Raw genomic sequence first — 45,749 nt, 5'->3', positions numbered from 1 at the left:
TAAGGCTAAAAATCGTATCTCGCTACAAGTCTGTCCATTTTCTACCTTACTCGAATGAATTTGCAACACTCAAGTTAATTAGCGGATATTTGTTAGAACTGAAAGATGGAGTGAGGTGAGTCCTGATGAACATCATTCGTATCATTAAAAGTCTTCTTTCAAATAGTAATTTGGGTAATACTTCCTTGGAAGAAGGGATGCTGCTTTTAGAAGATGCGAAATGTCCATATTGCCATAGCAATTTCGAAAAACCATTGTCCCGTAAAAAAGCTTGCCCTGTATGTCGACAAGACGTATTTGTACGTACTCTTCCTTTTAAAAACGAAAAAGACAGGATACGCGTAGCAGTTACCGAACAAAAAGCTAAGAATATTGACATTGCATGGGCAAAAGAAAAAGGAGCTTATGATGAAATGCAGACACGCTGGACCAGCAGGGCATAACGTGGGAAGTCTTGGAGGGGTGGCCGGATGCGTACGAGCTGCTGCAACAGGTTTTGGATTTGGTGCAGGTAGCAAAAGTCCTGGGACTGCCAAGAAAATATGAATTTGTTCTTACCTTTACCAGCTGCAGAGGGGAGGTCAGAATGAACCGTTTTGAGCAAGAACAGCGGGCGGCCATCGAAGCGGCTCATAAGCTCTATGATGAAAATCCGCTGATTGAAAAATTGGAGATCTACGGTCAGCTCGGCCTACATGTATGGACGGTGAGCGAGCTCCATCATTGTAACGAGCTGATCGGTTAAGTTCATTTGTCACCGTTGGGGCTGTGCCAGATGGCCGCAGCTCCAACGGTGACATTAGGAGCTGCGGTACCATGAGCGACGCTAGGGGGAATCCTTCCCCCTGGACCCCCTGTTATTTCCTCCTGGTGTGCTTGAATTCATGCGGTGTTTTTACTTCAGCTTTTTCCGATTCCTTCTGCGTCCCGCTTCATTTAATCAGAACCTGCCGAGAGGATTTCTTCTATGCGTATCCAATGCCATTCCCCAGAGCCACGGATAATTTGATTTCTCGCCTGCTCGTAAGAATGGAGTTTACAATCCCGCTGAGCTCCACATCTTCATACTCGTCGAAAAGACGGATCCTGAAAGTCCTATGCTTATGTAATGATTCGGAAAGAGCTGCCTCGATGAACTCCATTTCCTGATCATCCAGCACCGGCTTTTGTTTCCGGAGCTCTTCCCGCTGCTGCCGGTTAATTGCTACTCGATGCTCAGGCAGCATCATCCTGCTGGATTCCCAAAAACCGTTTCCCTCCAGCCTTTTCCTCGTTGTCATTTAAAGTGTCCTCCTATCTTGGTCGATCGATCGACAGCTTGGCCAGCAGCTGTTTGTGAAACGGCACGAATGATCACTGAATCCCCATATTTACGTTTTAAGGCATCGGTTGCTCGCTCCAGCGCTATGGTCTTTTCTCGCCCCATATCGAATAAAGAAAGCTGATACTCTGTGTCCGGAACCAGCTGCGACAGACTGACGCCCACCCTCCGGATCGGGAGTCTGTTCCAGTGCTGATCCAGGAGCCTACAGGCCCAGCGGTAAACCTGGTTGGTAATGTTGGACGGGTCCTCCATCTTCAGCTGCCGATGAAAACCGGTTGGTCTGTCAAAATCAGCTCCAGCGCAGCCAATGGAGACAACATGTCCCATAAAGCCAAGGCCCCTGCAGCGCTGACAGACCAGTTCGGTTAGTTCCAATAGCACGACTTTGATTTCCTCCAGGTTTCCGTAGTCCCTGGGCAGCGTCATCATATGTCCGACAGACTTGGGAGCCACCTGGTGCGTCTCCGGCCGGACCGGGCTGTCATCCATGCCGTTGGCGATCCGCCAGTACATCTCCGCCTGGATGTCGGAGTTTTTACCGAATTTCCTCCGCATCATTTCTTTTAGCCTGGCCAAAGGCGTCTGGGCGACGCTGCCAATGGTATGCAGCCCCATCGCGGCGAAATGGCGGGTCATCCTGCTTCTGGATATAAACATGCTGCTTACAGGCAGCTGCCATAGCGTACCCGCGAGCATGTCTTTTGATAGCGTGTAAATGCCTGACGGATTCTTTTTGGCGTAGTTATCACACGCCGTCTTGGCCAGAATCTTTGTCTCAGCAATGCCAAGCCCGGTGGCGTAACGATGCCGGATGGTTATCACTTCAAAACGACGGTTTTTTCAGAAGGGGCGGTATCGACCGTTTCCGGTCCCAGCCATGCACCGGTCCTTACGACATTATGCGTGCGCGAGGATACCAACGGGACATTATGGCGTTCGCTTCATAATAATTATGACGGTTCGCTTAAGACCGATCCAAGCAACCCGCCAAAAGCGCCTTATATAGCAGACAGGCTTGAAATCGGTTCTATGATGCATTTGGACGCGATGGAGTGGACAGGCGGCTTTGCGCGATGCTTGGGCTGGATTGTGCTTTCGCCGGGGAGTGTGAGGTAGGCATATGGGAAAGAGTTTGACATTTACGTCAAACTCTTTTTCTTGGTGGTGTGGAAGGTCGGCTATCCAACTAATGGATAGCCCGATTTCATATTATTTATCTTTACGTACTTCATTAGGAATTGCCATGATAATCCCAGATAAAGGACCACCTTTAACCTCTCCTACTAGCGGTTGGCTATCTCCTAAACGGCCATAATCTACACCATCATCAATTCGGTGTTTTGCAAAATATACCTGGGCTTTATCCTTTGTCGGACGTTTCCCATTTTCTTTAACATAGCTACCGTCTTCAGAGAGTACAGCTTCCCAAACCAGATGTTTCACGTCATTTTTAATTTCATAGTAGCTAACCAATGAGCCTTGATAAAAATAATATCTTAAGGCTTCTCCTTCAGGGAAGTGGTAAGCATAAGTTACAGCTTCACCTGTTTCAGTTAATGTATTGGTATCGGAAGTGGGTAGATCAACTGCTATTTTTCTAGCTTGAACCAAATCTTTACTCTCATACAGCGTTTTATAATCCGCGATTTTATCTGAGCTTCGAATCACAACCGAGTTTTCATCTTTATTCCAAAACACTTGGGAATCAAATGCCTCACTAATAAATCGTAAAGGTACCAAAACGCGGTTATTTCTCAAAACAGGTGGAGACTGCAAAGTTACCGTTTGGTTACCCATGGTGGCTGTTTTTTTACCTACCGAAAGTGTAAGCTTTTCCTTACTTTTAGTTGATATAGCAATTACAGTTTTCGTTTTAGGATCCCATTGTAAATTTAAACCTAATGGTTTCAGGGATGATAACGACACCATTGTATAGCCATTTAACGTTTCTGGAGGAGAATCGGTCTTGATTGTTTGGCTATCAATGATTAATTGAACTTTTGAAGCAGCGAATGACGACTGGGAGAAAGAAATCAGTAATAGAGAACCTAACAATACAGAAAAAAGAAATCTAAATTGTTTCATATACAATCCCTCCATTTTTGTAAAAAAAATCATCTCTATAGCATTAAACGTATTTCACAAAAAAAAGTTGTAAAATAAATCAAAATTATATATTGCGTAACGATACGTGTTATTATATAATGAGGGTGTGGATGTAACACACTTCAAAATGAATTAGGTGAGGGATACCCCTTATTTGTTTTGATATCCCAGGTGTTTTGCATACCTCAATACTACGTAACGTAACGTTATATAATAGGAGGAAATTTCAATGCCCGAATATGCTAAATTTGCGAAGATTGTGCCACAAACCAACACCTTAACGAACAGAGGTTTTCAAGGGTATGTAACATTACCTTCGTCTAAAAGCATGCCCTCTGGCTACATCAATATGTATTGCGGTGTTGCTGGATTTGAATGTGGTGTCTCCAGCGCGGCGGATTCTCGTTTTTATGATCCTACTACAAAAACGTATAAATGGCACTGGTTTGTAAATGGTCCGGAAGTGAAAAATGGTGAACCTTACACACAATTTAAAGATGGTGAACGAATTCATCTTAAACTTGTTCTTCGGGATGACGGCTTTGTTGAATTCTTTGTTAACTTCAAAAGTGTCTTTGTATCACAAGGAACGTATACAACGAGTTCAAGCACTGATAAAGCGGCTCGATTTATTTTTGGTACACTCCAAAATCAATACGAAACTTTGCCGTCGCAATTACCTGCTTGGAAACTATCTTTCAGTAAAATTACTTGCGACACAATGATGTTTAAAGGTCCAGGTAAAAACGCTGATTGGATCAACGTTACCTCGAGTAACACCAAAGCAATTCTTGCTCATACTCCAACTACTATGACTAATCCTGCTCCTGCAGATATCAATGGCACTACGAATGACCTGGCAAATGCAAGATATGCTGTTTCTATGACAGTATAAATCGAAAAATATATGTGGTGTGGAAAGGAGGCTATCCAATTAATGGGTAGTCTCCTTTCTGATTATCAGAAAAGCTGCAGGACTCAATTTTAGGAACCACTTTTTTCTGGCCGGGTTGCAGCCTGGGCTTGGTTGAAACCAAGCCTGGACAATGCGGCAGGCAGAGCAGATGGACTGGAAGGTTCAGCTGCAGGAGGATGGATCCGCTGTGGCCGGGGGATCGATCAGGAAAGCGAAGGCTGAGAACCAGGAGAGCGAGCGGGGCGTAGCGGCTCTTAGGTGGGTGTTCTTCCCGCCTTAGAGCCGCTACGCCCCGCTGGTTTTTATCATTATTATGATTATCGTATATATTGGTAAACTTCTGGCATAGGGCTTAATGGGGTTGCCAAACTTTTCTTTTTAGGCTAACCTGAACTGGAAGGCGGAGGCATCCGTCTGTGAAATAACATAGTTATAATCGGCGGCATGATGCTGCCGAAGTTACTGGGGGGGCCCGTAATTCCGGGCTGAGATGGAACCGTTCCAGGTTCCGGACCCTTTGTACCTGATCTGGATCATACCAGCGTAGGGAAGTAACCGGCCAATGAAATTATATGGATAGGCAGCATGTGCAGCAGCCAGGGGCATACCTTGGTAGTGCATGGAGGCCTGTTTGCATACAGCCGGTTCCTTCGGGAACCGGCTTTTTCATTTTGCAGTTGGCCGTCAGCATCGGTTTTTCTCCGGTATGATCCCGATGAGGAATAAGACGACTCGGGAGGAGCAAGCAAATGACAGAGAGCAAGCGGAAAACAGCAGCAGGAGGAGCCAATACGGATATCGGGGCCTTTCCGGCAAGCACCAAGGTCTACATCCAGGGATCAAGACCTGATATCCTGGTGCCCGAAAGAGAGATAACGCTGCATGACACCCATACACCGCAGGGGGTTGAGCATAATGCCCCGCTGCGTGTGTACGATACAAGCGGTCCCATGACCGACCCGGCGTTTCAGGCAGATATCCGCAAAGGACTGCTCAAGCTGCGGCAGGCGTGGATTGAGGAGAGAGGGGATGTCGCCCGCTATGAAGGAAGAGCAGTGCAGCCTGAGGATAACGGGCTTCGGTCCGGGACCCGTCCTGCCGCGGAATTCCCGGGCGCTGTCAGCCGGCCGCTGCGTGCGCTGCCGGGGCGCAACGTTACCCAGATGCACTATGCCCGCCGGGGAATCATAACACCGGAGATGGAATTTGCGGCAATCCGGGAGGGGCTTGATCCAGAATTCGTAAGACAGGAGCTGGCAAGCGGAAGGGCGATACTGCCCTCCAACATCAACCACCCGGAGAGTGAGCCGATGCTGATCGGCCGTCATTTTCATGTCAAAATCAACGCCAATATCGGCAACTCGGCGGTAACCTCCTCCATAGAGGAGGAGGTGGAGAAGATGACCTGGGCTGTTAGATGGGGAGCGGATACGGTGATGGACCTGTCGACAGGCCGCAACATCCATACGACGCGCGAGTGGATCATCCGCAACTCTCCCGTGCCGATCGGAACGGTGCCGCTGTATCAGGCGCTGGAAAAAGTCAATGGGGAGGCCGAAGCGCTGACCTGGGAAGTATATCGCGATACGCTGATTGAGCAGGCGGAGCAGGGGGTGGATTATTTTACGATTCATGCCGGCGTGCTGCTCCGTTATATTCCGCTGACCGCCAAGCGGATGACGGGCATCGTGTCGCGGGGCGGGTCCATCATGGCGGCTTGGTGCCTTGCTCATCATCAGGAGAACTTTCTATATACACACTTCGAAGAGATCTGTGAAATTATGAAGACCTATGATATCGCCTTTTCGCTCGGGGATGGTCTGCGTCCGGGCAGTATTTATGATGCCAACGATGAAGCTCAGATGGCTGAGCTGGCGACGCTGGGTGAGCTGACGCAGATTGCCTGGAAGCATGATGTACAGGTGATGATTGAGGGGCCTGGTCACGTGCCTATGCATAAAATCAAGGAGAACGTGGATCTGCAGATGGAAATCTGCAAGGAAGCACCATTCTACACGCTGGGGCCGCTTACGACGGATATCGCCCCCGGATATGACCATATCACCTCGGCGATTGGCGCTGCCATGATCGGCTGGTTCGGAACCTCCATGCTCTGTTATGTCACACCGAAGGAGCATCTTGGCCTGCCGAACAGGGACGATGTGCGTGAAGGGGTGATCGCCTACAAGATCGCTGCCCATGCTGCGGATCTTGCCAAAGGCCATCCAAGGGCGCAACAGCGGGATGATGCTCTGTCCAAGGCCCGCTTCGAATTCCGTTGGCGCGATCAGTTCAATCTGTCCCTCGACCCGGAACGCGCGCTTGAGTATCATGATGAGACGCTGCCGGCCGAGGGGGCGAAGAACGCGCACTTTTGCTCGATGTGTGGCCCGAAGTTTTGCAGCATGCGCATCACACAGGATATCCGGGCATTTGCCGTAGAGAAAGGAATCGGCGAGGAGGAAGCTATTGCTGCAGGTTTGGAAGAAAAGGCACTGGAATATCGTGAAGGAAGAAGCAGGTAATACCGTAATGTATAGATGGAAGTTTTTTCTGTAAAAAAATGGGGCCTGCAGGCCCCGTCATATGGATCGGATTTATCAGATTTATGCAACGTTTTTTAGTGATGTCGAATGGTGCTTCTCACTGCAATATAAATGTCCGCTTGTCCGCTCGCGGCATTTCCGGCGAATTCATTGTACAGCTCGAAATCTCCGGAAAAGGTTCGTTCGAGCCCCTGGACAGACGCAGACCACTGCCATATGCGCTGCCACGCTTCGGCAACAACCTGATGAAGCGGACCGTGTGCGGTCCGGAAGACAGCATATCTGGCTGCAGGGAGTGTGACCGAAGACAGCCCATCCGGAATCTTATCCCCAGGAGGCACAATATGTCCCAACAGGTAGGTATATTTTCCAAATACTCCGTTTTCATAGTCCGTATAGCACCCGTAAATAGGCCCCGAAGGCCCGATCTCTTTGCTTCCCTGGAGGAATGAAGCCCAGAGAGAGGGAATATGACCTTGTCCGGACATTTCTGCGGCGTTGGTTGTGCGGACCGCCTTCCCTGCCAGTGTAATGGCTTCTTTTTCAACAAACTTAAGAGGCTGTATTGACGAAGAGGGTGCTTCTGCTTCTTGAGCGGCCCAGCGCTTTAATAAGGGGAGTGTTTTGGACAGCATGCTTCTCGCAGCTTCCTCTTCCCAGCCTTCCTGCAGCAGAAAAGGGATGCTCAACCGGATCATATCCTCCATCGTGATGTCAGGCTGGGTAAAGCTCCCGTTCTGATAGCAGTATTTGCAGTAGTCATAGACCAGGCTTCCGTTTGCAGCGGTACCTGCCAGCTCTTCACTGTTAATAGGCATGCCGCAACTTTGACATTGTTCATTAGTTCTCATTTCATTTGCCTCCTTTGAACTGTATATATGTTCCTACAGTATAAGGAGGCAAACATGACAACATACTGTCATGTTCAGGTGGTGCCATCGTAATTATGCTGCATCTGCTGCACCATAGTGCGAATACGGTCCCGTACATGCGGAGGCTCAAGCACTTCCACGTGTACGCCAAAGCTGAGGATAAAGCCGTACAGCCAGTCGTTCTCCGGGAAGCGGCATGTTACGATGACTCTCCGGTCCTCCTCCTCCTCCAAATTCTCATGGCCAAACCATTCTTCGGCAAGATGGACCCTGTCAGGACTAAAACGCAGCACCAGCCTTATCTGGTTATCCGGCTTGTTCCAGCTTTGCTGCCAGGGCAGTTCTTCAAGCACAATCGGTTCACGGACAAATGTAGAGTCTTCGGCAATAGAGACCTCACGCATCCGGATCAGCTTGAACATCCGGAACTGCTCGCGTGCCATACAGCGGCCGTACACGTACCATTGGTGATGCTTCAGCACTAGTGTATAAGGCTCAAAGCTGCGGGAGCTTATTCGTCCCTCTGCGTCCTTGTAGCGAAAGTGGACAGGATGAAGCCCGCTGATGGCCTGCTTGAGCAGGGAGAGGACCCCCTGCAATTCCCCGCGGCCGCCCCAATCGGAATAATCCACGATGAATTGCTCGGTACGAAAACGAAAATGCTCCGCCCTGGAGGCGGGGATGATTTGCTGTATCTTCTCCAGCAGCAAGGAGGGATGGTCCGCCTCCGGATCGGAGGTTGCCAGGCTGCGCAGAGCGGTGACGATGGCGGCCAGCTCTTCATCGTTAAGCAAAGCCCGGTCAAGACGGTAGCCTTCGCTCAGGCCAATTCCTCCGCCCGCGCCCTGATAGGTCACTACAGGGATGCCTGCACAGGCAAGCGCATCAATATCGCGGTAAATGGTCCTGACTGATACCTCAAACCGTTCGGAGAGCTCCTTGGCTTGAATCATACGCCGGTTCAGCAAAAGGATAACAATGGCCAGCAGGCGATCTATTTTCACGATTTATCCGCTCCTTGGGTATTAAAAGCTGTTGTAAATGATTATAAAGCTTTGGAAGCACAGCAAAAAGCCCATCAGGACGCCAGAGTGTCCTGATGGGCTCGGAATAACGGATAAATATTACTTGTTGTTCTGAATCATCTGACGCAATACGGTTTGCAGAATGCCTCCGTTGTGGTAATAATCGATGTCCACCGTGCTGTCGAGACGGGCCGTTACCGGGAACTCGAATTTTGTGCCGTCTTCGCGCTTGGCGATAACGGTAAGAGTCTGGCCTGGTTTCACTTCGTTGTCGATACCGAGAATATCAAAGGTCTCCTGACCGTTCAGCCCAAGGCTGGACCAGCTATTGCCTTCCTGGAATTGCAGCGGCAGCACGCCCATGCCAACGAGGTTGCTGCGGTGAATCCGTTCAAAGCTTTCCGCAATGACGGCCTTCACACCAAGCAGGAATGTGCCTTTCGCCGCCCAGTCACGGGAGCTGCCTGTGCCGTACTCCTTGCCGGCGATAACGACCAGATTTTGCCCAGCTTCCTGATACTTCATGGAAGCATCGTAGATGGACATGACTTCGTCCGTAGGCAGATATTTGGTCACTCCGCCTTCCGTGCCAGGGGCAACCTGGTTGCGGATACGGATATTCGCGAACGTGCCGCGCATCATGACCTCGTGGTTGCCACGGCGGGAACCGTAGGAGTTAAAGTCCTTGCGCTCCACGCCATTCTCGGTCAGGTATTTGCCTGCCGGGCTGTTCACCGCGATATTGCCCGCCGGGGAGATATGGTCGGTCGTTACGGAGTCGCCCATCAATGCAAGCACGCGTGCGTTGCGGACCTCCTGAATGTCCTTCATGCCGTCCTGCAGCCCTTCGAAGAACGGCGGGTTCTGGATGTAGGTGGAGTTTGAATCCCACTCATACAGCTCGCCTTCCGGGACGTCAATCGCGTTCCATTTCTCGTTGGCTGTGAATACATTTTCATACTTCTTGCGGAACATATCCGGGCTGAGAGACAGACTGATGGCTTCCTTGATTTCCTCGGAGGACGGCCAGATATCCTTCAGGTAGACCGGCTGATTCTCCTGATCATAGCCGATCGGATCGTTCTGCAGGTCAATGTTGACCGTGCCTGCCAGCGCATAGGCGACAACCAGCGGAGGAGAAGCCAGATAGTTGGCTTTAACCTGTGCGTGGACACGACCTTCGAAGTTCCGGTTGCCGGACAGAACGGCCGCAACCGTCATATCGTTATCGGTGATGGCCTGGCTTACTTCTTCAGGCAATGGACCGGAGTTGCCGATACATGTTGCGCAGCCGTAGCCTGCAACGTGGAAGCCGAGCGCTTCCAGCGGATCGATCAGACCGGCCTTCTGCAAATACTCGGTGACGACAAGCGAACCCGGAGTCAAGCTGCTCTTCACATAACCCGGCTTCTTGAGGCCACGCTGTACGGCTTTCTTGGCAAGCAGGCCAGCGCCCAGCATAACGCTCGGGTTGGACGTGTTGGTGCAGCTTGTGATGGCCGCAATCACGACTGCGCCAGTGCCCATCTCGCTGGTGGAGCCGTCCTTGTGCGATACTGGCACATTTTGCGCGATCTTCTCGTCGCTCAAGCCGTAGCCGCCTTTGTCAACAGGTGTACGAATGACACTGTTGAAGTTTTCTTTCATTTGGGTGAGCTCAATCCGGTCCTGCGGACGTTTCGGTCCGGCAAGGCTCGGTACTACAGACGCAAGATCCAGCTCAATCGTATCGCTGAACACCGGATCAGGGCTATCGGCTGTGCGGAACATGCCTTGAGCTTTGTAGTATTCTTCGACAAGCGCGACTTGCTCGTCGCTGCGGCCCGTGCTGCGCAGATAAGCAAGCGTCTCGGCATCCACAGGGAAGAAACCGATCGTTGCGCCGTATTCCGGAGCCATGTTGGCGACCGTCGCGCGGTCTGCGAGGCTGATGTTCGCCAGACCCGGTCCGTAAAATTCCACAAACTTGCCGACAACGCCTTTCTTGCGCAGCATTTCCGTAACGGTAAGCGCCAGGTCTGTCGCTGTTGAGCCTTCCGCAAGGCTGCCTGTCAGCTTGAAGCCAATGACATCAGGCGTTACGAAGTAGAGCGGCTGACCAAGCATGCCTGCTTCAGCCTCGATGCCGCCAACACCCCAGCCTACAACGCCAAGACCGTTGATCATGGTCGTGTGGGAGTCCGTTCCGACCAGGGAATCCGGGAATACAACCGTTTCGCCGTCCACGGTTTTGGTAGCGGCCACGGAAGCCAGATACTCCAGGTTCACCTGATGCACAATACCGGTGGAAGGAGGAACGGCGCGGAAATTATCGAATGCCGTCTGGGCCCAGCGCAGGAAACGGTAGCGCTCCTCATTGCGCTCGAATTCGACGCCGATGTTGTAATCCAGCGCATCCTTGGAGCCGAAGGCGTCGACCATAACGGAATGGTCGATAACCAGGTCGACTGGCACAAGCGGGTTGATTTGCTTGGGATCGCCGCCAGCTTTCTTAACGGTATCCCGCATGGCCGCCAAATCAACGACAACCGGAACCCCGGTGAAATCCTGCAGCACGATACGCGCAGGAATGAAAGGGATTTCTTTATTGGCATCACGTTCTTCCGCCCACTTCGTGAGCTGCTTGACATGCTCTTCCGTAATGGCGCGTCCGTCAAACTGGCGCAGCGCCGCTTCCAGCAATACCTTGATAGAGAAAGGCAGCTTGGTTATACCCGCTTCACCCTGCTCTTCCAGAGCCTTCAGGCTGTAATAACGGTAAGATTTGCCGTTAACATCCAGGCTGCGGGCAATTGAAAACTGGTCTTTTCCTGACATTAAAATACCTCCTTGACAGAGTTGTTTCACTTGATGAAACTCTATTTCAAAATAAAAGCTTTTGTTATAAGTATACCGTTTTCATGCATGTTCGTAAAGGGTTTTAAATGCCCTTCATAGGATTCCTTCTGCGCTCATACAGATAAGATAGGAATGTCCCAGATGTCGGGCAAGCCAGGTCAAAAAAGGGGGAGAGGGCATGCTGCACCCGGATTGGAAGCAGGCATTATTCACATATGCAAACCAGTTCAACAGATGCGAGATCGAATACGGTCCGCTCAAGGAGGAGAATGTGGTTACAGACCTGCGTTTCCTGATGGAGAGAGGAGAGCGCATGGCCAGAATGAAGGAATGGCACCGGGAACGCGGCACTACTCCGATTCACGCCGAGACACGGGTCAAGCCGGTGCGTATGCTCCGGGAGACGGAAGCGGAGGTCGTGGCTGACGTCCTTCTTCATGTCCGCCTTTTTTATGACAAGGCAGGCATGACTCACCGGGAGGAGCGGGTGGAGTGCGAGCGCTTGACCTTCGGAAGGGAAGGCGCGGAATGGAGGGTAAGACGGGTGGAGAGAGTGGTCGGAGAGCAGCGGCTGTCCGGCGCGGAAGCGCCGTTTGAGTCTGCGGCATATATCCACGCCGAGAATATGCCGCTGCTTAATCATAGTGTGCTCGGTTTTGGCAGTGCGGCAAGGCAGAGCAGATACCACCGCGAAGAAGCCGCCGCCTATGCGGACCGATGGTGGAACGGTACCAATCCCGAGTTTGAAAATTTTGAAGCGAATTGTACCAATTTTGTCTCCCAATGTCTCTTTGCAGGGGGGGCGCCGATCCACTATACTGGTAAAAGAGAATCGGGCTGGTGGTATAAAGGAATGGCGGGCGGACGCGAATTGTGGAGCTATAGCTGGGCCATGGCGAACAGTCTGGGACTGTACCTGCGCTCCAGCACTTGGGGACTTGCTGCCAGTGAAGTAGCAAGACCCGATCAGCTGACGCTTGGAGATGTAATTCTGTATGACTGGGACGGAAGCGGCAGATTTCAGCACAGCACGATCGTGACGGCTTTTGATGCGGGCGGCATGCCGCTGGTTAACGCCCATACGGTATGCGCACGCCACCGATACTGGGATTATCGAGATTCCTATGCGTGGACGGAGAATACGGTCTATCGCTTCTATCATATAACGGACCAGTTTTGATTTGCTGGCATCGTTATCAGCCTGTTCAACTTGAAGAAGGAAAGCGGAGGTACATATGGTTGAGAAGAGTCTGGCCGTAGGCTTGGTATACGGGGGAAAATCGGGTGAACATGAGGTCTCGCTGCAGACTGCATTTGCCGTGATGAATGCATTTGACTTCAGTAAATATAAAATTATTCCTTTTTATATTACGAAGCAGGGCGAGTGGAGAAAGGGGGAGGAGATGGACGCACCGTTTGCAGAAGCCGGGGAGCTTAAGCTGGAGAATGCATTCGGCGGCACGAAGGCAGCCATGGACTCCCTGTTCTCCAGACTTTATGGCGGTCCGGCGGGGCCGGATATCATGTTCCCGCTGCTGCATGGCACCTTTGGCGAGGACGGGACGATCCAGGGGCTGTTCGAAATGGCCGACATGCCTTATGTGGGCGCCGGCGTCCTGGCTTCAGCCGCCGGGATGGATAAAGGCGTCATGAAGAAGCTGTTCGCCCAGGCGGGGCTTCCGCAGGTGCAGTACTGCTACTTCAGTCATGCCCAGTGGGGGAACGACCGCCATGGTCTCATTCAGGAAATGGAGGATAAGCTGGGCTACCCAAGCTTTGTAAAACCTGCGAATCTGGGCTCCAGTGTCGGCATTTCCAAAGCGCGCAACCGGGAAGAACTGGAGCAGGCCGTAGAGTTTGCGTTCCGCTATGACTTGAAGGTCATTGTCGAGGAGTTTGTCGATGCGCGCGAGATTGAGGTCAGCGTGCTTGGCAATGAAGAGCCGATTGCGTCGGTGCCCGGCGAGATCATGTCTTCGGCGGAGTATTACGATTATACCGCCAAATACACGGATGGCCAGTCCGAAATGCTGATTCCCGCGCCGATAGACGCAGAGAAGGCAGAGCAGATCCGCGCAGCGGCGCTGCACGCTTTTCGCTCGATTGAAGGCTGCGGAATAACCCGTGCCGACTTTTTCCTGCGCAAGTCCGACGGCAAGATTCTGATCAATGAGGTCAACACCATGCCGGGCTTCACGCCTTACAGTATGTACCCGCTTTTGTGGCGTGAGACGGGGCTGTCCTACGCGGAACTTCTGGACCGCATGATCAGCCTGGGGCTGGAGCGTTATGAACGCAGATCGAAACTGAACTACGAGAACATTTAACCTCTTAACCTCAGGAGATATGCCGGACGAAGGGAGTGCATGCTCCTTTTTTCCGCTTGACGGATTGAATCGCTGAAGCTTTTTCCGGGTAAGATTGGTAAGGAGGCCCCCGCCGCATATGGGGACAAGCGTGCATCAGCAGCGCGGTTAGAGGAGCATGACATTGAGCCGTAAAGGCAGCAGATCACCGGATTCGGATTTAGGCGAAACTTTGCATCAGGCACGGCGTATCCTGTTTAAAGCATCAGTGTATTGCTCGATAGAATGATATAGAAAGTAGAGTGAGCATTTTGAAGGAGAATGGCGTAGATAAGGTTCCCTATGTCGTATCAAGCAAAAGCTATACCGCTGTGGCGGTCAACGCCGCCTCCAAGGCGGGGGAATGGATCAAGAGCAGGCTGGGCACCGTCAAGCAGCTGAACACGAAGCATTCACCGCAGGATCTCGTAACCGAGGTGGATAAAGGTGCCGAACAGATGATTCGCCGGCTTATCCTGACCCATTTTCCGGACCATGCCATCCTTGGTGAAGAAGGTGTGGGGCCTGGAGCAGAGGCGTCAGCCCAAGCGCTTGCCGCCGCGCTTGAAGAGGAGTATCTCTGGATTGTTGATCCGGTGGACGGAACAACCAATTTTGTGCACGGACTTCCCTTCTACTCCGTCTCAATTGCCCTCGCTCATAAGGGTGAGGTTATCGTAGGGGTCATTTACGACCCTTCACGGGATGAGATGTTTGTGGCCGAGAAAGGTAAGGGCGTCTATGTTCATGGCAATCCCATGACCGTATCCGGGGAGAACCGTCTCTCTGACAGTCTGGTGGCTGTCGGCTTTCCGCCGGACCCCGGCTTTGCCATGCCTGTCAACATGCGGGCTGTTCAGGCTCTGGCTCCGCAGGTCAGAAGCCTGCGCGCTGTCGGGTCCGCCGCTCTGCATTTGGCATATGTGGCTGCCGGGCGACTCAGCGCTTATACGGAGGTCGGGCTGAACGCCTGGGATTTGGCCGCTGGTGCGCTGCTGGTGCAGGAAGCGGGTGGTATCGTTACGGATACGCTTGGCCAGCCTTATGATCTCGGTGTCCGGCATGTGATCGCCAGCAATGGGGCGATTCATCAGGAGCTGGCTGCCGTCTTGAAGCAAGCGGGGGCAACCGGACAGGAGTGATCCAGCCAGCGGATACATGGCTGCAGCCATAACTGCCTATACTGAATTCACAGCCGCACGCTGCGGCCGAAGGAGGAATGAAGTTATGGAAAACCCGGAAGAACTGGAACGCAGGCTGCGTGAAATGCTGACGGAAGGCGAAATGCAGACCGGGGACAGTAAGGAGCAGGAACGGGTGAATTTTGCGCCCAAGTACGAGGTCCGCATCCAGACCCGGCTTGATCCCATTGTTGAGCATACGCTGAAGTATCGCAGCATGGCCAGGGAGCTGGACGACCGCTACGAAGATTACATGAAAAGGGCGCAGCAGTCCAGGCCGACGAATGAGTGGGGTCAAAAATGAAAGATATGGTACATTTTGTGAAAATACCTCTTGCCTAAGTTTAGGGCATGGGGTATTTTTTTCTTAAAGCTTATCCGAGGATCTATCCCCGCACCGCATGAACCGTGAAGGAGGAGATATGATGGCGCATTTCATTAAAAACGCTTTCATACATGCCGGGATTCATCGTAAGATGATGCTGCTCATTTCAGTGCTGATGCTTGTCAGCTTTATTATTTTTGCGGCGGTGCTGGGTTATGTGTTCCGGATTTATGATGAACAAATGTATCTCAAGACGTCTGAAGTGCTCAATATGTCCTCCATCGGAATAGAAAATCTGCTCAAGGATATGGAGCAGCTTACCTTCAAGGTCGTGTCTGATGAGCAGTTGCAGGAGTATCTTCGGAAGCTTAAGTATGAGACGTCCCCTTACGACAAATTGGTGCTGCGCAGGAAGATTACCAACCGGCTGATTGCGTTCGCCGGATCGGAGAAATATGTCTACTCCATGATGCTGCTCGACAATCAGCGTTATGTAATGTCCGCGGGCAACCGGGAAGGCATGTCTGAGCAGCTGCAGTCAGATCTGACCCGGCTGGCGGAGGGTAAAAACGGCTCCAACGCCTGGTATGCCGGCGTTCATTCTTCACTGCTTGCGGTCCGCCAGATCAAATCCTTCAGCGATTCCTCATTTTCTCTGGAGGGCCTGGGGACATTGGTTATACGCATTCGGATGGACCGGATCGTCAATGACCGTGTGCATGATGAGGATACAGGCCAGCTTATCATCACAGACGGAACGCAAATCATTTATCCGGAAAAGCCGCTGCTTCATCCGGCTGAGCTCAGAACCGAACTGGGGAGGGAGCAGCCCTACGGAATCGGCACTTATGCGGGGGGAACGTATTTTACGGCACAGGCACGCTCTTCCTACACAGGCTGGACCTATCTTCATACAACCCCGTTTGATGATATGTTCCGCAGCATTGCAATCATTAAGCAATTGATAACTGTAATTTTTATCCTGTTGTTTATCGTTGCCTTGGTTTTAGGAGCAAGGCTGTCAGGCAGCATTACGAGGCCGATCCACCAGTTGATCGGGCACATGCGCAATATTGAGAAGGGCGATCTGGACAGGCTTGAGGAAGAGGCCCTCGGGTTCATTCCTTCAACATCCCATGATGAGGTGCGGCTGTTGCACCGGACATACAGAAAGATGATCAGTCGCATCCGCGAGCTGATCAATGAGAATTATGCCAAACAGCTGTTACTGCGGGAAACCGAATTGAAAGCGCTTCAGGCGCAGATTAATCCACATTTTTTATATAACACGCTTGAATCGGTCAATTGGCTGGCCAAGGTGAACAAGCAGCATAAAATATCGGAAATGGTCGAGGCGCTCGGTTTCCTGCTGCGCAGCGCGGTAAGCTTCCGGGAACAGTTGATTCCGCTCGCAAAGGAGCTGGACATTGTCCGCAGCTATGTCACGATCCAAACGACCCGGTTTGAAGAACGTCTCCGGTTCAGCCTGGATATCGAAGATGGCCTGGACAATGCCCTCTTCCCCAAGCTGACGCTGCAGCCGCTGGTGGAGAACGCTATCCATTATGCGCTTGAGCCACACATTGATCCATGCACCATTACGATCACTGCGCGTCAGGAGAACGGTGTGCTGCTTGTCATGGTGCAGGATGACGGTCCGGGAATGAGCAGCGAATTCCTTGCCAGGCTGCGCAGCGGTCAGGTCCGGACGCGCGGGCAGGGCATCGGCCTGAACAATATTCAGGAGCGCATCCATCTGACCTTTGGACCACAGTGGGGGCTTGAGCTGGACAGCCGGCCGGATGAAGGAACGTCGGTCACGATAAGGATTCCTTTAATTGAAGGGGGAGAACAGCATGTACAAAGTGCTGCTGGTTGATGATGAGCGTGTCATTCTGGACGGCATTTCACAGGTCGTGGATTGGAGCAGCGCCGGCACACGGCTTGTCGGAACGGCCCGCAACGGCATTGAGGCCTTTGACCAAATCCGTACAGTTCAGCCCGATATTGTGATCAGCGATATTTCCATGCCCGGCCTGGACGGCATCGGTCTTGTCGCCAAGACGTATGAGCAGTTCCCGGATATCCGCTTTATCATGCTTTCTGGCTATAAGGATTTTGATTATGCCTGCCGGGCGATGCAGTATGGAGTAAAGCATTACCTGCTGAAGCCGTGCAATGAGCAGCAAATTCAGGAGGCGCTGGCGGAACTGCTGTCAGAAAGGAAGGAGCAGCATGAGCGGGAGACCTTCGTCAGCCGCATGAAGCAGGATTTCCGCAAAATGCTGCCACATGTCAAAGAGCAATTTCTCAGGGAGCTTGTTACCAACAAAACCTATGGCAGCCGCGAGCTCGAATATTACCAGCAGCTGTTCGGCCTTGAGCTGGGCGGGCGGGAGGTCAGGATGCTGCTGCTGCGGCTGGAGGAAGCGCATGAGCCAGAGCATTTGTTTGCGTTGCAGAATATTGCCTCCGATCTGCTGCAAGGTGTGCTGTTCAGCACTACGATCGAGGGGCAGCTGCTGATCGTCATGGAGAATCCGGCTGATTCGGCGGCGCCGATCCGGGACATCGAGATGGTGAGAGCCACGTTCAGCAAATTTTACAAGCTGGAGGTGACAGCCGCGGTCAGCGAAGGGGACCGGGTGCAACATGCGAGGCGGATGTACAAGGAGACGCTGCACTGCATGAATCACCGTTTTTATACTGGAAAAGGCAGTCTGATCACCAAGGAGGATATCGCTCCGGCGGAGGCCAGAGAGAATGCGGATTTTGAAATGGATGAGGACAAATTTTGCCTGCTGGTCAAGGCGGGCAATGTGGAGGAAGCGGCTGCCGAGGTGGAGCGCCTGTTCACTATCATGGCGCAGCAAAGGTATGAAATTACAGTCACTCGTTCCTATGTACTGCAGTTGTACGCGGCGATGATCCGCATTTGTCCGCAGGAGGAACGTCCGCTCTTTACGGCGCGAATGGCGGAGCTTGCGGAGATCGGCACGCTACCGGCTTTGCAGGCCTTTGTGAAAGACGCGGTGGAGCGGCTGACGTTCATGTACTACAGGCGGAACATTTGCCGCCAATCCTCCACGGTGGAGAAGATGCTCCTGATCATCGAGGAGAACTATGCCAATGCGGAGCTTTCGCTGAACGGTGTTGCCAGCCAGATGCTGTATATGAATTCCGATTATCTCGGGAAAATATTCAAAAAAGTCACCGGAGAAACCTTCTCGCACTACGTGAACCGCTTCCGGATTGAAAGGGCGGCGGAGCACATCCGCGGCAGCGGAGATGTGAAGGTGTTCGAGCTTGCCGAAATGTTCGGGTTTGGCGGCAATGCGCAGTATTTCAGCCAGGTGTTCAAGAAATGGACCGGCATGACGCCATCCGAGTATATTAAATCTCATGATTAGCAAAACAGAGGAACCGTCTCAAGCAAGAGCGGTCCCTCTGTTTTTTGAAGATTTGAGGCCGGATTTGTGTATTCAAAACAGCGGGATGATTTGAGACAATACAACCAGGAGCAAATGAAAGCGTTAACAACAAATAAGGCATGTTTCGGTTGGGCTCCACTATACCAGCGAAAAGGGGAGAGCTACATGAAGAAAAAGAGTCTCTTGGCGGTCATGGTTCTCATGCTCATGCTGACTGCAGCCTGCAGCGGCGGAGGAGGAAGCGGCAATAATACCGGGCAAAGTTCAGGCGATGGACAGGTTACGCTTCGCATAGCCTGGTGGGGGTCGGATAAGCGCAACGAATACACGCAGCAGGTCATCGACCTGTATAAGCAAAAGCATCCAAATGTGAAAATCGATGTGGAATACGCCTTGTTCGACGACTACTGGAAAAAGCTTGCGCCGCAGGCGGCCGCCAATCAGCTGCCTGACATTATCCAGATGGACGTGTCCTATATTACCCAGTATGCGAAAAACGGGCAGCTTGAGGATCTGGGTCCATATGTGAACAAATCGGTGCAGCTTGGAGATGTAGCAGAAAACGTTCTGAAAACAGGTATCGTCGAAGGCAAGCAGTATGGAATCCCTACCGGGGTCAATGTGCTGGGATATCAATATGATCCGGCCAAGCTGAAGGAGACCGGGTTGGACATTCCGGAGAACTGGACCTGGGATCAGTACAAAGAGCTGAACAAACAGGCAGGGGCAAAAGGTGTCTATTTCGACAACGGCATGCAGGCGGATATTTTCTTCAACTACTTCCTCCGCACCAAAGGGCTGTCGCTGTACAATGCGGAAGGCAACGCGTTGGGATATGATGACGACCAGCTGTTCGTAGATTTCTTCGGGGCTATGGCTGAAAACATTAAGAGCGGCGGCACACCATCACCGGAAATTACAAGCCAGACCAAAGGCATTCTCGAAGAGAACCAGATTGTGAAGGGTAAAGGCATCGGCGAATGGCAGTGGTCCAACCAATATGTGGCATTGCAGCAGGTAGCCAACAAACCAATGGAGCTGGCTCCAATGTTTGGTCCCGACATGGAAAAAGGGATCTACATGCAGCCGTCGATGTACTGGTCCATTGCCTCCAGCTCCAAAGTAAAGGAAGAGGCGGCCAAGTTTATCGACTTCTTCATCAATGATGCGGAAGCCAACAAGCTGATCAAGGGTGAGCGGGGCGTGCCGATTTCCAGCAAGATCAAGGAAGCGATCGCGCCTGAGCTGAGTGAACAGACACAGCAGGTATTTGACTTTGTCGCCGCCATGGAGCCGAAGGCTTCGCCGATGAGTCCTCCGCCTCCGGTCGGATCGCCTGAAGTGATCGCGGCCCTGACAGACTATGCGGAACAGGTCAGTTTCGGTCAAATGACGCCTGAGGATGCGGCAGCCAGGTTCCGCGCCGATGCGAACGGCATCCTGGCTAACAACATGTAGCCTGCCAATGGTTTAAATTGTAACGGCTCTGCATGAAGGACAGGTGTGAGGACGGAGGTCCGCCGCCTGTCCCTTATGTGCCGTGCGAAACAGTGTGATATACCGTGCGTCCGGCACTGCGAAGGGGCTGGCGCGTTTAAGGAGGTTGATCCTTTTGAGGTACAAGTCTACGCTCAGAGCGGATTTGACGGGATATGCCTTTATCAGCCCGTTCATCATTGGCTTTCTGGCATTTACGTTCATTCCCATGTTTATTTCGCTGTATCTTTCCTTCACGAGTTATAATTTGTTCACCTCGCCCCGCTGGATAGGGCTGGACAATTACGAAAAAATGTTTACAGGCGATCCGAAGTATTGGACCTCTGTCAGAGTTACCTTTATGTACGTATTTCTTGGGGTGCCCTTAAGACTGATGTTCGCCTTGTTCATCGCCATGATTCTGAATACGAAATCACGCATGGTTGGTGCCTACCGGACCATGTATTATCTGCCTTCCATTATCGGGGGTAGCGTGGCCGTGTCCATTATGTGGCGGAATATTTTCAGCAACGAAGGTGTGATCAACAAGCTGCTGGGTTTGTTCGGGGCAGGACCTGTCCGTTGGTTTGGTGATCCTGACGCCGCCTTGATCATGCTGATCGCGCTGTCTGTATGGCAGTTCGGCTCCTCCATGCTTATTTTTCTGGCTGGACTGAAAAACATTCCTTACGAGATGTACGAGGCTTCCAGTGTGGACGGCGCCAGTCCGGTGCGCAAGTTTTTCAACATCACGCTGCCCTTGCTCAGCCCGATTATTCTGTTCAACCTGATTATGCAAACGATCAGCGCCTTCATGACCTTTGTGCCCGCATATATCATTTCCAAAGGCGAGGGCGGCCCGCTGGACGGCACGATGCTCTATTCGTTGTATCTGTTCCGTCAGGCGTTCATGTTTAACAATATGGGCTATGCCTCCGCGATGGCCTGGATGATGCTGATCATTATTGGGATTTTGACGGCTATTCTGTTCATAACCTCTAAATATTGGGTGTTCTACGAAGCGGAAAGGGGGCGCTAAATTATGGTCTGGAAAACGGTCAAATGGCCTCTTTACCATGTGCTTGTAGCCGCGCTGGCCATAGCGATGCTCTATCCGGTGATCTGGATGCTGTTCAGTTCATTCAAGGAAAGCCGCACCATTTTCGTTACGGCAGGCACGCTGTGGCCCACAGAATGGAAGTGGGAGAATTACCCGATTGGCTGGCAGGGCGTCTCCGGTTACAGCTTTGGCAAGTATATTTATAACTCGCTTGTGCTTGTTGTCATTTCGACCATCGGGGCGGTCATATCCTCTTCCCTGATTGCATTCGGTTTTGCCCGTCTCCGTTTCCGGGGGCGAAACTTCTGGTTTGCGCTCATGATGGTGACTCTGATGCTGCCGCATGATGTGGTACTGGTGCCGCAGTATATCATCTTTTCCAAGCTGGGCTGGCTGAATACGATCCTGCCTATCGTTGTGCCTGCCTTTTTCGGGATGCCGTTCTTCATCTTCCTGATGATTCAGTTTATCCGTACGATCCCAAGCGAGCTGGATGAGGCGGCTACCATTGACGGATGCGGCAAGTTCCGGCTGTATGCGCAAATTATTTTGCCCTTGCTGAAATCGTCACTCGCCACAGCGGCCATCTTTTCCTTCTACTGGAGATGGGAGGATCTGCTGGGACCTGTGCTCTATCTGAACTCTCCGGAAAAATACACGGTATCCATGGCACTGAAAATGTTCCTTGACAGTGAGGCGGCCTCCAACTGGGGCGGGATGTTCGCCATGTCCATCGTAAGTCTGGTTCCGGTCATTGTCGTATTTTTCTTATTCCAGAAGCAGATCGTTGAAGGAATGAGCACCAGCGGGTTGAAGGGGTAATAGGTGAACGGATGAATTTGGAAGGAATATCAAGGGGAAGAAAGGAGAGCTGGAATGAAAAGTGCGGAAGCAGCAGGCCAGTCGACAGTGAGCAGTGGGCAGGCCCAGAAGGTTGGGCAGCAGGCGGATAGGGATCAGGAGCTGACCCGGGCGGAAGGATGGAGATTCGACTTCGGGCCGGGCATCGCGGCAGAGGGTTATACGGCTGTCGGTCCTGACTGCAGATATGATGCAGATAAAGGGTATGGCTTTGAAGCCAGCGGAAGCGTGTATGGTCGTGACCGGCGTTTGAAGGAAGACGGTGGAAAGACAGGAGAGGCGGGTGGTATTGCTGTCCCATCGGGTGATGCTGTTGTGACACGCCTGCGGGGCAGCTTCTGTATCCCGCTTGGCGCCGTTTTCCGTGCCGATCTGCCGGATGGCACCTATATGGTGAACATGCTCACTGGAGATGAGCTGGCAGATACGCATACGGTGGTCAAAGCGGGGGGCAGCAAGCGCGTGCTGCCGCCCATCCGGACCGCAGCAGGGCAATTCGTGGAGCACCGCTTCTCCATTCCGGTATACGGGGGCATGCTGCGGTTGGCCTTTTCGGGCAAGGCGCCGCGTGTGAATGCGCTGGAAATTACGCCCGCCCCGCAGACGCTAACTCTTTTTCTGGCCGGTGACTCCACCGTCACGGATCAGCCTGCTTCCGGCTATCCGTATGCGGGCTGGGGACAGATGCTGCCCGCTTTGTTCAAGCATGATGTATGTGTGGACAATCACGCGGTTTCAGGCAGGAGCTCGCGCAGCTTTATTGAAGAGGGCCGGCTGGATGCGCTGCTGACCCGTATGAAGGCGGGCAATTTTCTGCTGATCCAGTTCGGGCACAACGACGAGAAAGCCGACCCGCAGCGGGGCACAGATGCGCATACGACGTATAAGGAATATTTGCGCAGATATATTGACGCTGCCCGCGCGGTGCAGGCTCAGCCGGTGCTGATTACACCGGTGCAGCGGAGATATTTTGACGAGGAGGGCCGGCTGCTGGACACGCATGGGGAGTACATCTCCGCTGTGCGTGAACTGGCTGTGGAATGCGGCGTGCCGCTGATCGATCTGGCAGAGAAGACACGCATTTTGCTGGAAACTGTGGGGCCAGAGGGCAGCAAGGAGCTGTTTATGTGGACACTGCCGGGAGAATATCTGAATTTTCCCGCCGGGACGGAGGATAACACCCATTTTCAGGAGACGGGTGCGGCCAGGATTGCGGAGCTGGTGGTGGAAGCTGTTCGTGAGCTTCAGCTTCAGCCTTTGCTGATGTATTTAAGATAATAGTGCGAGTTCAAAAAGTCAGGTTTTCAGCACCGAGAAGGTTGGATGAAGCTAGGGACTGAGGAGCGGAGCGTACTTGGGGTACGTGAGCACCGGAAGGCCCGGCTGAATTCAAGATTCGATGTCGAGTTCGCTTCCTGATTTGCTTCGTGATCAAAAGATGACTTTTTGAACAACCTCTAACAGGGAGTTATATGGATATGCAGATGAATGAACGGGAGGAGCTGTTGGAAATGCCGGCACTTGTTTTTGATGAGGAGCATGTAAGACAGGTCATGGATCGGGTAGTGGAAAGAACCTTCAATATGGATTTCAGCTGGGACTGGCCCGGCGGAGTGGCATTTTACGGGGTATGCGAGGCCTATGATGCCACGGGGAAGGAGGAATACCTGCACAAGCTGAAGGCCTGGGTGGATGAGAATATCGAGGATGGGCTGCCGAAGCTGTCGGTGAACGGGGTGTCCATCGGGCACTGTCTGCTGACGCTGTATCAGGCGACCGATGACGAGAAGTATCTGAATATTGCCAAGGAAATGGCCGAGTTTCTGGCGAATAAGGCGGAGCGGTTCGCGGACGGCATTTTCCAACACACCGTCAATTCGCTGCATGATGTATTTCCGCAGCAGGCGTGGGTGGATACGATGTTTATGGCCGGGTACTATTTGCTCAGAATCGGTCATCTGTTGGGGAAAAAGGAGTACTTTGACGATGGCCTGAAGCAGTATCACGGCCACGAGGAATTTCTGCAGGACCCGGATACGAATCTGTACTACCATGGCTGGGACCATGTGAACCAGAATCATATGTCCGGCATGTATTGGGCGCGTGGCAATTCCTGGGCGGCCTTGACCATGGCCAAAGCGTTGAAGCTGATCGAGGTGCAGCATCCGTCTTATATGATCATAGCGGGGTCTCTGCGTGATCAAATGAGCGCACTTGTCCGTCTGCAGTCGCCGGAAGGGCTGTGGCATACGGTTCTGGATGACGAAACCTCCTATCTGGAAGCGTCGGGATCGGCGGGTATTGCAACGGCGCTGCTGATGCAGGGCCGGCTCTACAACAAATATGCGCAGAAGGCCATTGATGGCATTCTGTCCACCATCAAGGAGGACGGTACAGTTACAGGCGTATCGGCAGGCACGGCCGTCATGAACGATATCGACGGCTACCGGAACGTTCCTTACAAGCGGATTCAAGGCTGGGGCCAGGGGCTCACGCTGGCATTTCTGGCCGAGCTGCTGCGCACGAAAGAAAATCCTTTTGGATGACGGCTGGGTATTTTGGTGAGGCAAAAGTTTTCGGCGAGGCAAGGGAGGATAGAGCATGAATGCTGGAGAGTTGAACAGGCAGAACAAGGGAAGCTGCTTCTGGGTCATTCCTGACGGTTACATTCCGCCGGACAGCAGCGGGGGGCTGGTTAGTCATGAGAGCATCTGTGTTCTGAACTGCGGAGAGGCGGCGGCACAACTGCGGATTCATATTTATTTCGAGGACCGAGAGCCGTTGGAAGGGATTGGGGAGATCGTTGAGGGAAGACGGACCCGCCATATTCGCACTGCTTCTCTGGAAAAGGCCGGAGAACGGATTCCAGAGGGGGTGCCTTACGCGATCACGGTTGAGAGCGATGTGCCGGTGTTCGTCCAGTACAGCCGGCTCGACACGACCCAGCCAGAGCTGGCCTTGATGAGCGTGATGGCTTATCCGGCGGATAAGTGAAACGATATAGCTGCAAAAGCATAAGGGGAGCCCCATAAGGTCCATTGGCCTGAGGCTCTCTTTTGTTTGTAATAACAGAACAATATGCACCTTTAACTTTCACTTGTAGGAATCTTATTAACGATTTTCCATTGACCATCCTGATAGGTTAAAGTTACTTTTGCAGAGAGCGCACCCTGATTTGAACGATATTTAGTGACCTCTATAGTGATACTATTCTTGTTATCCGACTGCTCTTGCTTTTCAATTTTCAGTAGAATCCCTTTCAGTGTGGTCCCTCCCTGGTCATACAATTCTTCTTTAACCAATTGTTCATATGTGAGATTATAAATCTTAACGTTAAATTTATTATGAAGGTACCTCTCAATACTTTGCTTATCAGAATCCTCTAACGGAAGTTCTTTATCGAAATCCAGTGAAATGTACTCAATGTTTTCATTGAGAGCTGTATCTGTTGATATTAATTCATCCAACGCTAAACGATAAGGTTCACTGAGTTCATTCTGAGAACCTGAGCTTGTAACGCCATTAGCGCAGGCCGATGTTAGAAAAACCACTAAAACACATAGAACAAAATACAACGACTTTACTTTTATGACAATCCCCTCCTTGATACTGGTTACCTAAAATAACGTACTCAAAACCGGAAATGTTGCACAATAGAAAAGCAACCCGCGAGGGGCTGCTTTTCAAATATTTTAAGTTAAATATTACTTTCCTCGCCTTCTGGAAGGAATTTTCTTGGAATATTATTTTCCTTGTTATATTTTTCGATCTGATCAATTTCATTTTGAATATTGTTAAAATCAAAACTGTGGGTATCTGTACTATTTTCGACCAAGCCTTGGGGTTGGGCACTAATATTAAACTTCCCTTGGGCTTGTCCTACCAAGTAATAGCCGAAGTCGTCTTTATCCGGTCTTAATCCTTTATTAGCACTAAGGAATACAATGACTTCTTCTCCAATATTTAATGTAGGGGCTGCTGCTTCATCGAGAGTGTACACCATATCATCAGTTTCCCCGCCATTCACCCGTATTTCCACCGTCTCACCAGGTTCCCCCTTATAAACAGTATGGACCCTAATCGTAGTATCAGTGACAGGAAATCCTTCAAAATCTTTTTGGACTTCTTGAGAAATGACGGTTCCAGATACAATAACATCTGCTTCATTTACAAGCTGATTCTTCTCATATTGGACAACCTCGGCATCAGAATGAATAACAACTTTATAAGTGTCATCTGAAACGGAGTTTTCACCATCACTTGCTTTCAATAAATTGCTTTTCCATCTCGATACGGAATATTGAGCTGCCTCTCTATCGGCAGTAGTGAGCGTTCTTTTGTAATCGGTATTCATTGATCCCACTCCGTACATGGTATCATCATATACCGGTGAATGCCCTACACGAAGGGCGTGGCCCAATTCATGAGTCATCGTACTTTGAATATCATAATAACCCGGTTTGGGGGAAGTAGACCAGTTCTGACTAGTGTTGATCCTTATGTCTGATTCAATAACTCTATTGGAAGAGTTAACATAGGGTAAATGTTCACCGGTAAAAGAGTTGGCTCCGTATGCATTTTTGGTAATGGTATTGATGCCGTCTTGACTCGGGCTGCTAGAACTAGTCTCTGCGGAAGACTTGTATAAAAAACTACCTGACGGTAATGCAGTATTCCATTGACTCATTGCAGTTTGAATTTGTGTTTTGGTAGTAGTATCAAAAGTGGATTGGACAGTATACGTGGCACTTGATCTTCCCTGGGTCCAAATTGTAGAGTACAATTCATGACTGTAAGCGGCGAAAGATGTTCCTGCACTGCTCATTAACAAAAGTACCGAACCCGCTATAATTAAAGGTTTTTTCAATTGTTTTTTAGACATCTTGTTACCCTCCCAATAAGACTAGAATTAAGTATCAGCACGCTTTTATAAAATCGAAACTCTAATCATAGGTAATACAGATTTCAAATGTATTACAAAAAGAGCACCTCCTATCAAGATGAGCTGCCCTGGTATTCCCCACTTTATAAAGCATAATTATTGTAATCTATATTCTAAGTTGCTCGCTTTACTATGGCAGAGTAAAGAGCCACTCAAATTTCAATGCCATTGTAACAGATGGGAGCGGGTGTTATCCTGCTATCTGATGCAAAAAAAAGCATTCACTATATAGACACATTGAATGGTAAAAAGTTGTGTTAAAGTTTGATTTTTTTAAAATATAAATCTTCTCCTTAAGGGCACCAATGCATCAACTTGAGCGGGACATCCGGATCGCTTCAATGCCTGCATAAATTCTTCTGATTGAAAACGTCTGCCAATAAATACACTTTTGTTTTACCCCTATCAAAGCCCACTTCATAAGGATTTCAATGATGCCATTAACAGCCTTCTGATATGATCCTAAGATTGACATTCTCCTTTTAACGCGGCTGGTGTAATCAGGTGTCTTCTTAAATACAACTGGTAGATAACAAGAAGCGCGATGTACAAGACAAACAATGCGAGATAAATATTGCTGTACATGAAGTTACCTTGAGCAGAATAAAACGGATTCCATTGCTGTTCGGCGCCCTGATCGAGAATCTTACTGTAAATCAGCGTAGAGATGGTGCCGGATAGAAAGTTGATCATGGACAGGAGGCCCATGCCGACTCCGCCCTTGGGCTGCTCATCCGTCAAATACTTGCGGTAAAACGGCAGCATGAATATCATCAGCAGCGGTATAGCGAAGAGCCAGCGCCAATGGAGGGTGCCTACCACTAGCGCGGAAACAACCGGCCCTATCGCGTTGCCCAGTGCAAGTCCCGTGGCGGATATTCCGAGCGCCCTTCCCCGGTTTTCGGGCGGGAAGTAACGGATAGGGATCAGCATGGCCATCACCGGTATAATGGAAGCGCCAGCTGCCTGCAGAATGCGTCCGGCAATGACCATCCAGAAGGTCTGCGCTGACAAGCCGGTCAGTGACCCGATAGCCAGAACCGCCAGACCGAAGGTGAGCAGCGACTTAAGGCGGTATTTATCGGCCAGCTTGCCGAAGATGGCTACCCCAATGGCATAAAAAAGCGTATAAAAGGAGAATACCCAGCTTACCTGTGTTACCGAGATTCCCAATTCTTCTCTCATCTGCGGAAGTACGATATTGAACATGGTCGCGTTCATGACCGAAATGACCATCGTAAAGGCCAGAACGCGCATTAATCTGATGCCTGTCTGTAGATCAGTTTCCATGGTATTCATTGAGTTGTCCTCCATCCAGCCATCTTTTTTCGAACTGCGGCATATTGAATCTTTCGCTCTGCTGCCACTTATATTACAATTGGAATTACATAATTAAAAATATATCTTAATATATATTCATATCCTTAGGTATATTAATTGGAGGTCTGCCAAATGGAACTGCTACAGTTAAGGTATTTTCAAAAGGTAGCCAGGCTGGAGGATGAATTGGGCATACCACTGTTCGATCGCCGCAACCGCCAAATTCAATTAAACGAGTATGGCAGGGCTTTTCTCTCGAAGGTAGATGAGGCGCTCCATGCGCTTGAGGAAGGTAAAAGAGAGTTATCCGATCTGGCGGGGACAGCTCGTGGAAAAATATCCGTCGCGACCAATGCGCTGGCCCGTTTGACCGGTCCGATCAGGCGGTTTCGCGAGCGGCGTCCGGAGGTCAATTTTCGCATTTTACAAATCGCTCCTTCGGCCACAGGAGATATGGTGAATCTCTTGAATAAGGGCGAGGCAGATCTCTGCTTTACGGCTGCGGCACTTAATCAACCGGGAATTAGAGAAATACCGGTTATGCATGCCGATATCTATCTGGCCGTTCCCCCGGGACACCGGCTGGAAGGGAGAGACAGCATTACGCTGCAGGAAACGGGTCAGGAACCTTTCATCGAATACAAGGAAGGCCATCCGTTCAGGGAGATGAATGAGGAACTGCGCCGTCAGGCGGGAATACGCCCGGAAATTGTATGTGAGGTGGAAGAGCCGTCCGCGCTTGGCAGCCTGGTGCAGGCGGGGCTGGGCGTCGCACTGGTCCCGGCCTGCAAAAGCGATGAATCACCGACAGCGGTAGCTTTGCTGCAAATTCCGGGGGCGCAGCGCACGTTCACTATAGCTTCATGCGAAAATCGTTATTTATCGTTTGCTGCACAGGAGCTTCAACGGTTCTTGATTCAGTATTATAAGAAGCTGTGAAAATTTACTTTTCAAATTAGATACTTGATAATGTGAATGAATAGCGTTATTATAGACTCGTTAAGTCTTGAATAAAGGTGTGACTCCATGAAATATTCACAAGCAACCGACTATGCGCTGCATGCGATGCTCTATCTGGTGGCTGCCGCACCGGATAAGCCTGTGGGGGTAGCGGTTTTGGCCGAGAAGATGGGCGTTTCCCAAACCTATTTGTCCAAAATGCTGACCAAGCTGGTCAAAGCTGGGCTGATTCAATCCGTTTCAGGTGCAAATGGCGGGTATCGGCTGCGGCGCAGCTATGAAGATATTTCTTTTTTGGACGTGATTCATGCGATCGAAGGAACAGCCTCCATGTTTGAATGCAGCCTGGATCACGGCAGCGAATGTCTCGTTCAGCAGGTGGTGGTCGAAGCCGAGCAGCAGTTGGAGCAGTTTCTGGGCAACAAGAAAATCGCTGATGTGGCGAAACGAATGAAGGCGGAATAGTCATCCGCCGTTTTCATTGGCTCTATTGTGGATATAAAGAGTCTGTTATAACCTTTACTAGAGATTGTTTTACTAAAAGGATGAGCTTAACTGGATTTCGATGAATACAAACTCAAATACAGAAAGGATGACTTTGATGACGATGGATACGCTAGACCCGCGATTTTGGGAGGAAGCCTGGAAGAACGATCCACACACATTTGCTAATCGGATGCAACAGGCGGGCCTTGATCCTGCGCATAGCTTTGATCACAAGGCCAAGGAATTTAACAAGCAGGTGTTCAGCGAGGAGGGGGTCCGGAGAACGGAGAGGATTATCGGCTGGCTGGAGAATCAAGGCGTGAATGTTGCGGGGGCTTCCGTGCTGGATGTAGGCGCAGCGTCGGGCGGCTTCGCGATTCCTTTTGCCGAACGTGGAGCGAAGGTCACAGCAGTGGAGCCGAACGTTCCCCTGTCTGATTTGCTGCTGGAAAATGCGGGCAGGCTGGAATCCGGAAGTGTAAAATTGGTGCGGGAGACCTTTGAAGCGATTGATCTTGAAGCTGCGGGCTGGAGGAATGCATTTGATATCGTGTTTGCCTCGATGTCCCCGGCGGTCAGGGATTGGCAAAGTGTAGAGAACCTTATCAGCTGTGCCAGCCGCTTCTGTTATATCAGCCTGTCAGCAGGCGGCACTGAGCATGGACTGCTGGATGAAATCATACCACTCATTACGGGCCGGAGAAGAGAGCACGGGAATTCAGAGATGTATTATTTGCTGCAGCTCCTGTACCTGAAAGGGTATTCCTATACCTCGCTCGTTACCCGTGAAATGAAAACCGTTGAAAAGTCCATTGAAGAGGCTGTTCATGAAGTGATGGCCATGCTCCGTGTACAGCAGCAGCCCGATGATCAGCGTGCCCTGAGCATCGTTACAGACTATTTGCACCAGACTTATCCTGACAACAAGGTGGTTTTCCAGCAGGGAGGGCGTTTCGGCAAAGTGCTGATTCAAACCCGTGATCAAAATATGTACAGTAAACGAGGCTAAAGGAAGTTAGCCCAACAACCATAGATGTTACGGACTGTAGGGACGTTATTTGCGAAATTTCGCTAATAAAATTAAGTTTGCGGACAGGAAAGATCTTATTCGCCTAAAACAGTTAACGAACAGCAGATATTTCCGCATATAACTGCAACTCAGTCCGGGTGTGGGTGAAATAAGCCTTATTTCATAACAATAAGGGCTTCCCTGTCCTTTTTGTAAATGTCGCTCATTGTCCTGAATAGGAAAAGGTCTGCCCAAGGCACTGTATAACCTTTGGGGCAGACCTTGAATTTTTTCATTAAACAAATCAGGTTGCTTCAATCCCCGAAATAGTTGATTCCCATCGCCTCCCGCACCTCGAGCATCGTCTCGCGGGCAACGGCACGCGCTTTGCGTGTACCTTCCACCAGAATTTCATCGATATGATTCATCCTGCCGGCAAGGCCGCTGCGCCGTTCCCGGATGGGCTCCAGCAGCTCATTTACCGCTTGGGTGGCAAGCTGCTTGCAGTCCGTGCAGCCGATCGCGCCTTTGGAGCATAGCTCATGGATGTCTGCGCATTGCTCCGGTCTGAAGTGCCGGTGATATTCGTATACCGGGCAGATATCCGGGTGGCCCGGATCATGCCTGCGAACGCGCGCCGGGTCTGTCTTGGCCTTGGCCAGCTTCAGCTCAACCTCTTCATGGGAAGAGTCAAGGTACAGGGCGTTGCCCAGGCTTTTGCTCATCTTGCTTCCTCCGTCCAGGCCGGTAAGTCTGCCGCCAATCAGAATGCGAGGCTCCTTGAACACAGAGCGGTAAAGCTCGTTGAAGCGGCGTACTATTTTACGAGCCTGCTCGATATGCGGAATCTGATCTTCCCCGGCCGGAACAAGGGTTGCCTTACAGAAGGCGATGTCTGCCGCCTGGCTCACCGGATAGCCCAGAAACCCGTAATACATGTCATTATAGCCGCGTTCCTTGGCTTCACTCTTCACCGTTGGATTGTGACGTAACGAATTGACGGTAACGAACATGGAGAAATATTGGGTCAGCTCCGCAATTTCCGGAATCATGGACTGGATGAACAGGGTGGCACGTTCGGGATCAATCCCGACAGCCAAATAATCGAGTGCGACCTGTCTCACACTGTCCGCAATCAGCCCGGGATGTTCAAAATGCGTAGTCAGCGCCTGCACATCGGCGAGCAGAATGAAAGTAGGGTACACATGCTGGAGCTCGACGCGGCTGCGCAGGCTTCCCACATAGTGGCCAAGGTGCAGCTTGCCGGTCGTCCGGTCCCCGGTCAGAATAATATCGCTTGTCATTGTAATTCCTCCCTGAATGGATATTTTTGAACAATTTCCACCACCAGCCATCCTCCATGGCCACCACCTCCTTTCAAGTCATTTGCCTCTGTTCCCGGCGTGCATCCAATGCCAAAAAGACTCCGTCCCTGAGCGTGTCATTTTCATGTGAAAATAACACGACTTCAAGGACGAAGCCTTCGCTTCGTGGTGCCACCTTGCTTGACTGTCGGAGCAGTCCTCTCGCGGGTACGGGAGAAGCCTTCCGGATTCGCCGATACCGTGTCCCTTGTTAACGGGTGGATGATCCCGCCTCGCCTACCGCTGCCGGCAGCAGCTGTTCAGCTTGGAGCTCCGAAGCCCAATTTCAATGCAGGCGGAACACCGGCTCGCACCTTGTGCCGGCTCTCTGCAGATCCTTCCCGCACTTACTTCTCTTCATCATCGCCGTACATAATTTTTTCCAGTATATAATGATCCGATCATTTTATCCACTGCGCCACAAGGCGGAGCGACTCGTCGGCCGCTTCCAGTGTGGCGTCAATGTCGCCGTCCGTATGGGCGGTCGTCAGGAACCATGCCTCATACTTGGAAGGGGCCAGATTGATGCCGCGGTCCAGCATATGGCGGAAGAAGGCGGCGAATGCCTCACTGTCCGTATCCTGTGCTTCCTCATAGTTCGTCACCGGGTGATCGCAGAAGTGGGTCGAGAACGCTCCGCGAATCCGGTTGATGGTCATCGGCACCCCATGGCGCTCCGCAGAAGCCTGCAGCCCGTCTGTAAGCTTCACGGCTAGCCGTTCCATCTCCTCGTATACTCCTTCACCCTGCAGCACCTCCAGACATGCGATGCCTGCCGAGATTGAGGCCGGATTGCCTGCCATCGTGCCTGCCTGGTAGGCCGGGCCGAGCGGTGCTACCTGCTCCATCACTTGCTTGCTGCCACCGTAGGCGCCAATCGGCAGTCCACCGCCGATGATTTTGCCCAGTGCCGTCAAATCTGGCTGAATAGCGTCCAGGTTGTCCAGGCCCGCATAGGTTTGGGTGGAGCCGTAATGGAAGCGGAAGGCGGTGATAACCTCATCGTAAATGACGAGTGAGCCGTTGGAGCGGGCCATGCTGCACAGCCCTTCCAGGAAGCCGGGTTGCGGCATCACCATGCCGAAATTGCCCACGATCGGTTCCACCATTACTGCTGCGATGTCCTCGCCCCAATGCTCCAGCGCTTGACGCAGACTGTCCAGATCATTGAACGGAACGGTAATCACCTCTTTGGCGATGCTGACGGGAATGCCGGCGCTGTCCGGAATGCCCAGCGTGGAAGGTCCCGAGCCTGCGGCCACGAGCACGAGATCAGAATGGCCGTGGTAACAGCCCGCAAACTTAATGATTTTGTTGCGTTTCGTATAGGCACGCGCCACGCGGATCGTGGTCATGACCGCCTCAGTGCCGGAGTTGACGAAGCGGACCTTGTCCATGGAAGGAATGGCTTCCTTCAGCATGCGGGCCAGCTTGATTTCCAGCGTGGTCGGCGTCCCGTACAGTACCCCATTGGCAGCGGCTTCGGCAATGGCCTGGATAATATGGGGATGGGCATGGCCGGTAATGATGGGGCCATAGGCAGCCAGATAGTCGATATACTTGTTGCCGTCCACGTCCCAGAAGTGGGCGCCCTGCGCCTTCTCCATGAATACGGGGGCTCCGCCGCCGACCGCCTTGAAGGAGCGGGAAGGGCTGTTCACGCCTCCGACGATATGCTCAAGAGCTTCCTGGTACAACGTTTCAGATTTTTTTCGGTTCATCATATGTAAATTCCTTTCTTGACATAATAAAAGAGACATTTAAACAGCATACCTGTTTATTATACCAGACTATCCTTCCCCATAACGTGATATATCCGATATGCCGGAACCCGGAAAGATGAAGCTCGGAATTCCGTCAGATTGCTAATGCAAAAAAGGCAGCCGGTGGGCTGCCCTGCGCCTTCAATTAAAGCTCTCTTCCGCTTGTACGGCTGCTGTCTTCCGAAGAGGAAGGGTTCGCGTCTGTGTCTGCTGTGGAGGAGCCACCTGACGTGTCGTCTTGCCCGTTTTCCGCCTCAGCTGACGAAGGAATGGTGTTCATGAGCTCCTGTACATACGCCTTCAATTCATCGGAATTCTTGACTGTCAGTACGGCGGCGCCGCCGATTCTCTCTTCAGCAAGCAGGTTCATTGGAGGCACTTGTTCACTGCCCGCAAAGCTGCTCTGATATCCAACACCAGCGAGCTTCAGCATATCGGTAACGTTCAGGTTGGTGTCAATATACGGATTAACCTGCTCCATAATGCTCGGCAGCCTGGCTATCGTGGTTGTGGTCTGCATTTTGTCAGCAACGGCTTCCAGGAATGCACGCTGACGGCTGGTACGGGAATAGTCTGAGAGGGCGTCATGCCGGAAACGGACATACTGCAGGGCTGTTGCCCCGTCCAGATGCTGCATTCCCTGCTTCAGATCGATATCGTATTCGTGATTATCCGCCTTGCTCGTATAGAGCATATCCTTTTCCACTTCAAAATCCACACCGCCGATGGCATCCACCAGCTTGATAAAACCTTGAAAATCGGTATAAACATAATATTGCACCGGAATGCCCAGCAGGTCGCCTGCCGCTTGCATCGCTGTATTCGGGCCATGGGTGATGGCTGTGTTGATACGGTTGGTACCGTAACCGGGAATCTCCGTATAGGTGTCACGGAGAAGGGAAAAGAGGCGGATTTTCTTCTGCTCCGGGTCCAGCGAGACCACCATCATACTGTCGGAACGTGGAACTTCACCTTTACTTGTTCCGCGCGCATCGACACCCATCAGCAAAATGTTCACCGGCTCGGTGCCTTCCCATTTGGGCGGGGCGGGAGTTACCGTCTTGTCTACATTCTCAATATTGCGGAATGGGGAAGCTTCCCCTGTCTTTTGCAGCTGACCCAGTTGATTATAAATAGAAGTAAAATAATAGGCCGAAAAGCCGATAACCGACGCCAAAACTATGGCTACGAAGGTCCAGATCGTCCTTTTGGTCTTCCTGGTCATAATGAGCTTCTCCCTTTCGCTTTTCAATTCATTACATTATAATTTCTTTTTGGGCCACAATCAATTTTACAGCGAGGTAAATTTATGCTAGCGATAGATGTAGAAGATTTGCGTAAAACGTTTCAAGTCCAGAAAAACCGTGAAGGCCTGAAGGGTGCCTTTCTAGATTTATTTAAGCGTGAGTACCGGGAGGTAGCGGCTGTCAAAGATATTTCCTTTCAGATTCCGCAGGGCGAAATTTGCGGTTACATCGGTGAGAATGGGGCCGGAAAATCGACAACCATCAAGATGCTGACAGGAATATTGGTCCCGACCTCCGGGCGCTTGAAGGTGGGCGGTTATGTGCCTTATGAGGAGCGCGAGAAATTCGTCCGCAACATCGGGGTGGTCTTCGGGCAGCGCAGCCAGCTTTGGTGGGATATCGGCGTCATTGAATCGTTCCAGTTGCTGCGCAAGGTGTATCAGGTGCCGGAAGCTGATTTCAAACGGCGGCTGAACGAACTGGTGGAGCGTCTGCAGCTGCAGGAGCTGCTGAACCGTCCTGTACGCAAGCTGAGCCTCGGCCAACGGATGCGCTGTGAGCTGGTGGCCGCATTGCTGCATAACCCGGCGATCGTGTTTCTGGATGAGCCGACCATCGGCCTCGACATCGTCGTGAAATCCGAAATCCGGGAGTTTCTGAAGGATATGAACCGTGAGCATGGCACGACGATTTTGCTGACGACTCACGATCTGCAGGACATCGAAGCGTTATGCTCGCGTGTCATTATGCTGGATGACGGGCGGATTATTTATGATGGCGGACTGGATGAGCTGAAAGCCAGATGGGGCACCGGGCGGGAGGTTCATTTTCAGCTCGGAAAGCCTACGGCCAAAACGCTGCTGGAGCAGTGGACAGCCGGCATGCCGGTGCAATGGTCGGCCGAAAACGACCTTGAGGCCAAGGTGTGGATTCCGCTTGAACTGAACGTATCCGACGTGCTGGCGAGTGTGGTCGGGCGTACGGATATTACCGATATCAAGATCATTGAAACGAATACCGATGATATCGTCCGCAGCATTTATCAGTCCGGTTCAGCCGAGCGCAAGGATGGGGAAAAGGTGCTTGAGGGGGCAGGCGTCCATGCTTAGCGCTTACGGTGATTTTATCCGTATCCGGTTTTTGACGATGCTGGCTTATCGGGTGAACTATTACTCAGGTATTTTGATCTATACGCTGAATATCGGCGTATATTACTTCACGTACATGGCGATATACGGGGAAGGGGACAGCATCGGCGGCTTTACCAGCATGCAGATGACGACCTATGTGGCGGTATCCTGGATGGCGCGGGCCTTTTACTTCAACAACCTGGACAGGGAAATTTCGACAGACATCCGGGACGGAAATATCGCTATTCAGATCATCAGGCCTTATAACTATGTGCTGGTGAAAATGATGCAGGGGCTCGGCGAGGGCATGTTCCGCTTTCTGCTTTTCATGATTCCAGGCATGGCGATTGCGATGCTGCTGTTTCCGATCCGGCTGCCGTCTGATCCTGCAGCGTGGGTTGGTTTTCTGGTCATGCTGTTTTTCAGCTTTCTGATCAACTCCCAGATCAATGTCATTACAGGGCTGGCCGCCTTTTTCGTGGAAAACAACGAAGGCATGATGCGCATGAAGCGGGTCGTGGTCGATCTGTTTTCCGGTCTCATTCTGCCGATCAGCTTTTTTCCGGGCTGGCTGGCCGCGCTTTCGCAGTGGCTGCCTTTTCAGGCGATCACCTATCTGCCGGGCTCGGTCTTTACGGGCCGCATTCAGGGTGTGGGCATCTGGCATGTGCTCGGCATACAGGTTGTGTGGTTTGCTGTACTGCTTGTGCCGATGGTGCTGATCTGGCGGATGGCGCGGCGGCGCTTGTTCATTCAGGGAGGTTGAGCGGATGAGATATTATTTGGGCCTGATGGGCGAATATCTGAAAAATTATATGAAGACACGTATGACCTACCGCGCCGATTTTTGGGTGGAGGTCGTGTCTGATCTGCTGTTCCAGGCGGTCAATCTGATTTTTATTCTTGTGCTGTTCATGCATACAGACAGCCTGGGCGGCTGGAGCCGCAGCGAGATTATCTTCGTGTATGGCTATTTTATGGTGCCTTATGGCATTTTCAGCTGCTTTATCAACCTGTGGGGGTTTAGCGAACGTTATATCGTAAAAGGCGAGATGGACCGGATCATGACCCGGCCGGCGCATAATCTGTTTCAGATTTTCCTGGAAAATGTAGACCCGCCCGCGCTGGTCGGCTCGGTGATCGGCCTCATCATTATGGGGATCAGCGGCGCGCAGCTCGATATCGTTTGGGAATGGTGGTTCATCCCTGCGTTAATTGTGCTCACCCTCAGCGCGGTTGCTATTTATACCGGTATTTATACGACATTGACTTCCCTTTCGTTCTACTCGGATGCGCCTACGGGAATTTTACCGCTGATGTTCAACATTCAGAGCTATGGACGTTATCCGATCACGATCTACAATCGTGCGCTGCAGGTGCTGTTGACATGGATCGTTCCGTTTGCCTTTGTCGGGATCTATCCGGCATCGCTATTCCTGGGCAGGGAGGAAATGAGGCAGATGGCGCTTCTGACCCCTGTGATGGGAGCCGTATTTCTGGCCATCGGTTTGACAGCCTGGAAATACGGGGTGAGACGTTATCGCGGAGCAGGCTCTTAAAGGGAAATCACTAAATTTATAACAACGGATGTGAAAAAGATGACGACAGAGATCGGCCATGCGGCCCCCGACTTCGAGCTTCCTGGCAGCAGCGGCAAAAATGTGAAGCTATCCGCTTACCGCGGCAAGCGGGTGCTGCTCTATTTTTATCCCAAAGACCTGACGGCGGCCTGTACTTCGCAGGCCTGCGATTTCCGTGATCATCACGGGGAGTTTGCGGGGCTGAATACCGTCATTCTGGGCATAAGTGCCGACCCGCTCAAGCAGCATGAGAAGTTCATTGCCAAGTACGGCTTGCCGTTTGAGCTGCTGGCGGATGAAGATCACCAGGTTTCCGGAGCCTATGGGGTATGGCAGCAAAAACAAATGTACGGCAGACAGTTCATGGGCATCGTACGCTCCACGTTCCTCATTGACGAGAACGGAATTCTGGTGCGCGAATGGCGCAAGGTGAGGGTCAAGGGGCATATCGAAGAGGCGCTTGAGTATATACGCCAACTGGAAAATAAATAAAGCTTGTATGGTTCACACCCGTATTTGCAGCGGATCGCTGTAAATACGGGTGTTTTGTTTAGTCCGTGTTTCCACTTTCCTTCCCTTTTACCCTAACAGGCGATAAGCGGCGGAATATAGGTTTCCTGTATCTGAACAAAACAATGAGCACGACCGCTGCACCCGCAATTGCGATAATCCGCACGGCGTACATTTCGGCCAGATGGAAGACAGCATCCCATTGCGGACCGAACATCTTGCCGATACTGATGAACAGAATGACCCAGACTAATGCGCCGCTGTAGGCGTAGGCTGCGAATTTGCGAAAGGGCAGCGCGATAATGCCTGCGAAATAGCCTGTGAAATGCCGCACGCCCGGGATAAAGTATCCGATAAAGATTAGCCAGTTGCCGTATTTTTGAAACCACACCTGGGTATTCTCGAGCTTGTCCGGTTTTAGAAATACCCATTTGCCAAAACGGAGAATGAAAGGCAGCCCGGCCTTGCGGCCAATCCAATAGGTGAGGGTCATTCCGATGGTCGTGCCCAAAAATGCTAGAACAATTAGTAGATAAAAGTTAAGCGCGCCCGTATAGGAGAGATAACCGGAGTACGCCATGGTCGTCTCGCCGGGAAAAGGAAGGGCGATAAACTCCAGCAGCAGTCCGATGAACAGCACGCCATACCCGTAGTATTCAAATAAATGCCCGATCCATTCGAGCACATCCATAGTTTTCACTCCCGCCTTCATTTGCAAAAATAAAATTATATAATTCTAGTCTATTTCTATTCTTTGCTTCATATACTTTACTATATTCCTAGAAAAGTGTTCCCATGTCGGCTGAATCGTGGCAACTATTCGCTGACGGCGGATATCCTTGATTTTATCAAAATACACCGGGCTATGAAATGTAGGAGGAGAATATGGAGATGAAAATGAAGCTGACTGTGTGCATGCTCGTAATTTTTCTGCTGACAGCTGTGCTTCCGTTCACAGCATCGGCACGGTCTGTTCAATTAAAACAAAATACGCCGACGGTATATTTAACATTTGATGACGGTCCAGGAAAATATACAGGAAAGGTGCTGGATATTCTCAAAAGCAACCAGGTACGGGCAACCTTTTTTGTATTGGGGCAGCAGGCGGAGCGTTCCCCGGAGCTGATCCGGCGTATTGTGGCGGAAGGCCACGCCCTTGGAAATCATACATACAATCATAATTATAAGGAATTGTACGGGGATTTTAAAACCTTTTGGAAGCAGGTCAAACAGACGGAGGATATTATTTATGAGGCCGCAGGTTATCGTCCGCAGCTGGTCAGAGCTCCTGGGGGGACCTATGGGCATTTCGACAACGCTTATTTCGACCTGCTGCAGCAGGCAGGATATAATGTGGTGGACTGGAATGTGGATGGTGGCGATTCGAAGCACGCCGACGTGCCGGCAGCTCAGATTGAGGCGGGGGCAGTACAAGCAATTGCGCATCCAGGGGACAAGATTGTGCTTCTGCACGATGGAGGTGCGCGGGGGGAGACCGTCAAGGCCCTTCCGGGCATTATAAAAAAATATCGTGCAGCAGGCTATTCCTTCGGCATCCTTGGACCTGATCAAACCAATTGGAAGTCTCCGGTGAAAAAAATGGCCAGTTCGAGGCCAACGCCGGATGCGAGTTGGATTGCCAAGCATATTCTGCCCAATAAAACGGCGCTTTTTCCTGATAGAAAACCGCTCGTTCTTGAAATAGGCAATACAGAATCCATACTTGCTGTCGGGGAATACGAGTTGGACAGGGGAGAGATCATCGTTCCGCTGCGGACGGCAGTCGAGCGTCTGGGTGGAAAAGTGACCTGGGATTCTGACACCAGAACAGCGTCAGCCGCATGGAACGGCAGAACGATGCGTGTATATGCTGATACGGGGAAAATGACAAGCTGCAGCAACGCGAACCAGTGTGTATCTGGAGCCCTCAATATCGCCTTCCGTGCCGGGACTATTCAGATTCCGCTGCGTGACCTGTTGGAGTGGGCAGATCGTCCGTTTAATCAGCTGTACTTTACTCATACGGAATACAGAGTTACAGCAGTGCAAGAACCGCTTCTGCCTTCCTTGACGTCCCGAATTGTCGTTGCGTATAATGAATCCAACAATTGAGGGAGGCACGGTAATGAACAAGCCTAATGAAATAGTTGTTGTTCTCGATTTCGGGGGACAATACAATCAGCTGATTGCAAGAAGAATTCGGGATCTCGGTGTGTACAGCGAGCTGCTCCCTTACAATACTCCGGTAGACAAGCTCCGTGAGCTTGCGCCAAAAGGGATCGTTTTCTCCGGCGGGCCTTCCAGCGTGTACGCTGAGAATGCTCCGCATGTAGACAAGGCGATTTATGACCTGAATATTCCGATTTTCGGTATCTGCTACGGTATGCAGCTGATGGCACAGCAGCTTGACGGCAAAGTGGAGCGGGCGGACAAGCGTGAATACGGCAAGGCAGATGTGCAATTCAACAAGGATGCCGCATTGGCGAAAGGGCTTGATTCCTTGCAGACCGTATGGATGAGCCATGGCGACCATGTGACCGAGATGCCTGCAGGCTTCAAGCTGGACGCAGGTACGGAAAGCGCACCAATTGCCGCGATGAGCAATGAGGAACGGAAGCTGTATGCGGTACAGTTCCATCCGGAAGTGCGCCACTCTGTGAACGGCAATGAAATGATCAGCAATTTCCTGTATGAAGTGTGCGGATGCGAGGGCAAATGGACGATGGAGTCGTTTATTGAGAATCAGATCCAGGAAATCCGCGAGCGTGTCGGGGATAAAAAGGTTCTGTGCGCATTGAGCGGCGGCGTGGACTCCTCGGTAGTGGCCATGCTGATCCACAAAGCGATCGGGGATCAATTGACATGTATGTTCATTGACCACGGTCTGCTCCGCAAAGGCGAAGCGGAAAGCGTAATGAATACGTTTGTCGGCAAATTCGACATGAAGGTTGTCAAAATTGATGCACGTGAGCGCTTTTTGTCGAAGCTGGCAGGCGTGGACGATCCGGAGCAAAAGCGGAAGATTATTGGCAACGAGTTCATCTATGTCTTTGAGGAAGAGTCTGCGAAATTTGACGACTTTGATTTCCTTGCTCAGGGAACGCTGTACACAGATATTGTCGAAAGCGGCACAGCAACGGCTCAAACCATCAAATCCCACCACAATGTTGGCGGGCTGCCTGAGGATATGAAGTTCAAGCTCATCGAGCCGCTAAATGCCTTGTTCAAGGACGAAGTCCGCAAGGTTGGCGAAGAATGCGGTCTTCCGGCGGAAATCGTATGGCGTCAGCCATTCCCTGGGCCGGGCCTCGCAATTCGCGTGCTCGGCGAAGTAACAGAGGAGAAGCTCACTATCGTCCGGGATTCGGACTACATCCTGCGCGAAGAGATTGCCAAAGCAGGACTTGACCGCGAAATTTGGCAGTATTTCACGGCACTGCCGAACATGAAGAGTGTCGGCGTTATGGGTGATGCCCGTACGTATTCTTACACCGTAGGCATCCGTGCTGTAACCTCCATCGACGGCATGACCGCCGACTGGGCGCGTATCCCTTGGGATGTGTTGGAGAAAATCTCGGTACGCATTGTAAACGAAGTGGATAACGTGAACCGCGTCGTGTACGACATCACCTCCAAACCGCCAGCAACCATTGAGTGGGAGTAAATTGGACTTCATTCATACTGTTTGATGCTCGGAAGCCTTGATGCACAAGGGTTTCCAGCATCGCTGGCATATATAATTGAAATTAGACAAGCTACATGTTAAAAACCCGGATTCGAAAATGAATCCGGGTTTTTTGGCATATCAACGACGAAGTGATGCACTGTTTTTTTAGGATATCATCCCCCAAATCCGTTTTTGTAAGTTCTGCAACGCTTTGTCGCCGGGCTTCAGTTGGCTGCTGCTGGTAGGATTTTCCTCGCCCTGCTTAAATCCGGCCTCCAATTTATAGCTTCACGGTTTCATACAATTTATGCCAATATCCCTTTAGCACGGGCTTCCTTGATCCATGCTGGAAACTCGTTAAGAAGCCGGTCATATAACTCCTCGTCGCCAATTCTAGAAATATCGTCCAGCGCGAAGAAATTAGCATTATCGATGTAGCGCCCGGGCATTTCGTCGAGATTTTGCAGCACCCCGTAATTGGCCTGTCCCAGACCGACAAACTGCCAGAACAGATTTTTTGTGGAGCTTTCGGTAATAAGCTGTGTGATTTTCCCTTTCTGACTAACCCCGCCGTCGCTGAAAAAGATGATGTACGTTGGTATGCTCACATTAGGCTCTTCCACAGTGTACTTGCGAATGACATCCTCCATCACTGGAGGCTCATTGTTTGTGCCACCTTTACTGCCCAAAGTGTATGTGCGGGCAATGTAATTTTCAAAATCCCTGGCTGTAACGCTCGGTGCACGTAAATAATCTTTGGCGAAAAACCATACATCCAGCTCGCCGTTATCATCAAATGCTGCAGCAATCGCCAGTATACGTTCAAATGCTTCCTGCACGGTGCCATTGCGATACAGTTTATACATAGAGCCTGACGCATCAAAAACAACGGCCACACGTGCCTTGATCGGCTCGATTTTCTTTTTCTCAAGAGTGAGTGTTACTTTTCGTTTGAGCAGATCGATTTTGCTCAGATTCACAGGTACGGGAGCAGGAGCAGGAGCAGGATTCGGACTTTGAACGGAGGCAGGGGCAGCGGGAGCAGGTGATGCCATAGTTGCAGCCACTTCAGCAGAAGCATGATCTTCCACCTCGACACCAAACGACTCGGCGAGCGGCTTCAGTCCTCCAAAAAATCTGCGCCCGATGGCCCGTACTTTGAGATTGTCGCGGTGCTTGTAGATTTCAATGAAAATAAGGGCCGTTTCTTGCGTTGCTTGGGTTATCTCATATGTAACCTGCTGGGAGCCTGCTTGTACAATGGCTTGGCATTTCTCCACCAGGGGCATTAGAATTTTGCAGAAAAATGAGCTTTCAGTGTATTTTCCGAACAATAAATAAAAGGTGAGCAAATAACATTCGTTTTTATTATTGACATATACCCAATCACGGCCTACAATAACGATACGAATATGATACAAACTTGATTGGACGACAATAATAAAGATATGCTTTCGTATAATTCCGGGGATTGGCCCGGAAGTCTCTACAAGGTCACCGTAATGATCTCACTACGAAGAAGGGCTCCCTCTGACCCGGTATGCTGGAAGCTTTCCGGTTTGATGCTGTTCGCTGCATTTTGGCAGTGGCAGTACAGTGGGAGCTGCTTTGCCGGTGCATAAACGAGCTGGAGGGAATCAGATCTTTCCAGATCTTTCCAGGTCTTTTTGTCGTTCACAACTTTTAATCAAAGGGGAGTTTTGAACAATGGATCGCTTCTTTAAATTAAAGGAGAACGGTACCAACGTCCGCACGGAAATCATTGCGGGCATTACGACATTTATGACTATGGCTTATATCCTGGTCGTAAACACGATCTTCCTTGGACCAAGCGGTGCGGGAATGCCTAGTGAGGCAGTGTTTTTTGCAACAGCGGTGGGCGCTGGCTTGATTACGATTTTGATGGGCCTTTTCGTAAATGTGCCAATTGGCATGGCTCCCGGCATGGGCTTGAACGCTTATTTTATGACAGTCGTGTTAAGCTCTAATGGAGCTATTACGTGGCAGGCGGCTCTTGGTGCTGTTTTCATTTCAGGTATCATATTCCTGATCCTGACAGTGACGAAAGTGCGGCAGATGCTGCTGGTCGCTGTACCTGAAAGTCTGAAGATGGCGATTACCGTCGGGATCGGAATGTTTATCACCATTATCGGCTTGAAGCTCTGCAATCTGGTTATGGTGAACATTACGCCGGGAACGGATATTACGCACAGTGTCCCTGGTTCCGGCTTTAACCTTACTTTGGGCAACCTGCTGGTACAAAAAGACGCCCTGCTGGCTTTGATCGGCCTGCTGATTATCGCGGTGCTGATGGTGCTGCGTGTTAAAGGGGCTCTGTTGATCGGGATTATCGCTACAACTATTATTGGCATCCCGATGGGGGTAACCAACGTGAGCTCCCTTTCCGGGGCAAGCTGGTTCCCTAGCTTCAATAACTTGGCGGTCGGACAGCTTGATCTGGTGTCGGCTTTTCATCTTGGTTTGTTTGAGATTATCTTCATCTTCACTTTTGTTGAGTTGTTCGATACGTTCGGCACACTGGTGGGAACGGCGACACGTGCCGGAATAATGGAGAATAAAGCAGAGGGCGAGAAGAAAGTTGGCAAGGCGATGCTCGTTGATGCGGTAGGTGTAAGCGCCGGCGCAGTACTCGGGACAAGTACGATTACGGCATACGTAGAGAGCTCCTCCGGTGTTGAGGCAGGCGGCCGTACTGGTCTTACCGCAGTAACCACAGGCATTTTGTTCCTGCTGGCCTTGTTCATCTCTCCGCTGGCCCTGCTCGTGCCGTCAGCTGCAACTGCGCCTGCTCTCATTATTGTCGGCGTGCTGATGATAAACCAGGTGCGCAAAATCGATTGGGATGACTTCACGCTGGCATTTCCGTCATTCCTGACCATCGTATTGATGCCGTTCACAGGCAGTATTGCCAACGGAATCTCAGCTGGAATTTTAACTTATGTGATTCTCGCTCTGTTCGGCAATCTCTTTGCAAGCCGCAAGGTAAAGATACACTGGCTGATGTGGGTGCTTGCAGTCATCGTTATTATTCGTTTTGTGTTCATGGGATCGGAATGAAAAACTGAATCAACCTTAAGAGAACCTCCGGACGTGCTTGTACCGGAGGTTCTTTAATATTCGAGAACATATTTAGGCCCATTCCACTGATGCTTCAATAGTGTTTCAAAAGTGTTTTAATAGTGTATTAACTATACGGAGAGAATTAAGTCGAGCACGCTGCAGTTGGGTGTAAAACATTATATTAAATTTTCTCTTGCCAGCTCATTGGATTCATGGTATATTCTAATTCCGGCCAAACGAGCTGTTGAAAATTGCTTGGTAAAAAAACTTTTAAAAAAAAGTGCTTGCCAAAATGGTCGTGAGATGGTAAGATATAAAAGTTGCTGACGCGATGAGCTGAAGCGACAAACGAAGTTTGATCTTTGAAAACTGAACAACGAGTGA

42 protein-coding genes and 2 riboswitches are annotated in these 45,749 nt (G+C 51.0%); of the genes, 27 read left to right on the top strand and 15 right to left on the bottom strand.

Going from position 1 to position 45,749, the window contains the following annotated elements:
- Nucleotides 1-125: 125 nt before the first annotated feature.
- Nucleotides 126-443: a hypothetical protein gene (locus ACE41H_RS22990; RefSeq protein WP_375357901.1), complete on the top strand. Its 318-nt coding sequence runs from the start codon at nt 126-128 to the stop codon at nt 441-443.
- Nucleotides 444-454: 11 nt separating this feature from the next.
- On the top strand, nt 455-745 hold the full coding sequence (locus ACE41H_RS22985) for a hypothetical protein (protein WP_375357900.1): 291 nt from the start codon (nt 455-457) through the stop codon (nt 743-745).
- Nucleotides 746-965: 220 nt separating this feature from the next.
- Here ACE41H_RS22985 and ACE41H_RS22980 read toward each other — a convergent pair whose 3' ends face one another.
- Nucleotides 966-1,280, bottom strand: coding sequence for a YolD-like family protein (locus tag ACE41H_RS22980; RefSeq protein WP_375357899.1), 315 nt, complete (start codon nt 1,278-1,280; stop codon nt 966-968).
- Nucleotides 1,277-2,146, bottom strand: coding sequence for a DinB/UmuC family translesion DNA polymerase (locus ACE41H_RS22975; protein ID WP_375357898.1), 870 nt, complete (start codon nt 2,144-2,146; stop codon nt 1,277-1,279). The genes ACE41H_RS22980 and ACE41H_RS22975 overlap by 4 nt, the downstream gene beginning before the upstream one ends.
- Between ACE41H_RS22975 and ACE41H_RS22970 the strand changes: the two genes are divergently transcribed.
- Nucleotides 2,129-2,440: a hypothetical protein gene (locus ACE41H_RS22970; RefSeq protein WP_375357897.1), complete on the top strand. Its 312-nt coding sequence runs from the start codon at nt 2,129-2,131 to the stop codon at nt 2,438-2,440. The genes ACE41H_RS22975 and ACE41H_RS22970 overlap by 18 nt on opposite strands.
- 93 nt (nt 2,441-2,533) lie before the next feature.
- Here ACE41H_RS22970 and ACE41H_RS22965 read toward each other — a convergent pair whose 3' ends face one another.
- Nucleotides 2,534-3,409, bottom strand: coding sequence for a copper amine oxidase N-terminal domain-containing protein (locus tag ACE41H_RS22965; RefSeq protein ID WP_375357896.1), 876 nt, complete (start codon nt 3,407-3,409; stop codon nt 2,534-2,536).
- Between the two features lie 250 nt (nt 3,410-3,659).
- Here ACE41H_RS22965 and ACE41H_RS22960 point away from each other — a divergent pair, with 250 nt between their 5' ends.
- Together ACE41H_RS22960 and thiC are read left to right on the top strand one after the other, a co-directional pair.
- The gene (locus ACE41H_RS22960; protein WP_375357895.1) at nt 3,660-4,325 is read left to right on the top strand and encodes a hypothetical protein; all 666 of its coding nucleotides are present in this window, start codon (nt 3,660-3,662) and stop codon (nt 4,323-4,325) included.
- 475 nt (nt 4,326-4,800) lie between these two features.
- Nucleotides 4,801-4,913, top strand: a riboswitch (TPP riboswitch).
- Between the two features lie 182 nt (nt 4,914-5,095).
- The gene (gene thiC, locus ACE41H_RS22955; RefSeq protein ID WP_375357894.1) at nt 5,096-6,871 is read left to right on the top strand and encodes a phosphomethylpyrimidine synthase ThiC; all 1,776 of its coding nucleotides are present in this window, start codon (nt 5,096-5,098) and stop codon (nt 6,869-6,871) included.
- Nucleotides 6,872-6,966: 95 nt separating this feature from the next.
- On the opposite strand, the gene ACE41H_RS22950 is transcribed toward thiC, so the two are convergent.
- The 3 genes from ACE41H_RS22950 to acnA all read right to left on the bottom strand — a co-directional run bounded on the left by ACE41H_RS22950 (nt 6,967) and on the right by acnA (nt 11,606).
- Nucleotides 6,967-7,743, bottom strand: coding sequence for an effector binding domain-containing protein (locus tag ACE41H_RS22950; protein ID WP_375357893.1), 777 nt, complete (start codon nt 7,741-7,743; stop codon nt 6,967-6,969).
- A 74-nt stretch (nt 7,744-7,817) separates the two neighbouring features.
- Entirely contained in the window at nt 7,818-8,768 is a 951-nt protein-coding gene (locus ACE41H_RS22945; RefSeq protein WP_375357892.1) for a helix-turn-helix transcriptional regulator, read from the bottom strand.
- A 120-nt stretch (nt 8,769-8,888) separates the two neighbouring features.
- Nucleotides 8,889-11,606, bottom strand: coding sequence for an aconitate hydratase AcnA (gene acnA / locus ACE41H_RS22940; protein WP_375357891.1), 2,718 nt, complete (start codon nt 11,604-11,606; stop codon nt 8,889-8,891).
- Nucleotides 11,607-11,805: 199 nt separating this feature from the next.
- Between acnA and ACE41H_RS22935 the strand changes: the two genes are divergently transcribed.
- The 12 genes from ACE41H_RS22935 (at nt 11,806) to ACE41H_RS22880 (ending at nt 25,300) form a co-directional block, all read left to right on the top strand.
- Entirely contained in the window at nt 11,806-12,807 is a 1,002-nt protein-coding gene (locus ACE41H_RS22935) for an amidase domain-containing protein (protein ID WP_375357890.1), read from the top strand.
- Nucleotides 12,808-12,862: 55 nt separating this feature from the next.
- The gene (locus ACE41H_RS22930) at nt 12,863-13,954 is read left to right on the top strand and encodes a D-alanine--D-alanine ligase (RefSeq protein ID WP_375357889.1); all 1,092 of its coding nucleotides are present in this window, start codon (nt 12,863-12,865) and stop codon (nt 13,952-13,954) included.
- 281 nt (nt 13,955-14,235) lie between these two features.
- The gene (locus tag ACE41H_RS22925) at nt 14,236-15,114 is read left to right on the top strand and encodes an inositol monophosphatase family protein (RefSeq protein ID WP_375357888.1); all 879 of its coding nucleotides are present in this window, start codon (nt 14,236-14,238) and stop codon (nt 15,112-15,114) included.
- Nucleotides 15,115-15,199: 85 nt separating this feature from the next.
- On the top strand, nt 15,200-15,457 hold the full coding sequence (locus ACE41H_RS22920) for a hypothetical protein (RefSeq protein WP_375357887.1): 258 nt from the start codon (nt 15,200-15,202) through the stop codon (nt 15,455-15,457).
- Between the two features lie 121 nt (nt 15,458-15,578).
- Nucleotides 15,579-17,357 carry a sensor histidine kinase gene (locus tag ACE41H_RS22915; RefSeq protein WP_375357886.1) on the top strand — a complete coding sequence of 593 codons (1,779 nt, stop codon included), beginning with the start codon at nt 15,579-15,581 and terminating at the stop codon, nt 17,355-17,357.
- On the top strand, nt 17,335-18,888 hold the full coding sequence (locus tag ACE41H_RS22910; protein ID WP_375357885.1) for a response regulator transcription factor: 1,554 nt from the start codon (nt 17,335-17,337) through the stop codon (nt 18,886-18,888). Before ACE41H_RS22915 ends, ACE41H_RS22910 begins: the two co-directional genes overlap by 23 nt.
- Nucleotides 18,889-19,074: 186 nt before the next feature.
- Nucleotides 19,075-20,367, top strand: a complete 1,293-nt coding sequence (locus ACE41H_RS22905; RefSeq protein ID WP_375357884.1) for an ABC transporter substrate-binding protein — start codon at nt 19,075-19,077, stop codon at nt 20,365-20,367.
- A gap of 154 nt (nt 20,368-20,521) precedes the next feature.
- The gene (locus tag ACE41H_RS22900; RefSeq protein WP_375357883.1) at nt 20,522-21,424 is read left to right on the top strand and encodes a carbohydrate ABC transporter permease; all 903 of its coding nucleotides are present in this window, start codon (nt 20,522-20,524) and stop codon (nt 21,422-21,424) included.
- 3 nt (nt 21,425-21,427) lie between these two features.
- Nucleotides 21,428-22,267, top strand: a complete 840-nt coding sequence (locus ACE41H_RS22895; protein ID WP_375357881.1) for a carbohydrate ABC transporter permease — start codon at nt 21,428-21,430, stop codon at nt 22,265-22,267.
- Between the two features lie 54 nt (nt 22,268-22,321).
- A complete protein-coding gene (locus ACE41H_RS22890) occupies nt 22,322-23,584 on the top strand; it encodes a rhamnogalacturonan acetylesterase (RefSeq protein ID WP_375357880.1) in 1,263 nt (420 codons plus the stop codon).
- 233 nt (nt 23,585-23,817) lie between these two features.
- Nucleotides 23,818-24,852, top strand: a complete 1,035-nt coding sequence (locus ACE41H_RS22885) for a glycoside hydrolase family 88/105 protein (protein ID WP_375357903.1) — start codon at nt 23,818-23,820, stop codon at nt 24,850-24,852.
- A gap of 55 nt (nt 24,853-24,907) precedes the next feature.
- The gene (locus ACE41H_RS22880) at nt 24,908-25,300 is read left to right on the top strand and encodes a sensory rhodopsin transducer (protein ID WP_375357879.1); all 393 of its coding nucleotides are present in this window, start codon (nt 24,908-24,910) and stop codon (nt 25,298-25,300) included.
- A 92-nt stretch (nt 25,301-25,392) separates the two neighbouring features.
- Here ACE41H_RS22880 and ACE41H_RS22875 read toward each other — a convergent pair whose 3' ends face one another.
- The 3 genes from ACE41H_RS22875 to ACE41H_RS22865 all read right to left on the bottom strand — a co-directional run bounded on the left by ACE41H_RS22875 (nt 25,393) and on the right by ACE41H_RS22865 (nt 28,547).
- Nucleotides 25,393-25,881: a hypothetical protein gene (locus ACE41H_RS22875; protein ID WP_375357878.1), complete on the bottom strand. Its 489-nt coding sequence runs from the start codon at nt 25,879-25,881 to the stop codon at nt 25,393-25,395.
- 122 nt (nt 25,882-26,003) lie between these two features.
- Entirely contained in the window at nt 26,004-27,188 is a 1,185-nt protein-coding gene (locus ACE41H_RS22870; protein ID WP_375357877.1) for a matrixin family metalloprotease, read from the bottom strand.
- Between the two features lie 522 nt (nt 27,189-27,710).
- Nucleotides 27,711-28,547 (bottom strand): MFS transporter, encoded by an 837-nt coding sequence (locus ACE41H_RS22865; RefSeq protein ID WP_375357876.1) that lies wholly within the window; start codon nt 28,545-28,547, stop codon nt 27,711-27,713.
- A 153-nt stretch (nt 28,548-28,700) separates the two neighbouring features.
- Between ACE41H_RS22865 and ACE41H_RS22860 the strand changes: the two genes are divergently transcribed.
- The 3 genes from ACE41H_RS22860 (at nt 28,701) to ACE41H_RS22850 (ending at nt 31,023) form a co-directional block, all read left to right on the top strand.
- Nucleotides 28,701-29,507 carry a LysR substrate-binding domain-containing protein gene (locus tag ACE41H_RS22860; RefSeq protein ID WP_375357875.1) on the top strand — a complete coding sequence of 269 codons (807 nt, stop codon included), beginning with the start codon at nt 28,701-28,703 and terminating at the stop codon, nt 29,505-29,507.
- A gap of 87 nt (nt 29,508-29,594) precedes the next feature.
- Nucleotides 29,595-29,993, top strand: a complete 399-nt coding sequence (locus ACE41H_RS22855) for an RrF2 family transcriptional regulator (protein WP_375357874.1) — start codon at nt 29,595-29,597, stop codon at nt 29,991-29,993.
- A 136-nt stretch (nt 29,994-30,129) separates the two neighbouring features.
- On the top strand, nt 30,130-31,023 hold the full coding sequence (locus ACE41H_RS22850) for a class I SAM-dependent methyltransferase (protein WP_375357873.1): 894 nt from the start codon (nt 30,130-30,132) through the stop codon (nt 31,021-31,023).
- A 314-nt stretch (nt 31,024-31,337) separates the two neighbouring features.
- Here ACE41H_RS22850 and trpS read toward each other — a convergent pair whose 3' ends face one another.
- The 3 genes from trpS to ACE41H_RS22835 form a co-directional block, all read right to left on the bottom strand.
- On the bottom strand, nt 31,338-32,327 hold the full coding sequence (gene trpS / locus ACE41H_RS22845; RefSeq protein WP_375357872.1) for a tryptophan--tRNA ligase: 990 nt from the start codon (nt 32,325-32,327) through the stop codon (nt 31,338-31,340).
- A gap of 461 nt (nt 32,328-32,788) precedes the next feature.
- Complete coding sequence (locus tag ACE41H_RS22840) at nt 32,789-34,108, bottom strand: glutamate-1-semialdehyde 2,1-aminomutase (RefSeq protein WP_375357902.1); 1,320 nt, start codon at nt 34,106-34,108, stop codon at nt 32,789-32,791.
- Nucleotides 34,109-34,295: 187 nt separating this feature from the next.
- Nucleotides 34,296-35,375: an LCP family protein gene (locus ACE41H_RS22835; RefSeq protein ID WP_375357871.1), complete on the bottom strand. Its 1,080-nt coding sequence runs from the start codon at nt 35,373-35,375 to the stop codon at nt 34,296-34,298.
- A gap of 84 nt (nt 35,376-35,459) precedes the next feature.
- Between ACE41H_RS22835 and ACE41H_RS22830 the strand changes: the two genes are divergently transcribed.
- From ACE41H_RS22830 to bcp, 4 genes are read left to right on the top strand one after another with little or no spacing between them, the layout of a single operon-like run.
- Complete coding sequence (locus ACE41H_RS22830; RefSeq protein WP_375357870.1) at nt 35,460-36,506, top strand: ABC transporter ATP-binding protein; 1,047 nt, start codon at nt 35,460-35,462, stop codon at nt 36,504-36,506.
- Complete coding sequence (locus ACE41H_RS22825; RefSeq protein WP_375357869.1) at nt 36,499-37,293, top strand: ABC transporter permease; 795 nt, start codon at nt 36,499-36,501, stop codon at nt 37,291-37,293. Before ACE41H_RS22830 ends, ACE41H_RS22825 begins: the two co-directional genes overlap by 8 nt.
- A 4-nt stretch (nt 37,294-37,297) precedes the next feature.
- Entirely contained in the window at nt 37,298-38,086 is a 789-nt protein-coding gene (locus tag ACE41H_RS22820; RefSeq protein ID WP_375357868.1) for an ABC transporter permease, read from the top strand.
- Nucleotides 38,087-38,125: 39 nt separating this feature from the next.
- Nucleotides 38,126-38,599 carry a thioredoxin-dependent thiol peroxidase gene (gene bcp / locus ACE41H_RS22815; protein ID WP_375357867.1) on the top strand — a complete coding sequence of 158 codons (474 nt, stop codon included), beginning with the start codon at nt 38,126-38,128 and terminating at the stop codon, nt 38,597-38,599.
- Between the two features lie 58 nt (nt 38,600-38,657).
- Here the strand turns inward: bcp and ACE41H_RS22810 are convergent, their stop codons facing one another.
- A complete protein-coding gene (locus tag ACE41H_RS22810) occupies nt 38,658-39,308 on the bottom strand; it encodes a DedA family protein (RefSeq protein ID WP_375357866.1) in 651 nt (216 codons plus the stop codon).
- Between the two features lie 194 nt (nt 39,309-39,502).
- On the opposite strand from ACE41H_RS22810, the gene ACE41H_RS22805 reads away from it, so the two are divergent.
- Together ACE41H_RS22805 and guaA are read left to right on the top strand one after the other, a co-directional pair.
- Nucleotides 39,503-40,729, top strand: a complete 1,227-nt coding sequence (locus tag ACE41H_RS22805) for a polysaccharide deacetylase family protein (protein WP_375357865.1) — start codon at nt 39,503-39,505, stop codon at nt 40,727-40,729.
- 13 nt (nt 40,730-40,742) lie between these two features.
- The gene (guaA, locus tag ACE41H_RS22800) at nt 40,743-42,281 is read left to right on the top strand and encodes a glutamine-hydrolyzing GMP synthase (RefSeq protein WP_375357864.1); all 1,539 of its coding nucleotides are present in this window, start codon (nt 40,743-40,745) and stop codon (nt 42,279-42,281) included.
- A 308-nt stretch (nt 42,282-42,589) separates the two neighbouring features.
- Here guaA and ACE41H_RS22795 read toward each other — a convergent pair whose 3' ends face one another.
- Nucleotides 42,590-43,564 carry a vWA domain-containing protein gene (locus ACE41H_RS22795; RefSeq protein WP_375357863.1) on the bottom strand — a complete coding sequence of 325 codons (975 nt, stop codon included), beginning with the start codon at nt 43,562-43,564 and terminating at the stop codon, nt 42,590-42,592.
- Between the two features lie 154 nt (nt 43,565-43,718).
- Nucleotides 43,719-43,818, top strand: a riboswitch (purine riboswitch).
- Between the two features lie 173 nt (nt 43,819-43,991).
- On the opposite strand from ACE41H_RS22795, the gene ACE41H_RS22790 reads away from it, so the two are divergent.
- Nucleotides 43,992-45,362: an NCS2 family permease gene (locus ACE41H_RS22790; RefSeq protein ID WP_375357862.1), complete on the top strand. Its 1,371-nt coding sequence runs from the start codon at nt 43,992-43,994 to the stop codon at nt 45,360-45,362.
- 184 nt (nt 45,363-45,546) lie between these two features.
- Here the strand turns inward: ACE41H_RS22790 and ACE41H_RS22785 are convergent.
- The coding region (locus ACE41H_RS22785; protein WP_375357861.1) for a hypothetical protein at nt 45,547-45,749 on the bottom strand (203 nt) is incomplete at its 5' end.

The sequence above is a fragment of the Paenibacillus enshidis genome (assembly GCF_042136365.1).
Classification (GTDB): domain Bacteria; phylum Bacillota; class Bacilli; order Paenibacillales; family Paenibacillaceae; genus Paenibacillus; species Paenibacillus enshidis.
This window is presented reverse-complemented; position numbering and strand designations above follow the sequence as displayed.

What these genes read in the sequence shown, in the direction of transcription:
- ACE41H_RS22990 (WP_375357901.1), top strand. Translation starts at nt 126, where the DNA reads ATGAACATCATTCGTATCATTAAAAGTCTTCTTTCAAATAGTAATTTG.
- ACE41H_RS22980 (WP_375357899.1), bottom strand. Translation starts at nt 1,280, where the DNA reads ATGACAACGAGGAAAAGGCTGGAGGGAAACGGTTTTTGGGAATCCAGC.
- ACE41H_RS22970 (WP_375357897.1), top strand. Translation starts at nt 2,129, where the DNA reads ATGCCGGATGGTTATCACTTCAAAACGACGGTTTTTTCAGAAGGGGCG.
- ACE41H_RS22965 (WP_375357896.1), bottom strand. Translation starts at nt 3,409, where the DNA reads ATGAAACAATTTAGATTTCTTTTTTCTGTATTGTTAGGTTCTCTATTA.
- ACE41H_RS22960 (WP_375357895.1), top strand. Translation starts at nt 3,660, where the DNA reads ATGCCCGAATATGCTAAATTTGCGAAGATTGTGCCACAAACCAACACC.
- thiC (WP_375357894.1), top strand. Translation starts at nt 5,096, where the DNA reads ATGACAGAGAGCAAGCGGAAAACAGCAGCAGGAGGAGCCAATACGGAT.
- ACE41H_RS22950 (WP_375357893.1), bottom strand. Translation starts at nt 7,743, where the DNA reads ATGAGAACTAATGAACAATGTCAAAGTTGCGGCATGCCTATTAACAGT.
- acnA (WP_375357891.1), bottom strand. Translation starts at nt 11,606, where the DNA reads ATGTCAGGAAAAGACCAGTTTTCAATTGCCCGCAGCCTGGATGTTAAC.
- ACE41H_RS22935 (WP_375357890.1), top strand. Translation starts at nt 11,806, where the DNA reads ATGCTGCACCCGGATTGGAAGCAGGCATTATTCACATATGCAAACCAG.
- ACE41H_RS22930 (WP_375357889.1), top strand. Translation starts at nt 12,863, where the DNA reads ATGGTTGAGAAGAGTCTGGCCGTAGGCTTGGTATACGGGGGAAAATCG.
- ACE41H_RS22920 (WP_375357887.1), top strand. Translation starts at nt 15,200, where the DNA reads ATGGAAAACCCGGAAGAACTGGAACGCAGGCTGCGTGAAATGCTGACG.
- ACE41H_RS22915 (WP_375357886.1), top strand. Translation starts at nt 15,579, where the DNA reads ATGGCGCATTTCATTAAAAACGCTTTCATACATGCCGGGATTCATCGT.
- ACE41H_RS22910 (WP_375357885.1), top strand. Translation starts at nt 17,335, where the DNA reads ATGTACAAAGTGCTGCTGGTTGATGATGAGCGTGTCATTCTGGACGGC.
- ACE41H_RS22905 (WP_375357884.1), top strand. Translation starts at nt 19,075, where the DNA reads ATGAAGAAAAAGAGTCTCTTGGCGGTCATGGTTCTCATGCTCATGCTG.
- ACE41H_RS22895 (WP_375357881.1), top strand. Translation starts at nt 21,428, where the DNA reads ATGGTCTGGAAAACGGTCAAATGGCCTCTTTACCATGTGCTTGTAGCC.
- ACE41H_RS22890 (WP_375357880.1), top strand. Translation starts at nt 22,322, where the DNA reads ATGAAAAGTGCGGAAGCAGCAGGCCAGTCGACAGTGAGCAGTGGGCAG.
- ACE41H_RS22885 (WP_375357903.1), top strand. Translation starts at nt 23,818, where the DNA reads ATGCCGGCACTTGTTTTTGATGAGGAGCATGTAAGACAGGTCATGGAT.
- ACE41H_RS22880 (WP_375357879.1), top strand. Translation starts at nt 24,908, where the DNA reads ATGAATGCTGGAGAGTTGAACAGGCAGAACAAGGGAAGCTGCTTCTGG.
- ACE41H_RS22870 (WP_375357877.1), bottom strand. Translation starts at nt 27,188, where the DNA reads ATGTCTAAAAAACAATTGAAAAAACCTTTAATTATAGCGGGTTCGGTA.
- ACE41H_RS22865 (WP_375357876.1), bottom strand. Translation starts at nt 28,547, where the DNA reads ATGAATACCATGGAAACTGATCTACAGACAGGCATCAGATTAATGCGC.
- ACE41H_RS22860 (WP_375357875.1), top strand. Translation starts at nt 28,701, where the DNA reads ATGGAACTGCTACAGTTAAGGTATTTTCAAAAGGTAGCCAGGCTGGAG.
- ACE41H_RS22855 (WP_375357874.1), top strand. Translation starts at nt 29,595, where the DNA reads ATGAAATATTCACAAGCAACCGACTATGCGCTGCATGCGATGCTCTAT.
- ACE41H_RS22850 (WP_375357873.1), top strand. Translation starts at nt 30,130, where the DNA reads ATGACGATGGATACGCTAGACCCGCGATTTTGGGAGGAAGCCTGGAAG.
- trpS (WP_375357872.1), bottom strand. Translation starts at nt 32,327, where the DNA reads ATGACAAGCGATATTATTCTGACCGGGGACCGGACGACCGGCAAGCTG.
- ACE41H_RS22840 (WP_375357902.1), bottom strand. Translation starts at nt 34,108, where the DNA reads ATGAACCGAAAAAAATCTGAAACGTTGTACCAGGAAGCTCTTGAGCAT.
- ACE41H_RS22835 (WP_375357871.1), bottom strand. Translation starts at nt 35,375, where the DNA reads ATGACCAGGAAGACCAAAAGGACGATCTGGACCTTCGTAGCCATAGTT.
- ACE41H_RS22830 (WP_375357870.1), top strand. Translation starts at nt 35,460, where the DNA reads ATGCTAGCGATAGATGTAGAAGATTTGCGTAAAACGTTTCAAGTCCAG.
- ACE41H_RS22825 (WP_375357869.1), top strand. Translation starts at nt 36,499, where the DNA reads ATGCTTAGCGCTTACGGTGATTTTATCCGTATCCGGTTTTTGACGATG.
- ACE41H_RS22820 (WP_375357868.1), top strand. Translation starts at nt 37,298, where the DNA reads ATGAGATATTATTTGGGCCTGATGGGCGAATATCTGAAAAATTATATG.
- bcp (WP_375357867.1), top strand. Translation starts at nt 38,126, where the DNA reads ATGACGACAGAGATCGGCCATGCGGCCCCCGACTTCGAGCTTCCTGGC.
- ACE41H_RS22810 (WP_375357866.1), bottom strand. Translation starts at nt 39,308, where the DNA reads ATGGATGTGCTCGAATGGATCGGGCATTTATTTGAATACTACGGGTAT.
- ACE41H_RS22805 (WP_375357865.1), top strand. Translation starts at nt 39,503, where the DNA reads ATGGAGATGAAAATGAAGCTGACTGTGTGCATGCTCGTAATTTTTCTG.
- guaA (WP_375357864.1), top strand. Translation starts at nt 40,743, where the DNA reads ATGAACAAGCCTAATGAAATAGTTGTTGTTCTCGATTTCGGGGGACAA.
- ACE41H_RS22790 (WP_375357862.1), top strand. Translation starts at nt 43,992, where the DNA reads ATGGATCGCTTCTTTAAATTAAAGGAGAACGGTACCAACGTCCGCACG.